The organism is Vicinamibacterales bacterium (genome assembly GCA_036504215.1).
In the GTDB taxonomy this organism is placed as follows: domain Bacteria; phylum Acidobacteriota; class Vicinamibacteria; order Vicinamibacterales; family Fen-181; genus FEN-299.
Map to the genome: position 1 here is coordinate 1 of DASXVO010000040.1, position 57671 is coordinate 57671.

Below are 57671 nucleotides of genomic sequence, written 5' to 3' on the forward strand. Positions count from 1 at the left end.
GGCCAGCCGGAGGCCGGTGCCGCGAGGTTCACGAGACGGGCTGCATTGGATGCAGCAGCATGAGGTACGGGATCCCAATTCCCAGGAGCGCCGCGAGGAAGATCGCCCCGAAGATCAGCCCCAGCGTCCAGAACTCCTTGCGTGACACGAACCCGCTCGCGTAGAAGACCGGCGCAGGACCGGTCGCGTACGGCGTGAGGATGCCCATGACGCCCAGCGAGTAGCACAGCAGCAACGCGAAGGCGTTCACCGGCATACCGGGCACCGCCACGCCCGCCGCGAGGAACATCGGGAGCATCGCGGTCACGTGCGCGGTGATGCTCGCGAACATGTAGTGCGTGACGAAGAACACGGCGACGAGTGCCGCCATCACCAGTGTGGGCGGCAGACCGCCGAGCAACGCGGCCGATCCGCGGGCCAGCCACCCGACGAATCCGACCTTGTTCAGTCCGTCCGCCAGCCCCACGAGCGTCGCCAGGAGCACCAGCACGTTCCACGCGTCCTTGTGACCGACGATCTCCTGCCAGGTAACGATCCGGAAGGCGAGCATGAGAGAGATGACGAGGAGTGCGGCCGTCGCAGCTTCCATCAGCTCGCCGCCGAGGACCCACAGCGAGATCGCGACCAGCGCGAGCCCGCCCATCGTCCATTCGCCCCGCGAGACCCTGCCCATTCGTGCGAGTTCCGCGCCCGCCCACTCCGGCACTTCGTGGCCGCCGGTCACGGTCGGCGGGTAGATCTTGTAGACCAGCCACGGCAGCACCGCAATGAACAGCAGTCCGATCGGCAGGAAGCCGATGACCCACGTACCCATCGAGATGTCGTGTCCGATGGTCTTCTCGACGAGGCTGACCGCCAGCAGGTTCGGCGCCAGGCCGGTGAGGAACATCGAGCTGGTGACGGCCGTCGCGGCGAACTCGGTCCAGATGATGTACGCACCGATCCGGCGCGCCGTGGGTCCAGGATGCGAATCGTACAGCGGGGGAATGTTGCGGATGACCGGAAACACCGTGCCGGCGCTGCGCGCGGTATTGGAGGGGGTGAAGGGCGCGAGCACGACGTCGGCAAGCATCACCGCGTACCCCAGGCCGAGCGTGCGGCCACCGAGGCGGCGCACGAGCAGCAGGGCGATCCGCTTGCCCAGACCGGTCTTCTGGTAGCCGAGCGCGAACGTGAATGCGGCGAACACGAGCCAGACGGTGCCGTTGGCGAAGCCCGAGAGCGCCAGCTTCAGCGAGGCCTCGGTATCGGGCGCCGCGAGGCGCGACGCCGCCATGAGCGCCATGCCCACGAAGCCGACGCCGGCCGCGGGAATCGGCTCGAGCACCAGCCCCGTCACGACACCGGCGAACAGCGAGAAGTAGAGCCAGGCGTTTCTGGTGAGGCCGGCGGGCACGGGCAGGAGCGCGAGCGCGATCGCCACGCCCATCGGCACGACGGCCCGCCAATTCACGCGCGCGTGCCACGGAGCGGGACGATTGGAAGGATCACCTTCGGTCAGTGTCGCCATAGGCCGGGAAAGCGTAACAGATTTCCCAGCCTATGGCTCGACAGTGGGACGCCGCGCCGTGCACTCGGCACCTATCTACCGAGGACCAGCCTGACCCCGAAGAACAACTCCCTCGTCGGTCCGGGCTGGTAGGAGTTGCCGTCCGGGTCGGGCTCGCTGAAGGCGATGTACTCGGTCGCCAGCAGATTGCGGACCGACAGCATCACCTCACCGCGCATACCGTCCCGCTTGCCGAAGCGGTACGCCACGCGCGGATTCACCAGAACGAAGCCGTCAGTCGACGCCACGTTGGTCTGATCGACGTACGACAGGCTCTGCGCGAAGAGGTTCAGCCCGAACACCCAGTTGTCGGCGTAGACGTACTCGGCGTCGAACGCGAACTGGTGCCGCGGAGCGTTCGGCATGACCTTGTCGGTGAACTCGCCGAACAGGCTCTTGATGCTCGTGTACTTGAAGTCGTTCCACGTGTAGGCGAGCCGCAGGTTGATGTCGGGACGCGGCACGTAGCCGAGCGCGGTCTCCAAACCGTAGCGCCGGCTCGACCCGGCGTTCTGGTAGAAGGTCTCGAGCGGCCGGTTCTTCACGCGATACCGACCGAAGTCGTTGTCCGTGTTCACGTGAAAGAACGCGACGTCGTACGCGAACCCGTTCGCGCCGCCGCGAACGCCGAACTCCTCGCCCCGCGACGTCGCCGGCACGAGGCTCAGGTTGAACCCGCCCTGATGGTCGGGGTTGTTCGCGAGCTCCTCGGTGGCGGGCGGCAGGAACCCCTGTCCCCACGACGCGTAGACGCCGATGTCCGCGCGCGGATTGTAGGCAACGCCCAGGCGGCCCGTCGTCTTCCCGAACGACGCCTCGCCCGAGAGATCCACACCTCCGGCCTCGAGCTTGTCGGTCAATTCGTTGCGGATCCGGTCCAGGCGCAGGCCGACGGTTGCGCTCCACTCGGGGTTGAACTCGACGCGGTCGAGCAGATAGAGGCCGATCCCGCGCTGGGTGATGTCCTGGTTCGACAGCAGTTCCGGCCCTTCCTTCGCGCCGCCGAGGTTCGGATGGCGATACTCGCCGATTCCCTGCCAGTCGATGTCGGCCCCGATCGAGAGGTGGTTCTTCACCGGCGCGATGTCCGAGTGCATCGTGTACTGCACGTTGCCGCCCGGCGAGTCGTAGCTGCGATGCTGGACGGACGAGGGCACCGATTCCCACCACCCGGTGCGGCGGTAGTAGACCGCATACGACACCTCATGGCCATCGGCAATCTTCGTCTGGCCCGACAGGCCGGTGGTGAAGCGGTTCGTCCGCTGCCCCTCGTTGTAGGTCAGCGCGTCCGGGTTGGCCATCCGCCGATCCTGCGCCAGCCAATCGAGGTTCAGTCCCTCGGCGTTGTCGTTGTAGAAGTGCGTCCCGGCAACGATGAAGGTCAGGCGGGTCGAATCGTTTGGCCTGTAGCCCAGCTTCCCATAGGCGTTGAACGCGTTGAACTGCGTGTGAACACGGTACCCGTCACCCGAATTGCCCGACACGGACATGCGGTAGTTCATCCGGCCGCTGGTGCCGCCCACTTCGGCGACCGGCTTGTAGAACGAATAGGCACCGGCATCCAGGCCCAGCCTCACGTTCGGTCCTCCCTGGCCGCCGTCGCGCGTCGTGATGTTGACGACGCCGCCCGACGAACCGCCGCCGTATAGCGCCGACGCCGATCCGCGCAGCACCTCGATTCGCTGCACCGTCGCCCAATCGACGTCGAACAGATCCGGCGCGAAGCCCGTCGGATCGTTGAGCGGCAGGCCGTCGAGCAGCACCTTGACGCCGCGAATCCCGCGCTCGGTGAGCAGCCCCTGGCCCCGGATCGACAGGTGCACGCGCTCGCCATCGGCCTGGTTGTCGACCTTCACCCCGGGCACGAACTGCAGCGCCTCTTCGGCGCCGATGCCACGCGGCATCGACTCGAGTGTCTCTCCGGTGATGACGGTCGTGGCGGCCGGATTCTCCTTCAGCGGAATTTCCATGCGTGGAGCCGTGACCACCACCTCGACATCCACGCGCGGCAGTTGGTCGGGCTGCTGCGGGCTGGCGATCGCGGCAGGCGTTGTGCCTGGCGCCGTCTGAGTGGCGGTTGCCGGCTTCGTTCGATTCTGCTCGGTTCCGGTGGGTGGCGCCTGAGCGAACGCGGTCGAAGCGGTCACGACGATCACCGCCGCGGCAAGCGAGGCCGAGCGCCCTGCGCTCGCGAATCGGTGAAGAAGACAGAGATCCGACATGGTGAAATCCTCCCGGGGAGCGGACCGTTGATTATGATTCCCGGGCGGTGTGCTACTACCAGCACTCGTAGACAACGGCTCTGGGCCTCGGGTTTCAGCCTCAGGGAAGCAGCCGGACCAGCCCTTCGGTCGCAAGGTGGGTCGTGAACCAGACGGCCTCGGCGGCGAGACCACTGAGGACGACGACGACGATCACGATCGGAATCGACCATGCGCGCGGAAGGCGGGAGTCGTCGCGCAGAATCGGGCCGCTGAGCAAGCGCTCGACACGCGCCGACAGCAGCGTTCCGTCGTAGAACCGGCTGCCGGCGGTTGCAACACCCGGCGGCGTGAGGCGCGCCACCTTCAGCAACGCGGAGGCCAGCGACAGGGCGCGTCGCGGGTCGCCGGCTGCGGCGCGGGCGTCTGCTGCAAACTCCATCGCCGCGCGCCACCGCTGCTCGATGTGGCGGCCGCCAGTCGTCCATCTCAACAGGTCCGGGCAGCAGGACACCAGCGCGCGTTTCACGTTGTCCCGGCTCTCCCGGTGCGCCAACTCGTGGGAGAGCCCGACGGCGAGTTCGTCGGGTGTCAGCGCGTCCACCAGACTCCTCGAGAGGAACAGGCGCGGACGTCGAATTCCCACGAGCGCGAGGACGGGAGCCGGATCGGTCAACCAGTGGAAGGAACCAGGGAACCTGTCAACGGGCGGCTGACGTGTCTCGTCGCAGCCGGCCGCACGCCATGAGTGTTCCATCTGCCGCGTCGCGCGCAGGTCGCGAAGTGCGCGTCCCGCGGTCGTCGCGAGGATCGCGGCACCGGCAGCCGCCAGGACCATCAGGCAGACGCCCGCGGTTTCTTCGACGCCTTCGGGTTCGAACCGCCACTGCGCCGGCAGGAACACGAGGAGGATGAACCACAGCGAGGCCATACCCGGCAACAGCCGGAGGACGAGCAGCGCGCGCGGTGTCGAGGCGAGATGCGAGGGGATCGCGCCGCGCTGGCCGCTCCAGCCCAGGAAGGCAATCAGCCCGGACAGGCCGATGTTCACCGCCCCGAACCAGGCGAGCACGAGCACCAGCGTGAATAGCGCTTCGTTCACGGCTCTTCCCGTTTCCGCATCCGGCGGCGTTTCACCTTGACCAGTCGCTCGAGTTCGTCGAGCAGCGCCCGATCCCGATCGCCGACCGCCTCGACGAGATTCGACAGGAACGGCAGCGGCGCGGACCACTCCCCGGAGAGCACGCCCGAGACGAGATCGCTGGCCACCATCTCATCGAGTTCCTCGCGTGTGGCCGATGCCGAGTAGACGAAGGCCCGCGACCGCTTGGTACGGGCCAGGAGCCCTTTTCGAAAGAGCCGATCGAGCGTCGTCATGACGGTCGTGTACGCGACCGCGGCATCCAGGTGCGCGGACACGTCCCGCACCGTGACCTCGCCGGCCCGCCACACAATCTCGATCACCTGCTGTTCCAGGTTTCCGAGCCCGGCCCGCACGAGATTCCTGGGCGGCTTGAAACCCCAGAAAAGGAAACCGTTCTTACGCATGTCCCTCTGAAACGGAAGACGGAGGTTCTCCGGCTACCCCTGCGCCGTCGGCCTCGTCACCCTGACGCCCGGCGCGATGAGACGGTCGAACTGCGCCAGCGGCCCCATCAACGGCCGCGCGTAGCTCTTGTACGATTCGTCGATGTCGTTCCTGCCTTTGAGGAATTCCTTCGGCAGCGGCTTCGTGTTGCCTGCCACTCCCTCGAGCGGCGTCAGGAAGTAGTCCACCGAGTAGTCGCCGGTCCGCCGGATGGCTACCGATCCGTTCCTCTTGCCGTGCACCGCGAAGTGGACGGCCGTCTCGCCGACGTCGCGTGCCTCGCTCGCGTCCACATCCGAGATCACGCCCAGGTACGACCGCTGCAGGTAGCCGAACGTGTCGCAGCGAACGCGGGTGATCTTCAGGTGTGCCTTCACCGCGTCCGACAGCGCGTCGCCGAGCGTGCTGCGCCCCGACAACTGCAGGTTGCCGAACGGGTCGCGCTCCTCCGCCGCGTTCAGCTTGAGCAGCATCGGCTCGCCGTCGTCCGCGACGATGCCCTCGCAGACCGCGGCGACGCAGCGGCCGTGCTGGGTGTAGACGCGGTCCACGTCCGCCAGGAAGCGCTCGATGCTGAACGGCGCCTCGGGCACGTAGATCAGATGCGGCCCATCGTCCGGCCACCGGCGCGCGAACACCGACGTCGCCGTCAGGAACCCGGCGCTTCGTCCCATCACGACGCCGACGAACACGCCAGGGATCGCATAGTTGTCGAGGTCGAGGCCGGCGAAGGCGCTCACCACGAACTTGGCCGCGCTGCCGAAACCCGGCGTATGGTCCGTTACGAGGATGTCGTTGTCGATCGTCTTCGGGATGTGGATGACGCGAAGGTCGTACCCCTTCTGCTCCGCGAAGTTCGCGACGATGCGGCAGGTTTCCGCCGAGTCGTTGCCGCCGATATAGAAGAAATAACGAACATCGTGGCGCTGGAAGACCTCGACCATCCGCTCGCAGTACGCGGCGTCCGGCTTGTCGCGCGTCGAGCCGAGCGCCGAGGACGGCGTGATGCCGACCATTTCGAGATTGTGGGTGGTGGCCTGCGAGAGGTCGAGGAAGTCCTCGTTGATGATCCCGCGCACCCCGTAGCGCGCGCCGTAGACCTGGGTGATGAACGGGTACTTGCGCGCCTCCAGCACGACGCCGGCGAGGCTCTGATTGATGACCGCCGTCGGGCCGCCGCCCTGTGCCACCGCCGCTTTGCCCTCGAGTCTCAGCATGAGTCCATCCTTCTCGTGACTGGGGATTCGGAGTATCACCGAATCGCGGGTGGACTGCAAGTCGGAGCCGTCTCGGCTACACCTGCGAAAACACCCTGACGCCAAGCTGCAACGTCAAGATGCCAAGCGGCGGAGCTGGCTGGAGCTTCCCCCGAGGCGTCGGACCGTCAAGGCGCAAGATGCTCCGCAAGCCACCACCTCAAGATCCATCTCAGTACCCGACCCAGAAGGTAGTACCCTGGTCCGCCTGGCCGCCAATCCGACTCCGGCCCGGCGGGGTCGGCTGGTCAGGTCAGGTCAGGCCATGCCGGCCGGCACGAGCACGATCGCCTGGTGCGCGGGACCTGGCTTCGCAGCGCCGGCGATGTTCATGAAGTGCAACGGCCGACGACCGTCGCGCGCCAGCGTCTCGGCGAGACCGTCGGCCGAGAGACGCGCCACGTCGCGTAGTCGCAGGCGCATCGACACCGGGCCGATCGATCGCAGCAGCTTGCGATCGAGGTCGCTCGCCCACCTGTCGTCCGCGTTGTCGGGCCCGAGCTTCTGCAGGTAGGTGGCGATGGCCGGCAGCACGTGGCCCGACGCGTCCATCACCGAGCGCATGACGATCGAGCGCCGGGACATCCAGCGCAACACGAACGCGGGGAGCCGGCTCGTGCGCGCGAAGCCTTCGAGCGTTCGACGTTCGATCTCCGCGAGCTCATCGGCAGACGGATCGAGATCGAAGGCGGGATGCGTCACGTCGATGACCGGCAACTCCATGCCATGGTCGGTGATGGCGTAGCTGATTCCGGGTGCCGTTCGCTGTACGGGAATCCGAGCCATACCCGGCTCCTCCCTGGCTCAGAGCCATTTCTGCATGTAGACCACGTCGAATTCGCGCCCGTGTTCCTCGCCGATGCGTCTGAAGCGCCCGACCTCCTCGAACCCGAGCTTGCGAGAGAACGCGAGGCTCTGAGTGTTCAACGAGGAGATGCTGGCCATCAGCGTACGGAGTGAAACAACAGGTCATGTGAGGTCCTCGCCGCCCGGGCGGAGTGCCGCCCTGCCGCATGTCCGCCCTGCCGGCCGCGCGATCATCCCCGGATGGCCCGGGCCAGGCGGCGACATCCTTCGTCGATTTCGTGCACTTTGGCCTTCGCGATCGACAGGCGGAAGCCCACGCCGTTCTGCGGCGTGCTGAAGAAGTGGCTGCCCGGCGTGACGGCGACGCCCTCGCGATGCGCCCGCTCAACGATCTTCGCTTCGTCCGACGCCCGCGCGCCGTTCACGCGAAGCCAGAGCGTGCACCCACCGACCGGCTCGGTCCACGCGACGCGGCCGGCCGGCATCCGCAGTTTCAGGCACTTGAGCAGCATCTGCATGCGGCGGCGGTAGACCGTGTGCAGCCGGCGAAGATACTTCTCGTAGTGGCCCGCTTCGCAGAAGCGATGCACGGCCGCCTGATCGAGCGTGCTGCCCGACAGGATCGAGCACCGGTTGAGCGCCACCAACCGTCGGATGCATTCGCGATCGGCGGCAATCCAGCCGACACGGAGGCCGGGGAAGATCACCTTCGAGAACGTGCCGACGTAGATCACGATGCCGTGCCGGTCCATCGACTTGATGGGAAGCACCGCCTTGCCGAAGTACTTCATCTCCTCCTCGAAACCGTCCTCGAGGATGGGCACGGCGTGCGCCTCGCAGAGCGACAGCAACCGCTCGCGGTGCGCCTGGCTCGTGGTGATGCCGGTTGGATTCTGGAAGTTCGGCATCGTGTAGAGCAGCGCCGGAGGTTCGCGGGAGAACGCTGCCTCGAGCGCCTGCAGATCGAGGCCGTCGGGAAGGAGCGGGATTTCGACGGCCCGCAGGTCCAGGACCTGCAGCAGCGGGAGGATGAGGGCGTAGGTCGGAACCTCGATCGCGATGCTGGCGCCCGGTCGCGCGACGAGCGTCAGCACGAGCTCGAGCGCCTGCTGCGCGCCGTGCGTGATGAGGATCTCGTCCGGAGAGACGGTGACGCCGTGCCCCCGCAGGCGGCGCGCCAACACCTCGCGCAGCGGCGCGTAGCCGGCTGGTTCGCCATAGTCGAGCAGGGACGCCCCGTGCTGCAGCAGCACGTGCCTGACCGCGCGGCGGAGATCGTCGACCGGACAGAGGCTGGTGTCGGCCGTGAGATTGGCGAAGTCGATACGGCCAGTGCCAGCGGCGGCGGGGCGTGGTGAGGCCGCCAGGCGCCGGCACGCGTCGCGCACGCCCGGCGCGCATGCCCGATCCCAGTCGACGAGGGGCGGGGCCGCCACCCTCGATCCCGACAAGGGCCGCGCGCGACCGCGAACCGTCGAATACGACCCCTGACGACTCTCGAGGTAGCCGAGCGCCCACAGTTCCTCGTAGGCTCGGCAGACCGTGGAGCGGTTCACACCGAGCGTGCCGGCCAGCGTCCGGCTGGGCGGCAGACGACTCCCGGCCACCAGCGTGCCGTCATCCACGAGCGTGACGACGCGGTTGGCAATCTGCTTCCAGACGGGGTCGTCCGCCTGGCGATCGACGGTCAGCAGCAGCGACATGGTGGCTCGGTCGAACGCCGCATTCGGCGGTCGTCCAATCCAGTCAACGATACGTTGTGGAATGGATGGCTGCAACAGCCAATTCGCGGCCGGCCTGGAACAGCCAATCATCACGCCCCCCGCTGCTCACGTTGCGGCGGATACGCTTGCACCAAAGGGTCGGCGTGCGATATATATTGTGACGATATATGTCCACATCACTCCTTTCGCGGGAACTGAAGCGTGGCAGCACCGAGATGCTCATCCTGGCGCTCGTCGAGGAACGCCCGCGCCACGGCTACGAGATCGCCCGGTTGATCGGCGAACGGTCGCAGGGCGACATCACCTACAACGTCGCCTCGCTGTACCCCACGCTCTACCGGCTCGAGGATCGCGGGCTCGTCGAGGGGCGCTGGGTGGAGAAAGCGGGCCAGCGGCGCCGCCGCTACTACCGGATCCTGCGGGCTGGCCGGAAGGTCCTCACGAGCCAGCGCGGCGTGTGGGAGAACTTCTTCGTCGCGCTGGACCGGGTGGCCAAGCTTCGTGAAGCATGAGGACAGGCGTCTCGTCCGTCCAGGAGGAGCGCAACGATGGACTGGAACTCACGAGTACGTGCGGCCTTCGGGTCGTCGGCGCCGTCCGACGACGTCGTCGAGGAACTGGCACAGCATGCCGCCGCGGCCTTCGAGGCGGCGCGGGCGGAGGGCCTTGACGCCGACACGGCGGCGCGCGGCGTCGAGAGCCAGATTGACGCCTGGGCCGGAGACGAACGCGTCCGCACGCGCCGGCCCCGTTCGGTCGCCGCCGTCGAGCCGCCGCCGGCATCCGCACCCTGGCTCGCGGGCGTTGGCCACGATGTGCGCTACGCCTGGCAACTCCTGCGGCGCCAGTGGGGCCACACGCTCGTCGTCGGCCTCACGGTGGCGCTCGGCGTCGGTGCGTCCACGGTGCTGTTCAGCGTGGCGTACGGCGTGCTCGTGAAACCCATCCCGTGGCGGGACGCCGGCCGGCTCGTTCGTGTCTACGAGACGCGCCAGGGCAGCGCGAAGCCGCCCACCTTCTTCACGAACGCGACATACCTGGCCTGGGCCGACCATCCGGCGACGATCGAGGGGATCGCCGCCTGGTCAACCGATCTCCTGACGCTGGTGGGTGCCGGGGAGCCGGAACGGATCCGCGTCGTGTCCGCGTCACCGGAGTTGTTCCCGCTGCTCGGTGCCACGCCGGCGCTCGGCCGCCTGTTCACGACGTCGGCCGACGGCGCGCTCGACGAGAAGCAGATCGTGCTCTCACATGGCTTGTGGCAGGCCCGCTTCAACGCGTCGCCGCAGGCGATCGGTCGCGTCGTGCGTCTGGACGGCGAGGACTATCACGTGGCGGCGGTGATGCCCGCCTCCTTCGCGTTCCCAGATCGCGAGATTCGGGCGTGGGTTCCGTTCCAGGTCCGGCCGGCCGTTGTCCCGGGCAAATCCGGCGGCGGGCTGTCGATGTTCAGCGCGCTGGCGAGGCTGCGCCCTGGCGCGACCGCCGCACAGGCCGCCGCTGAGGCGTCTGCGCGCGGCAACCACGCGCCGGATCCCGGCCTGGTGGTGATGGCGGTGTTTGGAAGTCGCGGCGCTGTCCAGGTCAGCGCCGTGCCGTTCCTCGAGTCGATGACGGGCGACGTCCGCCCGGCGCTCATCGTCTTTCTCGTCGCGGTCGGCCTGCTGCTCGTCACCGCGACGGCCAATGTCGCCAGCCTGCAACTGGCCCGCACGACGGCGCGCCGGCGGGAGATTGCGATTCGAAGCGCGCTCGGTGCCGGCACCGGACGACTGGCGCGGCAACTGCTCATCGAAAACGCGATCCTCGGGCAGGTTGGCGGGCTGGCTGGCCTGGTGCTGGCCGCGTGGCTCGTCCACATCCTCCCGTCGGTGCTCCCCCCCGACTTCCCAAGGCTGGCCGACATCGGAATCGACTGGCGCGTCGCCCTGGTCGCCGTCGCCCTTTCGCTCACGTCCAGTCTCGGCTTCGGTCTGGCTCCCGTGCTCCATGCGCGCCGTGTGGACCTCGCGGGCGCCCTGAGCGAGGACAGCCTCTCGGCGGTCGGCGCCGGCCACCGCACGACCACGGCTCGCGCCCGTCTGGCGATCATGGTCGGCCAGGTCGCCGTCGCCTGCGTGCTGCTCGTGGGCGCAGCGCTTCTGGTCCGCAGCATGGTCGCCCTGCTCGATGCCGACCGCGGGTACGATCCGACGAACGTGCTCACGGCGAGACTGTCGCTGCGCGACGGCGCCTACCCGGGCGAGCGTCGCGTCGAGGTGCTCGACCGCCTGGTGTCGCGACTGAGGGCCGTGCCGGGTGTGAAGGCGGCCGCCTACGCGTCGAACCTCCCGCTCGTCAGCGGCAACGTCCTTCTGGCGGCGTTCCCCGTGCCGGCGCGCAAGGGTGGCGGCATGGTGCCGGCGCACGCCACGGTTCGCCACGTCAGCCCGGGCTACTTCTCCGCACTCGGCCTGCGGGTGGTCGAGGGACGCGCGTTCATCGACGCCGACACGCACGATTCGAAGGAGGTCACCGTCGTGAATCGTGCATTCGCACGCCAGTACCTCGACACACCGGCAGTGGGCGTTCAACTGCCGGGGCAGAAGGCGCCGCGCGAGGTCATTGGCGTGATCGAGAACGCGCGCTTCGGCGCGGTATCCGACGTCGCCCAGCCGGAGGCCTACGACACCGTCCACCAGGTCAAGGGCGGCTTGCTCTTCGACACGCCGGCGATCGTCGTACGGACCGCCGGAGATCCCACCCGTCTCGTGCCGATCCTGCGGTCGTTCGTCCGCGAGCAGGACGCCACGCTCGCGCTCGACTCCGTCATGACGATGGAGGATCGGGTGTGGAACAGCCTGTCGAAGCCGCGGTTGTATGCGCTGCTGCTCGGCGTGTTCGCCGCTTTCGCGCTGACCATCGCGGCCGTCGGCCTGTTTGGCGTGCTGTCCTACGGCGTGTCGCTGCGTGCCCGCGAGATCGGCGTCCGGACCTCGCTCGGCGCCACGCCGTGGGTGATCGCGCGGCTCGTGGTCCGACAGGGGCTGGCCGTGACCGTCACTGGTGCGGTGATCGGCCTGGCGTTGTCGGCGGCGGGTGCCCGGTATCTGTCGAAGCTGCTCTACGGGGTGACGCCGTACGACGCGGCGACGTTCGTCCTGGCGCCGGTGCTGCTGACGATCGTCGCCCTCATCGCGTGCCTCGTGCCCGCCCGGCGCGCCGCCCGCGTGGATCCCGTGAAGGTGCTGCGGTAACGACGAGGGTCGATTATTCGATCGCCGCCTGGATGAAGCGCGTCAACTCCTGCTTGGCCTTCACGAGCGCCGAGTTCTTGAGATACATCATGTGCCCGCTCTCGAAGAAGGCGAACTGGAACCGCTGGTTCAGCGCGCCGCTCGGGTCGAGGTGCGAGATCGTGTAGCGCGCGCTGAAGTAGTCGGTGGCGCCGTCGAAGTAGCCTTCGAGGATCAGCACCTTGAGGAACGGGTTCTGCGTCATCGCCTTGCGCAGCAGCTCACCGACGCGCGTCTCCGGATCCTGGCGCCACGGCCTGACGTTGCCCCAGATGTAGTACTTGTCGTCGCTCTCCCACTTCAACTCGTCGCGGAAGTAAGTGTGCAGCGCCCCCGCGAACGGACCATCCCAGTTCCACATGGCCGGGTCGCCTTCCGGCGCCTCGCCAGACGCGTCCCGATCGACGCCGGTGTAGCGGCTGTCCAGGCGGCCCACGGTGAGGCCGCGGTCGCGCAGCAGCTCCTTCCAGAATCGCTGCCGCTCGATCCTGATGTTGCTGTGCAGGATGAACTCCGGCGAGAGGCCGGTCAGCCGCGCCAACTGCCTCGCGATCGGCGCCCGCTCCTCGGTCGTCAGCAGCCCGCCCTTGAAGAGCGCCACCTGGTACTCGTTCATGGCGAACCGCTCGGACTCCGCCAGCGCCTCGGCAAGCGGCCTGGCCTGCAGGTCCGCCGGGAGCTTCTTGTGATACCACGCCGTCGCCGTCATGTAGGGCAGGGCCGTCGCGTAGCCAAGATCCGCGCCCCGCTCGAACCCCAGGTTCGTCATCGACACCAGGATCACGCCGTTGAAGTACATCTGGTGCTGGCTCTGGAGGTAGCCCACCAGGCCGGACGCCCGCGTCGTGCCGTAGCTCTCGCCAATCAGGAACTTCGGGGACTTCCACCGGGACTGGCGCATCGTGAACACGCGGATGAAATCACCCATCGCCGCGATGTCGTCCGCCACGCCGTGGAACCTGTGCGGATCCTCGCCCGCCGCCATCCGGCTGTACCCGGTGCCGATCGGATCGATGTAGACGATGTCCGCGATGTCGAGGATCGACTGCTCGTTGTCGTTCAGCCGGGACGGCGGGCGGACCTGAAATCCGTCGTCGTCGTACACGACCCGCCGCGGGCCGGTGAACCCCATGTGCATCCAGACCGACGCCGTTCCGGGCCCGCCGTTGAACGAGTAGACGATCGGCCGCTTCGCGACGTCCGCGACGCCGTCCTTCGTGTAGTAGACATGGAAGAAGCTCGCCACGGGCCTCGACCGCTCGTCGCGCAGGACGAGCGTGCCCGCCGTGGCGGTGTAGGCCACGGGCTGGCCACCAATGCGTATCGTGTGGTGCGTGACGGAGGTGCGCTCCGCCAATTCCGGCACCGGCGCCTCATCACGCGGCGATCGTGCCGCGGCGGATGCCGCATTTGGCGCGGGGGCTGCCGGACCCTGCGCGCCGAGCGCGGCGGGCCGCTGCGGGGGCTGCGCGGACGAGGGCACGGCGATCGTCAGACACCAGACGACGGCGGACAGCAGGACTCCCGGAACGACGCGATGACCATGACGTACCACGACGCCTCCTTCATGACTGTTGGGGCCAGCCGGGCGATTATACGGCGAGCACGGACCCGCACCACATCCTTTGGGCTGCCGCGTGGCGACACCGTGTCACCGTCTTGCGGCGTCAGCCGGCGGAGGAGCAGCCACCGCGTGCGGCGACTCGAGTCCACCGTCCTTCGCGACGTACATCGTCTGCGAAGGAAAGGCGAGCGCCGTGCCGCTGGCGGCTATCACGTCCATCAGCCTGAGGAGCAGGTCCTCTTGCACGGCCAGGAACGTCTCGTACTCCGTCGTCATCACGTAGGCGAACGCCTCGACCTCGAAGCCGCTTGGCGCCAGGCGCAGCAGGCGTACGCGGGCGGTGGACTCCTCCACCTCCGCGTGCCGATCGAGCAGTTGGCGCATCCCGGCTACCACGAGCCGCAGTTGCGCGAGCGTCGTCTCGTAGCGCAGTGTGAAGGTCTGCTGGAAGAGCAGTTTGTCGCGCGCGGCGAAGTTCTCGAGGCTCATCGTCGCCAGGTCGGCGTTCGGAATGGAGATGATCGTCCGCGCGAGCGTGCGGATGCGCGTGGAGCGCAGACCGATGTCTTCGATCGTCCCCACCATCGTGCCGACACGGCAGAACTGGCCGATGCGGACCGGGCTGTCGCCAATCACCATCATGCCGCCGAAGAGGTTCTCGAGGGTCTTCTGCGATGCCAGGGCCACCGCGATGCCCCCGACGCCGAGGCCCGCCAGCACCGGCGTCATGTTGACGCCGACCAGCTTCAACAGCCCAAGCCCCCCGATGATGACAACTCCCACCTGCAGCAGCCGGCTGGCCAGCCTGAGCGGCGCGATCTTCTCGGTGGTGCCCTGGCGCTCGAGCGGCGCGATCCACCGCCCCATCAGATGCCCGACAATGCCCACGGCCAGCCACGTGAGCGCACCCGCGATGAGGAGCGCGCCGAAACGCTCGCCACCGTAGCGCTGTTGCAGTGTGAGCAGGTGCGGCGCCGCCGCACGGGCGATGATGCCGAACAGCAACCAGCGCCAGGGAGCGACCAGGGCGGGGTGGCGGGCACCAACGCCCCCGCCGAAGATCCGCGTCGCCGCCGGCTTCAACGCCCAGTTCCCGAGCCGCGCGAGCAGCGTGGCCATGATGAACGCCACGCCGCAAACGGCAACCACGAAGATCCACGACCACAGGCGATACCATCCGCCCTGTCCCTGGCGAAGCGAAGCCGGCAGGTATTCCTCGACGGCGGACGGCTTGTAGTCCTCCTGAAATCGGGGCACCGCGTGGAGCGTCTCGGGCGCGAACAGCCAGACCGGCGGCTCGTCCGCACGGCGAACCCGCACCAACAGCACGTTGAGTGTCCCGCTGTCGCCGTCGATCGTACCGATCAACTCGCGATCCTTGCCGAACCGTGAATCCCGTTCCCCTTCGGGGTTTCGGCTGATCCGGCCGAGGTCCACCGACAGGGCGCGATCGAGGAGGATCTTCAGCTCCTGCGCCAATTCCTCGGCCTGGTCCTCCGGGAGCTTCGTGTCGAGGTACTTTGCCGCCCGAGACAGGTCGCGCCTGCCCACGGCGTCGAGGAACCCCGTGACCGTCCCGGCGGGTGTCTGGCGTCCAAGCGGATCGGCGAACATCGTCGGCTGCGCGGCCGGTGCGGCTGCCTCGCTCCTGCCGCCAAGACTCGGTATGAGCCCTTGTGCGAGAACCGTGGTCGCGGCAGCGACCACGATGACGAGTGCGACCGGGAGTCGTGTTCGCGGCTTCACAGACTGCTCCTTGGAAGGGCGGGCCAGCGCGGAGACTCGTAGGGTACTACGTCCGGCAGGAGGCGTGGTACCATCGGACCAACGAAAGGACCAGAACCATGGCGCTGAAGTTCAGGGACATCCGGGATCTGTTCCAGGTGAGGCCGAACCGCCGGGTGCGTATCAGGGACTGCGCGACGCACTGGAAGGGCACTGGCGATTTGCGCGACCTGGCCAAGGACGACCTGAAGGCCGAGGCCCAGGCTTTCCTGTCGAAGAACCTCGAAGCGCTGGCCGACGCGCAGGAACGGCTCTATGCCACCGGCCGCCACTCGCTGCTGATCGTCCTGCAGGCGATGGACGCGGCCGGAAAGGACGGCATCATCAAGCACGTGATGTCGGGTGTGAACCCGCAAGGTTGCGAGGTCTTCAGCTTCAAGAGACCGTCCGACGAGGAACTGGCGCACAACTACCTGTGGCGCTACACCAAGGCGCTGCCGGAGCGCGGCCGCATCGGCATCTTTAACCGGTCGTATTACGAGGAGGTGCTCGTCGTCCGGGTGCACCAGGAGATCCTCGAGCGGCAGCGGCTGCCGCCCGGCAAGCGGAACGAGAAGTTCTGGCAGGCCCGCTACCAGGACATCAACAACCTCGAGGAACACCTGGCGCGGAACGGCACCGTGGTGCTGAAGTTCTTCCTCCACGTCTCCAAGGGCGAACAGAAGCGGCGGCTGCTCGACCGACTCGAGGATCCGAGCAAGCACTGGAAGTTCTCGGTCGCGGACCTGGCCGAACGCAAGTGTTGGAAGGACTATCAGCAGGCGTTCGAAGAGATGCTGAACCACACCAGCACGAAGCACGCGCCGTGGTGGGTGATCCCGGCCGACAACAAGTGGCTGGCGCGGGTGCTCGTCGCGTCGATCACGACGAGGACGATCGAGGAACTCGACCTGCAGATGCCCGAGATGAGCGAACAGCAGAAGCGCGCGCTCATGCAGGCCAAGCGTCAGTTGTTGGCGGAGTAGGGGCGGGTCTGAGACCCGCCTCGCGGGTCAGCTTTCCAGGGGACGCCGCCGGTTCCTGCCGTGGACGGCTTGGGCAATCGCCAGAACCCACGGGATGACGGGATGAGCCGGATCGTAGGTGCGGCGAACCTGATGAATCTGGCGGAACACCTGGTCGACCTGGGTGTCGAGCGGGATACCGGACTCCGGGAGGCTGGCCAGGTACCGTCGAACGTCGGGAGCGAGGATCGCGTACAGCCGCAAGAACGCGTTCCTATCGCCGGACTGGTACCCCTCCATGTCGTGGCTCAGCGTGTTGAGAGCGGCCTCGGTGGGCAGGCTGGTGTACGCCCCGAGACCGACCATCGACCGAAACCCGAATCGGAGGTGTTCGACCAGAGTCATGACGCGCCCCTCGCTTTCGCGTGATCTCACCGATCACAGCATACGGAGGGGCGAGAAGAACGTCCTTACCGCGCGGCTCGATCTTTCCTCGGCAATTGATCGGTTCGTCAATCACTCCGGGAGTGATCTACCGCCCGCTTTCCTTCCGGGCCTGCAGAAGCGCGGGAATTCCCGCATCCGCGTCTTCCAGAAAGATGAAGAACTGGTCGTAGGCCTGGCGGCTGCCGGCCGCGTCGCCGGCCTTGGCGCGGGCGCGGGCCAGCTGCAACCAGGCCATCGGGTAGATGACCTGGCTTGGTACGATCCCGCGGTGCGAGGTGAGGCGCTCGAACTCGCGAACGGCCTCCGCTGGACGGCCGGCGCCCAGGAGAATCAGGCCTCGCACGTAGGGCGGAAGGCCACGGAACTGCGGGGCGAGGTCGTAGGGCCGGAGCGGCGCCATGAGTTCCAGGGCATCGTCGGTCCGGCCCTGTTGGTGGGCGATGAGCGCGCGAGCGATCGGCCTCGAGTCGGGATCGACGCCGGCCTCGAGGTCCGGAAGCGCCTGGTACTCGCGGACGAGTCGTTCTGCGGCGTCTGTCTGCCCGGCCAGGCCCAGGGCGACCGCGGACCCAATCAGCGCGTGGCCGCTGCGGTTCGATTGAAGGATCGACGAGGTGATCGCGACGACTTCGGTCGTCCACCCGAGAAGTGCGCGACCGCGGGCTTCCTCGAAGGCAAGGGCGGCGGCGAGCGCCCGGTCGCCCCGGTCGCTGGCGCGCGTGCCACACTGGCGCCATAGGCGCGTCGAGGTTTCCACCTTCCCGCCGAACATCGCCATCCCACCCTGGTGACGCAGGAACGCCGATTCGGCAGCCGGTGTCGCGGCGGCCCATTCGAGCTGTCGCCTGAGCCCGTCGATGTCGCCCTGCACGAAGGCGATGTCCGACAGCACCAGGCGGGTCTGCACGTTCTCGCGTTGACGGGCAATCAACTGCTCGCCGGTCTGCTTTGCCTCGTCGAAGCGGTTGAGTCGCAGGAGAACCTCGGCCACCGTCGCGGTGGCCAGTGCATTGTCGGGATCCAGTCGGAGCGCTTCCCGCCCCTCGGCCAGTGCCTGGTCGAAGCGGCCAAGCTGCCCGTACAGGGACGCCAGTCCGACGCGCGGAACGGGACTGCGCGGAAACGCGTCGCGGGCCGCTTCGAGCGGACCAGTTGCCCTGATGGGGTCGCGGGCCACCCAGTGGTAGTAGTCCGCCGTGATGTAGAGGCGCTCGACGGCACTCGCTCGGTCCCGCAGCGAGTAGGCTTTCTGCAGGGCATCGAGCGCCTCACCGTAACGCCAGAGCGCGAGGAGCTGGGAGCCGAGCTTGACGTAGGCCAGCGCGAAGGTCGGGTCGAGTTCGACGGCGCGTTGATAGAGCCGAACCGCCTCCTCGTCCTGACCGCGCCCCTGCGCGCGCTCGGCGAGCGACAGTTCGTTCAGGGCTTCGATGGACGAGGTCGTCGCCTGCACGATGGGCACGTCGTTGCGCCGAATCGAGGCGACCGACTCGCCGAGGTGCCGGCGGATGCCGGAGACCGCCTGGCCGAGGCCGGCCACGACCGCCTCCTTCCCGTCCACCTCGAGTTGCTGCCGCGCCAGGACGTCCCCGGAGCGACAATTCAGGCCCTCGACGCCAATCAGATAGTGACGGCCGAGCGGCGTCAACGACACCACGAGCACCGCCTTGGCGCCGACGCGTTGACAGGCCTCCATGGCTATCGCACGGGTGATGGTGGCGTCCGGCGCCTGATTCATGAACCGCAGTTCGTCACGAATCCGCTGCTCGGAGACGACTCGCAGGTAGGGAGACTGCTCCAGTTGAACGGCCAGCGCCAGGCGCAACGCCTCGTCGAAGACCCGATCCCCCGTACCGTTCTCGACCGCGAGAACGACGGTGTCTTGTTCGCCAAGCGTGGTTCGCCAGGCGTACCACCAAACGGCGGTGGCCAGCGCCGCGACGAGAACGAGGGCAGCGCCAATCCATCCAAACCGTTGTCGTCGGACGAGTGCGGAGGCCCGCGACCGCTTCCCACCGACGAGTGGCACGGGCGTCCCGCCGGTCACAGGTGGCCCGCCGCCCGGTAGCGGTGGCGTCCCGCCCGCGAGCGGAGGTTCGGCGTTCGGTGGCGGGGGCGTCCCGCCCGCGAGGGGTGGCTCGCCGTTCGGTGGCATTGGCCACTCGTCCGCCATCGGCACGAACCGCACCGGCGCGATCAACCGGTACCCCCGCTTCGGAATCGTCTCGATGACCCGCGAGTCTTGCGGGGCATCGCCGAACACCTGGCGGAGTTCGGCCACACATCGCGTCAGCCCCGACTCCGCAATGAACTGCCCGGGCCAGACGGTCTCGAGGATCTCGTCCTTGCTGACCGTCTGCCCGGCACGTGACGCCAGGCAGACGAGCAGGTCGATCAACTGCGGACGCAGCCGCGTGACCGCGTCACCAACGCTCACACGCCCAAGGCTCGGCTGTACAAGCCAGTCCCCGATTGTGAAGTCATCGGCCGTTGGTGGCCGTTTGGCTGGCCGGTCGGTCAGAGTGGCCTCCACCGCGAACGAAACGACGTTCTACCCTCGTGCCTATCGCGCCGGCTGATCGGGAAACCGCGCCCGAAGCCACACCAGCACTTCGGCGGATGCCGTCACCCGGCTGCTCCACCCCGGCGTCATGAACAGGTTCTCGTAGCGCACGGTCACGAACCTCTCCATCGACTCTGTCGCCCGGTAGAGATACAGGGGGTAGTTGTACACGGGGGGCAGTTGCACGGTCTCTGCTCTCGGCACGGTCGCGAGGATTGCCCCGGCGAGCGCCACCTGGTGCAGGTACACCTCGGTGCTCAGATCGCGACGGCAGATCTCCTTCACCGTCGGGTCGATCGCCAATTGCTGGAAGCTCTCGAGCCAGCGTCGGAACACCTTCCGCTCGGGCCTGACGACGACGAGGCCGGCGCTGAAGTACGCGCGGATCTTCTCGGCGTCGAACGACGTGACCACCGGAAACACGGCTCGCTCCGAGATCCCGAGCCTCTTGTAGACGACGCTCCACAACTTGTCGGGAGGTTGCCCGTACGGCGAGCCAATCAACACCTGGTGCACCGGCACGTAGCCGACGCTCACCTCACGCGCCAGGATGCAGTCGGCCGGTTCCTTCAGAACGATCGTGTCCGGATCCATCCGGATCAGCAGGTCGCACGCCGAGTCGAGATCGATCTCGGCCTGCGCTGCGGCGAACACCTTGCCGGCGTACGGGAGCGACGAACCCTCGCTCCGAACGCGGACCTGCCGCAACTCCACCTCGTTCACCTCGAAGCGGTGCAGGAGCACGGGGTCGGGAGCCCGCAATTCAGTCGGCACGTAGACGCGGATGCGGGCCGAGCGCCACCTGCCGCCGAACGTCCGAACGCTCTCGGCCAGGGCGAGGGCCGCGCGGCGTTCGGAATCGTTCTTGGCAAACGTCACGAACACCACGCGCGACGGATCGATTGCGGCACCAACAACGGTGGGAATCGCAGTGCGGGAACCGGCGGCCGCCAGACTGGCGGCCAGCACGACACAGACCAGGACAACAGACGAAATGCGCACAGACGTCGCCTTCATACCACAGTAGTCTACGAGGCGCCTACGCCCCTCGTCCTTCGGTAGATCCGCAGTTTACGCTACGAAAAGCCTCTGGACCACGGATCTACACGAACTTACACGGAGATCGACGACGACGACGACGCGGAGGCACCGAGGCTCCAGCTCTCCCGCCCTTTGCGATCGGTTCGCGACCGCGGCAGGGACCCGTCCTACTGCTTCGAACCCGCGTCCAGTGTCCCCGCCACCCAGTCGAGGTTGACCCGGGCGACGCGGTAGTCGCGCTGAGCGCGGGCCAGATTGTAACGCGCGTTGGTCAGGTTCAACTCGGCGTCCTGGACCTCGAGCCGCGTCTTGACGCCCAATTCGAAGCCTTTCTCCGCCAGGAACAGCAACTTCTCCGCCTGCGTGACAGTACTGCCCATCGCGGTCACGATCTCGGACGCCTCGCGCACGGCGTCGAGCGCGGTGACCGTTTCGAGCGTCATCGAGTCCTTGAGCTTGAGTTCGTCGAAACTCAGTCTGACGAGGTCGCTTTGTGCCTGCGCGACGCGGCCCTTGGTCCTCCACCCGTCGAAGATCGGCACGGTGGCGAACACACCGGCGTTCCACGTGGTGCCCGACGAGGAGACAGACGGCAGGCCCAGACGCTTCTTGCCCCAGCCGGCTGCAGCGTCGATCCGCGGCTTGTTGCCCGCTTTCGCGATGGTGACGAGTTCCCCGTAGATTCCGCGCTGGCTGTCGATCACTCCCAGTTCCGGCCGGTTGGCCAGGGCGGACTTCAGGACCTCACCGTACGACGGCGCGGGTTGCAGAGCCGTGTCGAGCGTGCCCGTGGCATCCACCTCGGTTGTCGTCTCCGCCAGCAGGAACCCCAGCCGGCGCCGCGCCACGCGAATCAGGTTCTGCGCCCGAATGACGCCGGGTTTCGCGTTCTCGACGGCAACCTGCGCCGCGAGCACATCGTAGTCGGTGGCGGTTCCAACGGTCTGACGCCTGGTCGTCTCTTCCAGGTGACGTGTCCGCTGTGCCAGGTCCTGCTCGGCGATCGTCGCGAGTTCGCGCGCCGCGAGCACGTCCCAGAAGGCCGTGGTCACGTCCTTCACCACCGCCTGGCGGAACAGCCGCAGTTGATGGTCGGCGTACTGGAAGCCCAGCTTGGCGGCCCGGATCGCCGCACCCACCTGCCCCCACGTGAACAGCACCTGGGTGACCTTGAAGTCGGCGACGGCGATGTCCTGCCGTCCGCCGAAGATTTCGGTGAGGTCGGTCGTGGAGCCCGAGCTGCCGCCGGTCGGTCCCCCGCCCATCGAGAACCCCTTGAAGAGGTCGGCCTGGCTGTTGTCGAAGTTCCTGATGAAGCTCGCGGCGAACGTGCCCTGCGGCAGCGCGCTCGCACGCTCCTCCATGTACTTCCCCTGGACCCACTTCTGATACTCGATAGCCTTCTGGATGTCGCGGTTCTGGGCGGCCGCGATTGCCAGCGCCTGTTCGAGCGTGAGCACCTTCGTTCCCGTCATGCCGGAGACCGCCCTGGCCTGGACCTGGGCGGCGATCGACGCCTTCGCGGGGGATTCCTGCGCCGCGACCGGCGTGGCATCGGCCGACACCAGCAGCGCGAGAATCACGGCCGTCGCGACCGCGACCTTCTGGTGCTTCCGCAGGTGCCTCCCGAACCACTCCGCGATGTCATCGAGGATCGTGTAGACGACCGGGACCACGATGAGCGTCAGCAGCGTCGAGGTGATCAGCCCGCCGACGACGGCCCGGGCCATCGGCGCGCGGAACTCCGCGCCTTCACCCATGGCGAAGAACAACGGCAGCATGCCGAAGATCATCGCCGAGGTCGTCATCATGATCGGCCGGAGTCTCGTGCGACCCGCGGTGATGAGCGCGGTTCGACGATCCATCCCGCGCGACCGCAGCACCTTGGTGTAGTCCACCAGCAGGATGGCGTTCTTCGTGACGAGGCCCATGAGCATGATCAAGCCGATGAGCGACATGATGTTGATCGTGTCGCCGGTGATCAGCAGCGTGCCCGCCATGCCCACGATCGACAGTGGCAGCGACAGCATGATGGCGAGCGGATCGACGAACGACTCGAACTGTGCCGCCAGGATCAGGTAGACGAAGATCACGGCGAGCAGCAGCGCTTCGGCCATGTAGCCGAACGACTCGATCATCATCTCCGTGTCGCCGCCCTGGACCAGCGTGTAGCCGGGCGCCATGTTGAGCGTCTCGCCGGCCTTGATGGCCAGGTTGCCCGCGGTTCCGAGGGGCAGGCGGTCGAGGTTCGCGTCGACGGTCACCTGCCGCATGAGGTCGCGCCGGTTGATCTCGGCCGGCGACACGGTGCGGCTGAAAGTCACCAGATCGGCCAGCGGCACGAGCGCCGTGCCCTGCGCTCCGGGCACGGTCACCTTCAGATCGTTGATCTGGTTGACGTCGGCGCGCAGCGACTGCGGCAACCGGACGCGCACGTTGACCGCCTCTCCTTCCTCGTCTTCGTACGTCGAAACCGCCTGCCCGCCAACCAGCAGCGCAACCGTGTTGGCCACGGCCCCGCTCCCCAGCCCCGATGCGGCCGCGCGCTGGCGGTTCACCACGAGACGATACTCCGGCAGGTCCTGTTCCATCGTCGCCTCGATGTCCACGATTCCCGGGATCTTGTACATCTCCTGCTTGAGCTGCGCCGCGTACTTCTTGAGCGTGGCGATGTCGTCGCCCCGGACGGCGACGGCAAGGGGCTTCTGGAACGACGACGGATCCTCCAGGAAGTTGAGCACCACGCCGGGGATCTTCTCCAGCCGCACCCGCGCGTCGTGCATGAACACTTTCAGCGTCCGATCCCGCTCATTCTTCGGCACCAGCTTGACGAACACCATCGCGTCGCGCACGGTGTCGGCGTCGCCCGCACCGATCGACGCGTAGGTGTACTGCACTTCCTTGAACTCGGAGAGTCCCTTGAGCACGGCCTCGAGCCGGCCGCGCGTCTCGTCGATGGACGACCCGGGGGCGCTCTTGAACTTCACCGCGAACTCACCCTGGTCCATCGGCGTCATGAACTCCGTCTGGAGGATGGCGAACACGCCCAGGCCCGCGACAAACGTCGCCAGCGCCATCGCCACGACGGTCTTGCGGTGGTCGAGCGCCCACCCGATGACCCCTTTGTACCGTTCCGCCATCCGTTCGAACCAGTTGTTGAACCCGTCGAGCAGCCGCTGCAGCCAGTTGCGGTGCCCCGCCCGTTCGATGTCCGGATCGTGCCATCGTGACGACAGCATCGGGTCCAGCGTGAACGACACGAACAGCGAGACGAGCACCGCGAAGGCCACCGTCAGGCCGAACTGGTAGAAGAACCGGCCCATGATGCCCTTCATGAACGCCACGGGCAGGAACACCGCGATGATCGACATCGAGGTGGACAGTACGGCGAGGCCGATCTCGGCCGTGCCCTCGCGGGCGGCCTCGAAGTGATCCTGTCCCCGCTCCAGGTGCCGGACGATGTTCTCCCGGACGACGATCGCATCGTCGATCAGGAGCCCGATGGCGAGCGACAGGGCCATCAGCGTCAGCGTGTTGATCGTCATGTTGAGGAAGTACATGACGATGAACGACGAGATGACCGAAATCGGGAGGGTGAGTCCGGTGATGACCGTCGAGCGCCAGGAATTGAGGAAGAAGAAGACGATGACGATCGTGAGGAAGCCACCCAGTACCAGGGTGTTGTAGACGTCGGAGACCGACTCGCGGATGAATGAGGACGTGTCCCGTACGATCGTGATCTCCGTGCCCGGAGGCATCTCCTTCTGCAGCGTGTCCACCGCGGCACGGACCGCATCCACGACCGTGACGGTGTTCGCCTTGGTCTGCTTCGTGATGTCGATCGCAACCGCCGGCTTGCCGCTGATGAGCGCGAGCGACCGCTGCTCCTCGACGCCGTCATCGATGGTGGCGATGTCACCGAGCGTAATCGGCTGACCCGCGCGGCGGGCGATGACCATCTCGCGGTACTGCGCCGCGTCGCGTGGCTTCCCGCTGATACGGAGCGGGATCTCGGTGACGCCCTGCGTCAAGCGGCCGAGCGGCGTGTTGACGTTCTCGGACGCGAGGCCTCCCACCACTTCGTCCACGCCCATCCCGAGCGCCGCGAGCCGGGCGGGATCGAGGTTGACGCCGATCTCGCGTTTCGACGAACCGATCAGCTTGGCCTTGGCGACGCCAGGGATGCTCTCGAGGCGCCGCTTGATCCGCCGGTCGGCCAGCGTCGAGAGTTCGCGCGGCGCCAAGGTCTTGGACCGGACGGCGAGCGAGATGATCGGCATCGCGTTGAAGTCGAACTTCTGGATGACGGGCTCCTTCATCCCGTCGGGCAGCTCACGCCGCACGCCGTTGATCTTCGCCCGCGCTTCCTGCGAGACGTCGTTGACCTTGACCTCGAGGTTGAACTCGACGATGACGGACGAGAGCCCTTCGCGCGAGATCGAGTCGACGTGCTTGACCCCCGCGATCGGGTTCACCGCCTCCTCGATCTTCTTGCTCACCTCGCGCTCGACCGTTTCGGGCGAGGCGCCGGGGTATTCCGTGATGATCGACAGCACGGGAATCTCGACGTCCGGCATCATGTCGATGGGCAGCCGCCGGACCGAGAAGATCCCGAGCGTCACCAGCGTGAGGATCATCACGGTGGCGACGACCGGTCGTTTGATCGACAGGTTGGAGAGGAACATGACCTAGACCCCCTCGCCCTTGACCACCGCCACGCGATCGCCGGGCTTCAACGAGAATCCGCCGCGGGTGACGACCTGCTCACCCGACTGCAGCCCGGACACGATTTCGACGAACGGGCCACTGGTCATCCCGAGTTTCACCGCCCGCTTGTCCGCCTGGTCGCCGCGAACGACGAAGAGTTCGGCGGCCTGCTGCTCGACGTTCCAGTTCACGAGGGCCTCGCGCGGAACCTGGAGCACACCCGCACGGTTGCCGACGACGATGTGGCCCTTGACGAAGGCGCCGCCCTTCAGCGATCCGTCGCTGTTGGTCACTTCGGCGATCACCTTGGCCGAGCGCGTCGCTTCGTCGATCGCCGGGTTGATGAACATCACCCTGCCGGTGAAGGTCCGTCCGGGCAGCGAGTCGGTCGCGAACTCGAGCGGCTGTCCGACCTTCACCATCGCGAGCCGCGAGGAGGGCACGGACACGGTGAGGTCGAGCACGCGATTGTCGACGATGCGGAACATCGGACTGTTTCCACCCATGTTCTCGACGCGGTCGCCGACGCTCACGCCGCGCAGCGCCACCACGCCGTTCATCGGTGCCGCGAGGAGGGACTTGGCCAGACGCGTCTGGGCGGTGCGCACCTGCGCCCGTGCGGCCGACACACCGGCTTCGGCGGCTTCGACGGCCGACTTCGCCTCGTCGAAACTCTGCGGCGTGATGAGGCCGTACTGCTTGAGCTGCTGGGCCCGGTCGAACTCGCGACGGGCGCGCGCCTCGGCCACTCTGGCCTGCCCCTCCTGGGCCTTCAGCGCCTCGATGCCGGCTTCGGTTTCGGTCGTGTCGAGCCGGGCGAGCTTGTCGCCTTTCTTCACGGGAACCCACTCGGTGACGTAGACGGCGGTGACGATCCCAGTGACCTCCGACTTGACGTCGGCGGCGAACTTCGGTGCCAGTGTCCCGACGACCTCCACATCGTCGCGCAGGTCCGCCGGCGCGGCGGTGGCCACGGTCACGGCGACGGGCGGCCGGCCAGTCTGGAGTTGCGGCTGCGGTTGGCCGCCTGCCTTGGAACACGAAGCTCCCGCGACGACCGTCGCGCCGAGCAAGAGCAAATGAATAGTGCGAGTCTTCCGTGTCATCACCGTTCTCCTTGTTCCCGTCGCTCTACCAAGAGACCGTCACAGACGATATCGAGCACGCGGTGCAGGCGGCTTCCGTCGAGGGGTGGAAACTCCGGGTGCATCTGGTGGGCCGCGCACGCCCCGACGATTCCCATCAAGGCGAGGGCCGCATCGGCAGGATCGACGGAGCGGACCTCCCCGGCGCGCAGTCCGTCCTCGTAGATCCGGCATAGCGCGTCGAGCAGACCGCGGTCGAACACCGAGAAGTTGAAGTTGGGCACCCCTTCGGCCGGCCCGTGGAACAAGGAGTGCGCCACGCGAACGACCGGAATGTGCTCCACGAAGAGCGCGTTCAGTTCGTCGTAGAGCCCGGTCAATCGGTCGCGAGTCGTTCCCTGGCGCGCGGTCGCCCGCTCCATCGCCGCCATGAATTCGCGCGCTGCGTCTTCGAGGATCGCGGTGATCAGCCCTTCCTTGTTCCCGAAGTGGTAGTACAAGGCGGGTTTCGTCACATTTGCGAGCTCGACAATTTCGCGAACGGATGCCGCGGCGTAGCCCTTGCGGTCGAACACGCGGACGGCTGCCCGTAGAAGCCGGGTTCTGGTGTGTTCGTCCTGTTCAGAGGGTGCCACGACTGAAATGTCCGGCTGGCGTTCTTCTGGATCTGGTGTATTCATCGCTCTTGCATTGGACGTAGCTACCGGTAGGTAAGTTCCAAAACGGCTGACAATCAATGGTCGGGGGTCGAAGGCAGGCAGCAGACCGCTGGCGGATTGAGTCGTGCGCTTGTGTTCACTACCCGGGCAATGTAATACCGACCGGTAGGTAGCTTACCATAACCGGCCACGGACCCGGGAAGCCCATTGGGAACCTGGGGCCAGTTGACGGTTGTCTCACAGTCCAGACACGCGCAGCCGGCGCCGGATTCGCCCGTGCCAGAACCACATGACTGCCGCCGTCGCCCACCAGGCGATCCCGATGACCGGCGCATCCCGGACCAGCAGGAATGTGAGCGTCGTTCCGTGGACCACGAAGGCGAACGGCAGCACCGTGAAGATCATCGCCACGACCAGCGTCGCGGTCCGGTTCTTGAGCACCTGCCGTGTGTCCTCGAGCGCCTCCTTCTCCGCAGAAGGCGTTGCCGTGGCTGGCAGGCCCAGGCTTGCGCCACGTGCTGCTTCCACGTCCCGCGCCAGTGCCGGATCGGTCTTCAGGTACTCTTCGACCAGTGCCTGAGTATCCGTGCTCGCTTCGCCAGCCAGGTAGATGGTCAGCAGGTAGGCCTTCACCGTTCCCAGGTCCACGCGCGAGCGGGCGTGCCACAGGCGGATGAACGTCTCCGAAACGACGTCGTCCGCCAGTGCCCGGTCGCCCGAGAGGAACAGGACGAACCGGTGCACCTCATGGGCGTGTGCCTTGTAGAGTTCAGAGAAGTCGATCACATCCAACTGCTCCGCGGGGCCGTCATCCGTTCCTGCTCACTTCAATGGACGGAGACGCCCGGGAATTGTTACATGTGCCGACTCGCGGTGGGCGACGCCGAATCACGATGGCCGGAGGCGGAACACGCGCGGCACCGGCGGAATGTGCGGCAGTGGCTAGAGTCCGATCAGAATCGCAGCGCCTGCGATAATCCGATAGATCGCGAACGGCACGAACCCGCGCCGGCGGACGTAGGACATCAGCCATGCGACCGAGGCGTAGGCGACGACGAACGATACGGCCATCCCGATGGCGAGCACGATCCACCCGTGAGCGTCGATCTGGCCGACGCCGATCGGATTCTCCCCCTTCCCCATCACCGATTTCAGCAGGTCGTACCCGGTCGCCGCCACCATCGTTGGGATCGACACGAAGAAGGAGAATTCCAGCGCCGCCGCGCGCGACATCCCGACCAGTTGTCCGCCGGCAATGGTCGACATCGAGCGGGACGTGCCGGGAAACACGGCCGAGAGGATCTGGCAGGCTCCCACCCACACGGCCTGCCAGAGTGACATGTCTTCGAGCCTCCAGGTCTTGACGCGGCTTTCGCTCGCTGGCCCCGCCGTCTCCGCGGACGCGTTGAGCGCATCGACGACCCACATCACCACGCCGCCGGCGACGAGGGACCATCCCATGATCCACAGGCTCTCGAGGTGCTTCCCGATGATCCTGGTCAGCAGAAATGCCGGCACCGCCGTCACGACGAAGGCCACCGCGGCAAGGCTCAGTGGGTGCGTCAGCACCGTGCGGTCACCACGGTCCCCCCGCGGAAAGGTCGAGAGGAACGTCGCGATCCGCGCGCGGAAGTAGATCGGCAGGCACAGGATGGCGCCCAACTGGATGACGATCGTGTACATCTTCCAGTAGCCGTCGGCCAGGTTGACGTGCAGGAGCGCCTCGGACACCCGGAGATGCGCCGTGGAGCTGATTGGCAGGAACTCGGTGATCCCCTCGATGATTCCCAGCAGCAGCGACAACAGGTAGTCGTTCACTCGTCCCCCCGAAATGCTGAGTGGTGCCCGTCAGGCACGATACTGCATTCGGGGCTGGCGCGTCGAGTGAGCCTCGCCGCGTCGCTCCAGTCGCCCTTCGCAGGCGTGCGGCGACGACGGGTCACGGCCTCTTCGTTGACGCTGGGGCGATCGAAGACGCATGATCCGCTCCGTCTGCCAGCAAGGTCCGCAGAGAGAGTGAACCGGCCGCAGGAATGAGCCTGGCGTTCTGCGGACGGTCGACGACGAACGCGGTCTCTCGCCACGGCCAGCGGAACACTGAGGACTGACAACATGCGAACTGCCATCCGTGCCTGCGTCGTCGCCGCCGTCGTGTTCGTGGCTGCCGCCTCGGCCGGCGCCGCCGTGCCGCCCGACACGATGACCTTCACGGTGTCGGTGCCTGACATAGCCGCGCACCAGTTCCACGTCGTCGTGCGGTGCGATGGCCTGACGGGCGAGACCGCCGAGTTCCGAATGCCCGTGTGGACGCCGGGCTACTACGGGCTGTTCGACTTCGCGGGAAACGTCCGCAACTTCGCGGCTGCGGACGGAGATGGCAAGCCGCTGACATGGGAGAAGACCGGGCCGAACGCATGGACCGTGAGGAAGGGCCGGGCCTCGTCGCTGGAGCTTCGGTACGACGTCCTCGCCACGCGCCCGTTTGTCGCGAATGCCTACGTGGACGAGACCCGCGGCTACATCCTGCCGGGAGCAGTCTTCGTGTACGTGCCCGGACGGCTTCGACGGCCGGTGACGGTGAAGATCGAACTGCCGGCGGCGTGGAACGCCGTCGCGACCGGCCTCGACCGTGCATCGTCCGACGGCGCGCGCACGTTCGCGGCTCCGGACTTCGACGTGTTGTACGACAGCCCGATCCTGATGGGGAACCTCGAATCGCTGCCGCCATTCGAGATCCGCGGCGTGAGGCACGAGTTCGTCGGCTACAGGCTGGGTGACTTCGATCGCCAGGCATTCGTCGCCGACCTGAAGGCCGTGGTCGAGGCTGGCATCGATATCATCGGCGACATCCCTTACACGCACTATACGTTCATGGGCATCGGCCCGGGGCGGGGAGGCATCGAGCATCTCAACTCGGCGGCCGTCTCCTTCGCCGGACAACCGAGTGGCGACAGGGCCGCACGGATCCGAGAACTGTCGTTCCTCGCGCACGAGTACTTCCACCACTTCAACGTCAAGCGGATCCGCCCGATCGCGCTCGGGCCGTTCGACTACGACCGCGCGAACGTGACCGACATGCTGTGGGTCAGCGAGGGCTTCACGGTGTACTACGAGTACCTCATGCTCGCGCGCAGCGGCCGGATGACGCTCGACGAACTACTCGAGGTGTTGCGCAAGAACATCACAGCCTACGAGGACAATCCGGGCCGGCTGTTCCAGTCGGCAACCCAGTCCAGCCACGACACCTGGAGCCAGGGTCCGTTCGGGCGGAAAGAGGGGCGCGTGCGGAAGACGATCTCCTACTACGAGAAGGGACCGATCCTCGGCATGCTCCTCGACTTCCGGATTCGGCACGAAACGCAGAACCGGTCTTCACTCGACACGGTCATGCGCGAACTCTACCGGACGTACTACAAGGAGCTCGGGCGGGGCTGGACCGACGGGGAGTTCCGCGAGACGTGCGAACGCATCGCGGGCATCACGCTCGACGAGAACTTCGCGTACGCGTCCACGACTCGGGAGATCGACTACGCGAAGTACCTGGCGTATGCCGGGCTCGAACTGGAGCAGGACACCGAGAGACCGGCAGCCTACGCCGGCGCGATTGTGGAAGACCGGGATGGTCGGCTCGTCGCGGCCGCGGTCGAACCGCATTCGCCTGCTGCGGCAGGCGGGTTCAGGGCCGAGGACATCGTCGTGGTGATCGACGGGGCCGCTGTCACTGCCGACGGCTTCGACGCCGCAGTCGCCGCCAGGAAGCCTGGCGACCTGATGAAGGCGACCGTCGAGCGCCGCGGCGAACGCTTCGATCTGACGGTCACGCTGGGCCACCAGATCGACAGGAGCTTCAAGATGAAGCCGATGGCGAAACCGGCCCCGCTCCAGGCGGCGATCCTGGCGAGTTGGACCGCATCCCAAGCCACCGCAGGAACGACACGGTAGTTACCGACGCCGGTCATCGAGCAATGGACCTGCACTGCGCCGGACGGTGTGGCGCTCGTCTACTCGGCGGCCGGCGGCCAGGAATGGCTGTAATGCGCGACAATTCGCGTCTGTGGGCTGTCATCAATAGGATATAGACTGTCTATGTCATGGCTCTGCATTCTTCCCGACCAGACGCCCGCACCGACCTCCTGCACGGCACCCTCGACATGCTGATCCTCCACACCCTGCAGTGGGGACCGCAGCACGGCTACGCAATAGGACAGACGATCCGCGCGCAGTCGTCCGACGTCTTGCAGGTCGAGGCCGGCTCCCTCTATCCCGCCCTGCAGCGGCTCGCCAAGAAAGAATGGGTGGTCTCGAAATGGGGCCAGACCGAGGCCAACCAGCGCGCCAGGTTCTATCGACTCACGCCCGAAGGCAGGAAGCAGCTCCTCCGCGAGGAATCGCGGTGGACGGAACTCGTGGACGCGATCAGCCGCGTGATGAGGCCGGCGAAGGCGTCGGCGACCGAGGAATGAGGCCTGTCGATCCTGTCCTGCCATGAAGTCGACGTTCGAAGGCGCACCGTCCGGCACGGGCGCCGTCTACGCGTGGGTCGGCAACGACAAGGTCGGCGAGGGCCGCCAGACGATTCTCGAAAGCAAGCCCGGCGAGCTGGTGCGAATCAAGCTCGAATTCGTCAAGCCGTTCGCATCGGTCGCCGATACCGAGTTTGCGTTCTCGGGTGCCGGCAACGGCACCACGGTCATATGGATCATGAAAGGGGAGAATGATTTCCTGTCGAAGGGGTTCTGCCTTTTCATAGGGAGGATGGACAAGATGATCGGCCCCGACTTCGAGAAGGGCCTGGCGCAGCTGAAGGCGCGGGCAGAATCTGCGGTGCGGAAGTAGCAGGGCGGGTCGGCCACGGCGCTCCTGTTGCCGGGGCCTGGGCCGCCGCATCTTCCTCCGGCTTGGTTGCAGTGGCGGCAGGTGTGCAATCATAGGCCGCCATGCCGACCGAGACTCGTCTGCCATTCCGGGTCCCACCCTACGACCAGCGGTCGCTTGCTGCGGCCGCGCTGTGCGGCGCGTCGCTGTTCTTCGACACGACGGGATGGCTGATGGCCATCCTCGGGATCGTCCTTCTCCGCCGTGCGGTCTTCCCGGCGAGATTCAAATGGATGCTGGCGGTGATCGCGCTGGCGCCGAAGATCCTGTTCCTCGGCGTGACGTCGACGAGCGCGCCGCCGGGCCTGTCGTTCACGATCGAGCCAACGACGCTGGCAACCTCGTCATCTCTCTGGACGTGGAGCGTTCTCCTGGCCGGGTTCGGTGTGTTCCTGGTGTTCCCGTCGCGACCCGCGCCGCCAGCGCCGGGTGCGCCCCCGCCGACCGAGACGCGACAGCCCTTCCCTCTGAAGTTGCTGGGCCTGGCGGCGCTGGCCGCGGCAGCAGCCCTGCTGCTCGGGCTGGCCGACGGGTTTCACCGCATCGACGACGCGGGAGATGGCCGATGGGCGCTCCGCCACGCCGCCCGCGGGACGATGGCGACGTTCACGCGCGCTGAGGTGGCGTCGGTCGAGGCGACCGAGAATCGTCCGTCGCGAGGGGCGTCGAGTTACTCCGTGCGTGTCGGGCTGAGCGATGGACGGACCTTCTCGGTTACCACGAAGGCGGTGTCGGCGCTCCGGGAACTGCGGGAATTCGCCACGACGGCCGACCTCAGGCCGGGTACCGTGCGCATCGTCCGGCGCCGCGACGGCACCTGGACGAACGGTGCGCCGGGATTCACGCTGAAGGACTACGTCGGTAGCTACGAGCACTCGGACACGAACACGGGCGAGCGCACGACTATCGAGTTCTGGAGAGAGGGCGATCGTCTCGCGGGCAAGGAGAGCGTCGCCAACGGGGTGAACCGGTTCGTCCGGACGCTGCGCAACATCAGGGCCAGCGACACCGGCGAACTGACATTCGATCCGACGACCCGCGCCGAAATCGGCAAGCCGTCAGCCTCGACGACGTCGTTTTCGTGGAGTTGGTCGCCGACGGGCGAGAGCGGGCGGCTGACGAAAGACGGGCTCGAGGTGGGCGCGAAGAAATTCACCCGCCGATGAGTGTGGCGCGGCGGGCCGCGCGTTTGCTTCCCACGTTGGCGCGGTCTGGCCGCACCCCACCGTACGAGTGAGCTATCCTCTGCTTGGACCGCTTCCTGGAGGGTCAATGCGTGCATTCGGCCTCGTTGGCTTGATCATCGCCCTCGGCGTCGGGTTCTACCTCTACAACCGGTCCGCGAGCACCGGGCCCGGCGGGACGGCGCCGCAGGCGCGAATCGACGCCACCGCGATCCGACAGCGGCTGTTGACGATCGGACAAGCGGAGCGACAATACCTCGCGACGCACGGCAGTTACGCGACGCTTGAACAGCTCAGCCAGGACGAGCTCCTGCCGGGCGGCGCCGAGCAGCGCGGCTACACCTTCACCGCGGTCGCGACCGGCAACGAGCACTTCACGATCACCGCGACGCCAACCGACGCGAACAAGACCGGCTGGCCGACGCTCGAAATCACCGAGCGGATGGAGGTCATCGAGCGGTAGGAAGTCGTGCCGACGCTGGGCGTGCGTACCCAGCCGACGGCAGAACCTGCGGGCCCCTTCAACAACCCACGGGATCTGGTTTCGCGGGCGCCGTCCGCGTGGAACTGGAGCCGCTCGCCGTGGCCTGGCGTCGCCTGCGGTACGTGGTGAGGAAGGCGAGTCGTCTCACCACTGCAGCGACAGCAGTTCGCCGGGTATACTCTGCGGAGACCAGGGACATCGGCGGCTACAGGTCCGTCCGGACGAAGAGGAGGCCCGTCATGAAGCACACTGGAAAGATCGGGTTCAGGATCTTCACCGACCTGCCCCGCCACGAGGCGGCGCTCGTCGATCGGTTCAAGGGCCTCGCGTCGCCGAACCTGGCGGACGCGATGGGCCGCTTCCACTTCATGGATCCAGGCATCGTGATGCGTACCGCCCTCCCGCTGTGCGGAACCGCGGTGACCGTCATGGCGCGGCCTGCCGACAACCTCATGGTCCACAAGGCGATGGAGATCGCGGTCCCCGGCGACGTCCTCGTCGTGAACACGAGCGGCAACACCACGAGCGCGGTGTTCGGAGAGTTGATGGGAAACTCGGCCGTTGCCGCGCGCCTGGGTGGGCTCGTGGTGGACGGCGCCATCCGCGACGTCTCGGGGCTGGCTGCGCTGGGATTCCCGGCATTCAGCCGGACCGTGTCGGCCGGCGGCTGCGACAAGGACGGCCCGGGCGAGATCAACGTGCCGGTCGCCTGCGGCAACACGGTCGTCATGCCCGGCGACATCATCGTCGGCGACCAGGACGGTGTCGTCGTCGTTCCGTTCGCCGAAGCCGAGGCCGTCCTGAAACTGGTCCACGCGCTCATGGATCGGGAGGTCAAGCGCGTGGCAGAGATCCACGCGGGCACCATCTTCAAGGGAGAGATCAACGACACGCTCGAGGCGAAGGGCGTGCTCGGATGACGACGCTGCTGATGACGCCTGGCCCGACGCGCGTGCCGGACCGCGTGCTCGGGGCCGGCGCCACGCCGATGCTCCACCATCGGAGCGACGAATTCTCCGGGCTGCTGGTCTCGACGCTCGACCGGCTGCGGCCGCTGTTCGGGGCCGCGGGTGACGTGCTTCCCGTCCACGCGACGGGACGCGGTGCGCTCGAGGCTTCGGTCACGAACCTCTTCTCGCCGGGCGACGAAGTCGTCGCGTGCTGCAACGGGCGATTCGGCGAGATGTGGGCCGAGATCGCTGCGCGGTTCGGCCTCGTCGTTCACCGCGCGTGCACCGATTGGAACCGCTCGGTCGACCCGCGTGAAGTCGAAGCCACGCTCGACGCGCATCCCGCGGCGCGCGCCGTCATGCTGCCGCACAGTGACACGTCCACTGGCGTATTGAACGATGTGGCTGGCGTGGCGGCGACCGCCCGGCGGTCCGGTGCGCTCGTCATGGTGGATGCGGTCAGTTCGCTTGGAGGCGTGCCGTTCCGCTTCGACGACTGGGGCATCGACGTGGCCGTGACCGCGTCGCAGAAGTGCCTGATGTCCAGCCCGGGCCTGTCGTTCGTTGCGTTGAGTCATCGGGCCTGGGAGGCGCAGGCCGCGGCCCGCCTGCCGCATTCGTATTTCGACTTCCCCGCCATCAGGAAGGCGCTGGCCCGGGCGCGTCCGGAAACACCCGGGACCACGCCCGTTCACATCGTCGCGCAGGTCCACGAAGCGCTCACCTGCATCGAGGAGGAAGGCGCAGCGAATGTCTACGCCCGCCATCAGCAGATGGCGCTGATGACCCGCAAGGCCGTCTCGGCCCTTGGGTTGTCTCTCCAGTGTCCGGCGCTCGAGCAACTCTCTCCCACGTTGACGGCGATTCGCGCCCCGGAGCACGTTGGGCCGGCGGTCATTCGCGATCACATGAAGGCGCGGGGCATCCTCGTGGCACGGGCACTCGGACGCTTCGAGCCCACGTGCTTCCGCATCGGCCACATGGGTGACATCCGCCCGGCCGACGTCCAACGCACCCTCGATGCGCTCGCGGAGATCGTCGGCTCCGGGGCGAGGTAGCCGCCCATGCCGGGCAAGACCATCAGCGAGAAGATCCTCTCGAGGGCGTCGGGGAAGGACGCGCGTGCCGGCGAGTTGGTGATCTGCAGGGTCGATTACGCGATGGGCACTGACGGCTCGGTGCCGATGGCCATCGACTACTTCGAGCAGATGGGCGGCCAACGCGTGTTCGACGCTGCCCGGATCGTCTTCGTGATGGACCACTACGCGCCGCGCCCGGGATCGCCGGCGTTCGATCTGCAGGCCCGCATGAGGGCGTTCGCGGCGACGCACGGAATTCCGGTGCACGATGCGGGCGAGGGCGTGTGCCACCAGTTGATGGTCGAGACGGGGCGGACACGGCCAGGGCGGCTGCTGGTCGGTGCCGACAGTCACTCCGTCACGGGAGGCGCGCTCAACGCCTTTGCCACGGGCATCGGTTCGTCCGACCTGGCCGCGACCATGATTTGCGGCCGCATCTGGCTGAAGGTGCCGGAGACCATCAGGGTCGTCCTGACCGGTGAGGCGCGTCCCGGCGTCTTCCCGAAAGACATGGCGCTGGCGCTCGCCGGCGTGCTCGGCGCCGACGGTGCCGCGTACCAGGCCCTCGAATTCGACGGACCTGGGTCGACGGCCCTCGACGTGGAGGACCGTCTCGTCCTCAGCAACATGAGTGTCGAGATGGGAGCCAAGGCAGGCGTCTTCCGCGCTGATCGGAAGACCGTCGAGTACCTCGCGCACGCCGACGAGCGCCGCGCAGACGGCACCCCTTCGATGCCTGTATCTGCGCACGACGATCCGGTGGAGTCCGACCCCGACGCGGTGTTCAGTCGCCAGGTCACCCTCGACCTGGCGCAACTGACGCCGCGCGTCGCCCTTCCGCACGCTGTTGATCACGTCGCCAGCCTGGAAGCTGCGGCCGGCACACCCATCCAGATGGTGTTCATCGGCACGTGCACGGGCGGGCGGGCGAGGGACATCCACCAGGCGCTTGCCGTTCTCCGTGCTGCCGAACGGCGACGGGCAGCGCCCGAACGGTCCCCGCTCGCGCCCGGGGTTCTGCTCGTGATCACCCCTGCGTCCAGGAAAGTCGAGGCCGAACTCCGCCTCGACGGCAGCCTGGACGCCCTGGCCGCCATGGGCGCGACCATCACGCCGCCCGGCTGCGGACCGTGCTGCGGCACCGCCGGCCCCATCCCGGGAGACGGCGTCAACGTGATCTCCACGGCGAACAGGAACTTCAAGGCCAGGATGGGCACCGCTACCGCGTCGATCTACCTCGCGTCGCCGGCCTCGTGCGCTGCGGCCGCCGTCACCGGCTGCATCAGCGATCCTGGCGACATCGCGAAGGAGGTGCGATGAGGATCGAACTCGACGGCCGGGCGCGGTTGCTCGGCGACGATGTCAATACCGACTACATCATCGCCTCGAGCCGGAAGAAGGAGACGCTCGACCCGCACGCCTTGAAGCGGTACATGTTCGAGTCGATCGATCCTGCCTTTGCGGCGACGGTGCGGCCCGGCGACCTGTTGGTGGCCGGCAGGAACTTCGGGTGTGGATCGGCCATGGAGGTGGCGGTGACCGTGTTGCTCGCCGCCGGCATCCGTGCCGTGCTGGCGCGCAGCTTCGCGCGGACGTACTATCGCAACGCCATCAACAACGGGCTGACTCCGATCGAGTGCGACACGGGCGCGATCCGTGAGGGCGCTCGCGTCCACGCGGTGCTCGACGATGCGGGCGTGCGGGTGTTGGGCGAAGCGGGACGGCGAGAGATCGCAGGGCGCCCGCTGCCCTCCATCGTCCTCGACATCCTCCGGGAAGGCGGCCTCGTTCCGTATTTCCGGCTGCATCACGATTTCGGCCCCCGGGATTGACCGCGCCTCAATGAAGCAGCACACAAAAATCCTCATCGGGTTGCTGGCCGGGGCCGTTGTCGGCGTCATCTCGCGCGCGCCCGGTGCCGGATGGCTCGCCCAGGGCCTGATCGCCATCGAGCCGATTGGCACCGTGTTCGTGAACCTCATCCTGATGGTGGTCGTGCCGCTCGTGGTCGGCAGCCTCTTCGTCGCGATTGCGTCGCTCGGCGACGGGCACAAGCTGGCGAACCTCGGCGGCCGCACGCTGGCGTTCTTCCTGGTCACGACGATGACCGGGGCCGTGATCGGGCTGTCGATCGCGCTGATCGTCCGGCCGGGTGCAGGTCTCGACCCGGCGATTCGCGACGCGCTCGCGGCCCAGTTCGAAGGGAACGCCAGCAGGGCGGCGGCGGCGGCCAGTGCCGCGCCCGGCATCGTCCAGCTCCTGCTGTCGATGATCCCGCAGAACCCGTTCGGCGCCGCGGCGCGCATGGAACTGCTGCCGCTCGTCGTGTGCACCGTGATCTTCGGCGCGGCGGCGAGCCAGGTGGCCGAAGAGCGCCGCCAGGTCATCGTCCGGTTCTTCCAGGGCCTGAACGACATCTGCATGGTCATCATCGCCTGGGTCATGAAGCTGGCGCCCTGCGCGGTCTTCGCCCTGATCGGTGCGACCGTCGCGCGGTTCGGCACCGATTTGCTCGGCCACCTGGTCGTGTATTGCCTGACGGTCCTGGCCGGCCTGTCGCTCCACGTCGTCGTGCTGTCGCTCGCCGTCAGGTGGCTTGCGCGCATGAACGTCCTCGACTTCTACCGAGGGATTGCGAAGGCGCAACTGGTCGCCTTCTCGACCTCCTCGTCGAGCGCGACGCTTCCGGTCAGCATCGAAGTCGCGACGGAGAACCTGCGGGTGCCGGCCGAGGTTGCGGGCTTCGTGCTGCCGCTCGGCACCACGTTGAACCTGAACGGCGCGGCGGTCTACAAGGGAGTGACCGCCGTGTTCATTGCACACGTCTACGGCCTGACGCTGGGCCCCGCCGGTTACCTGACCATCATCGTGTCGGCCACGTTGGCGGCCGTCACCGGGGTGGGCGTACCAGGCAGCTCGCTGGTCACCACGCTCATCGTGCTGAACGCCATTGGCCTCGGCTCCCACGCGGTGTCCGGCATCGCGCTGGTGCTCGGCGTCGATCGGCTGCTGGACATGTTCCGCTCGACCGTCAACGTCACCAGCAGCCTGACGTGCGCCGCGTACGTGGCGCGGTACCAGCGGTCGTAATCCCGACGATTCGCCTCTCGCGCCTGGCTCCGAGCACCCGGCCTTCTCGTGGCGCCGGAGAGCGCTTGTCAGCGAGGCGCGAGCCCGAGCATACTTGCGCGAAGAGGTGTGCATGTCAGCGGCATCACTCCGGCGCAAGATCTGGTCAAGCCTGCTCCTCGCCCCCGCGGCCGTCGCGATCCTCCACACGGCCCGTGCGCAGGAGTCGATGAACGCGCCCGACGTCAAGGCGAGCTACACCAAGCAAGAGACGATGATCCCGATGCGAGACGGGACAAAGCTCTTCACGATCATCTACGCGCCGCGCGACACCTCCCAGCGCTATCCCTTCATGCTCACGCGCACCGCCTACAGCATCGCGCCGTACGGGCCGGACAACTATCGCAACGTGGTCGGCCCGAGCGACCTGTTCACGCGCGAGGGCTACATCTTCGTCTACCAGGATGCGCGCGGCCGGTTCAAGTCCGAAGGAACGTTCATCCACCACCTGCCCTTCGATCGCTCGGGGACGCCGAACGAGAGCACCGACACCTACGACACGATCGAGTGGCTGCTGAAGAACGTGCCGAACAACAACGGGCGCGCCGGCCAGTGGGGCATCTCGTGGGACGGGTGGGAGACGTCGATGGGGATGATCGACGCCCACCCGGCGCTCAAGGCCTCCTCGCCGCAGGCGCCGCCCCAGGACCAGTTCCTGGGCGACGACTACCATTCGGGCGGGGCGTACCAGCTCATGTACGGCTTTGCCTGGATGTCGTCGAATGCGCGCGCCCGCACGGCGCCCACCGAGCAGCGCACGGCGCGCTTCGACTACGGCACGCCGGATGGCTACCGCTTCTTCTTGAACATGGGTGCCGCGGCCGACGCGACCAGGTATTTCGGCGACACGGTGCCGACCTGGAACGACCACATGACGCACGGGACGTACGACGGCTACTGGAAGGCCCGCAACGTTCCCAAGGATCTCGGCAACGTCCGCCACCCGGTCCTGATCGTCGCGGGCTGGTTCGACGCCGAAGACTTCTACGGCCCCTTTCGGATGTACCGTGCGCTGAAGCAGAACAACCCCGATCGCACGACGCTCGTCGTGGGTCCCTGGGCGCATGGCGGGTGGGCCCACGGCGACGGCGACCGGCTCGGTGCGATCCCGTTCGGGTCGAGGACGAGCCAATACTACCGGGCGGAGGTGGAGTTGCCGTTCTTCAACTTCTACCTGAAGGACAAGGGGCGCATCGATCTTCCGCGCGCGCTCGCATTCGAGACGGGCCGCAACGCGTGGCGGCGGTCCGACACGTGGCCGCCCGCGGAGACCTCCGAGAAGCGGCTCTACTTGCAGGCTGGCGGCCGCCTTGCCCTCGAGCCGCCCGCCGCCAGCGAGACCACCGCATTCGACTCGTACTCGAGCGACCCCGCAAAGCCGGTCCCTTACACCGCCGAGCTGCGCACCACCGAGGGCCAGACCTTCACCGTCGAGGACCAGCGGTTCGCGTGGAGCCGTCCCGACGTCCTGTCGTACGAATCCGAGCCGCTGGTTGAGGACCTGACGGTGGCCGGACCAATCACCGCCACGCTCTACGTGTCGACAACCGGTACTGATTCGGACTGGGTGGTGAAGCTCGTCGACGTCTACCCGGACAATGCGCCCGATCCGCAGCCCAACCCGGCGAATGTGCGGATGGGCGGCTACCAGATGCTGCTGGCTGGCGACCTGCTGCGCTGCAAGTTCAGGGAGAGCCTGTCTGAACCCAAGCCGATGGTGCCCGGTGAGGTCACCCGGATCGAGGTCGGCCTCGGCGACCGGTGCCACACCTTCTTGAAGGGCCACCGCGTCCTGGTGCAGATTCAGAGTTCGTGGTTCCCGATGTTCGATCGCAACCCACAGAGTTTCGTCGACATCTACCACGCGAAGCCCTCCGACTACCGGACGGCGACCCAGCGCGTGTATCGCTCGGCAACGCGACCGTCGCACGTGGTACTGACCGTCACGCATGCCGCGCTCAGGTGAGGAAGTTACGAAGGCGGCGAGCGCTGACATCTCGCAAGTGAAGCCTGGCGAAGAGCCGAGCCGGTCGTCGCTGGAGCGACCGCTATAATGGTGACAGGACCATGAAGGACCTCGTCTTGCTGACCCGCCACGGCTGCCGCAAGACGGCTGCGATGCTCACGAACCTCGACGCCGCGCTCGAGGCGCAGGGCTGGCCGCCTGGATGTCAGCGCCTCGACATCGGCACGCTACCGGCCAGTGACCCGCGAACGGGCTATCCGACGCCGACGCTGCTCTACCAGGGCAACGACGTGTTCGGGATGCCGGTTCCACAGCCGCCATTCGACGTGCCCAGTTGACGTCTCTACCCGGGCGGAGTTCCGTCCTCAGCCGAGATCACGAAGCAACTGATCCACGCGACGAACGTCGGAGATGTGTGAAGCCTGCCCGCCGGATCGCAATGAAGACACTCCTCTCCTGGAGCAGCGGCAAGGACAGCGCCTGGGCACTGCACGTACTCAGGGGCGGTGCCGACGTCGAGGTCGTGGGCCTGTTGACGACGATCAACGCCGTCGCCGGTCGAGTGGCCATGCACGCGGTGCGCGAGGAGTTGCTCGATCAGCAGGCGGCCGCGCTCGGCCTTCCCGTGGTGAAGCTTCGGATCCCGAGTCCGTGCTCGAATGATCGGTACGACGCAGTCATGGCCGCCGCGATGGAGCGAGCACGGGCGGACGGCATCGAGGCGATCGCGTTCGGCGACCTGTTCCTCGAAGACGTGAGGCGCTACCGCGAGCAAAGACTGGAACCGACCGGTGTCACGGCGGTCTTCCCCTTGTGGGGACGGCCCACGGCCGCAGTGGCGCGGGAGATGGTCGAGGCGGGTATGAGGGCCGTCATCACCTGCGTCGATCCGCGGCAGCTCGATCCGGGTTTTGCGGGAAGGACCTTCGACGCGGCGTTCCTCTCGGGCCTGCCCGCCACTGTCGACCCGTGCGGGGAGAACGGCGAGTTCCACACCTTTGCCTTCGCCGGACCCATGTTCTCGTCGCCGCTGCCAGTGGAACCGGGGATCATCGTCGAGCGCGACGGCTTCGTCTTCGCCGATCTGCAGCTCGCGACGTCCCCGCCCGATCCCATGCCTCCCTGGATTCCGCTCGACGTGCGCGATTGACTCGATCGTCTCTTCAGACACCACATTGCCGCCTGCCGGCGGGGCGCCAGGGGACCTCCCTCCTCCGCGTGTCGCTGGCGTTGACTTCGAGGAACCCGTCCACTACGATCCGGCCATCGACGAGCCTTGGCACCTCGCCCCGCCCCTTCCAGGTGCTCGCTCGTGGAGAGTCGGCAACGGAAGGGCATGGCGTCTGCCCACCCCCTGGGCTGCTCGAGGGCCGCGGCCCGGGCGGCTGCACTCTCGGATCCAGATCGATGATCCAGAAGAAGGTCTGCCTGATCGGGGCGTTCGCCGTCGGCAAGACGTCGCTCGTGGCGCGCTACGTCCGAAGTGTGTTCTCCGACAAGTACCTGACAACGGTCGGCGTGAAGATCGAGCGGAAATCTGTTTCAGTCGCCGACCTCGAGGTCAGGTTGATTCTCTGGGACCTCCACGGCGAGGACGAATTCCAGAAGGTCCGCACGTCCTACATGCGCGGTTCCTCCGGCATCATCCTCGTCGCGGACGGCACGCGGCGCGAGACCCTCGACAAGGCGATCCTGCTTCACGGGGAGGTGAGAGCCGCGGTGGGCGAGGTCCCGTGCGTACTCGCCCTCAACAAGTGCGACCTCGTCCATGAGTGGGAACTCGACGAGGCCGCCGCTGCCAGGGTTCAGGCCCAAGGCTGGACCGTCGTCAACACGAGCGCGAAGACGGGCACCGGCGTTGAGGAGATGTTCGCGGTCATGGTTCGCAGGATGCTAGGGGCATGATTGAGCTGCCTCGTCCCGTCATCGACTACCTCGTCGATGCTGTCGCTCTCGATCGCTCGCCGGCGTACCTCGAGGTGTCGCGGGAGGGCACGCTGGTCGATTGGGGCGGTGCCGTCGACACGTACGGCCTCCGGCATCTCGTGCGGGGCGCGCGGGTCGAGGAGCAGGTCGTCTCCCTCGAGGGGCTGCTGCCGGCCGACGACGACGGCACCTGCCTGCCCTGCGTCGCGCTCGACTCCAGCTCACCTGCGGACATCTGCGTCTTTCGCCGAGACGGGCGCGACTGGGTCGTCCTCCTGGATGCATCCCCATTCGAGGTTCGGAGTCGGATCCCACAACAAGTCGCCAACGAGTTGACGCTCGACGCCCCGGTCACCGGTGGCGCCGCCAGCGGCGCGTCGCTGTTGAGTTCGCTGTTCGGGGCGCTGGATCTCGTCGTGCTCGAGCGTCAAGACGACGGGGCCTTCACGCTCGTGAGCGGCGTCACCTCGTGGTGGCTCGCGCTGTTTCCCGAGGCCCGGCCCGGGGCCACGGGTCTCAGGCCGCAGGAGTTGCTCCACTTCCTGGCGAATTTCCTCGTCGATGCCGACGCGTTCTGGCGCCTGCGCGTGGAGGGTGCGCCGCTCAGGTCCGGGCCATGGCAGGAAACGTCGACCCTGTCCGAGACCGACTGGCTCGAGGCGACCGCGCTGTCGTTGCAGGGGAAGTCGCTGTTGATCCTCGCGGGGCCGCTCGCGATTCCCGCCGACAGGCAGACGTTCCTGCAGTCTGGCCGGATGAAAAGCCTCGAAGTCGCTGCGCACCTTCGCACCGAGGCGGGGCTTCAGCTCGTGAAGAAGGGACTGGAGGCCGACGCGCTCCGGCGCACGGCCGATCTGGCCGAAGCAAATCGCAGGCTCGAGCGCGAACTCGCGGAGCGCCGGGCGACGGAGGCACGGGTCCGGATGCTCGCGCACAGCCTCGAGAGCATCGCCGAGATGGTCTCCGTGACCGACTCCGAGGATCGGTTCACGTTCGTGAACAAGTCGTTCCTCGACTGCTATGGCTACACGGAAGACGAGGTGATCGGGCAGCACGTCAGTGTCGTCTGGTCGAGCAAGAATCCGCCGGCGTTGACGCAGGAGATTCTGCGGGAGACCAGGAGAGGAGGCTGGAGCGGTGAGCTGGACAACACCAGGAAGGACCGCTCCGAGTTCCCGATCTATCTCAGTACGTCGCAGGTGAAGGACGACTCCGGTCAGGTGTCCGGCCTCGTTGGTGTCTGTCGGGATATCACCGAGCAGCGGCAAACCCAGGAGGCGATGCGGCAGGTCGAGGATCAGTTCCGCCAGGCCCAGAAGATGGAGGCCGTCGGCCGGCTCGCCGGCGGAGTGGCGCACGACTTCAACAACCTGCTCACCGTCATGAACGGCTACACCGAAATCGCCTTGGCCAGCATGAGCCCGTCCGATCCGGTCGCCGCCGACATCCTGCAGGTGAAGCGCGCCGGCGAACGAGCCGCTGCTCTGACCGGGCAGCTCCTGACGTTCAGCCGCAAGCAGATCATCGCGCCGAGAACCATCGACCTCAACGACGTCACCGCGAGCACCGCCACGCTGCTGCAACGCGTGCTCGGAGAGGACGTGCACCTGAGAATCGAACTCAACGCAGCCCCGGCGCTGATTCGCGCAGACCGTGCACAGACCGAACAGATCATCATGAACCTGGCCGTCAACGCCAGGGATGCGATGCCTCACGGAGGCGTCCTGACCGTCGAGGTGTCGAGCGTCGAGTTCGAGGCGGGAGTCCCCAATCGCTTCGACGTTCAGCCAGGGAAGTACGCGACGCTCGGCGTCGCCGATACTGGAACCGGGATGGCCGAGGAAACGCGGTCTCGGGTCTTCGAGCCGTTCTTCACGACCAAGAGCGAGGGCCTCGGAACAGGCCTCGGTCTCTCCATGGTCTACGGGATCGTCAGGCAGAGCGGCGGTGGCATCGTGGTCGACAGCAGTCCCGGGCAGGGGTCTCGATTCACCGTCTGCCTTCCCTGGAGCGTCGACGATCGGCCGGTCGTCGACGCCACCCCCGTCGCGGGAATGGAGTCTCGCCGGCACGAGGTCGTGCTGCTCGTCGAGGACGAAGACGCGGTCCGCAATCTCGTGCGGACACTGCTCGAGGCCGACGGACACGTGGTCCTCGAGGCGCGAAGTGGCGAGGACGCGATCAAGTTGTCGCGGAAGCACTCCGGCCCCATCCACCTGCTCCTCACCGATACCGTGATGCCCGGGATGAACGGCTGCGACCTGGCCGGGCGTCTGGCTCCGCGGCGGCCCGAGATGAAGGTCCTGTACATGTCTGGGTATCCCGACGACGTCATGCTGCGCTACCAGGTACAGGACCGTGGCGCGGCATTCCTGCAGAAGCCGTTCGAGCGCCATGTTCTCGCGCGAAAGGTGCGCGAGGTACTCGACGCGACCTGAGGTTGCGCGGCACCACTTCGTGTGCGGATGAGAAGGCTAAGGACTCTGACCACAATTAGTGTTTCATCTGCGGTTCATCTGTGATCTAATGACCGCATGCGACGCGACCTCGATGTCGAAGCGGCCATCGTGGCCAAGTACGTCGTGTTGGAGCCGGTGCTCGATGAACGCGCACGGCGGCTGTGGGCGGCCGCCGAATCGCGCGCGATTGGATTCGGCGGCGATGCCTTGGTGGCGGCCGCGACCGGGATGGCGCGACAGACCATCCGCCGAGGTCGTGAGGAACTGGCGGCAGGTCCCGTCGCGACCGGACGGATTCGGCGGCCTGGCGCGGGGCGTCCGATCCTGGAAGCGAAGCAACCGGGCTTGGCGGCCGCGCTGGAGCGCTTGGTCGAGCCGGTGACTCGGGGCGATCCGACCTCGCCGTTGCGGTGGACCTGTAAGAGCCGCGGCAACCTGACGGACGCCCTGGTGAAGCAGGGCTGGGCCGTCAGTTCGACGACGGTGGGCCGCCTGCTGCACGCCTTGGGCTATCGCCTCCAGTCCGTGCGCAAGAGTCGGGAGGGCACGGTGCACCCGGATCGGAATGCGCAGTTCGACTGGATCAACGGGATCGCCGCCGCGTTCTTGGAGCGCGGGCAACCTGTCATTTCCGTGGACACCAAGAAGAAGGAACTGGTCGGGGACTTCAAGAACGCTGGCCGGGAATGGCAGCCGTCGGGGACGCCGGAGGCGGCGCTCGTGCATGACTTCCCCACGGACGCCGTCGGCAAGGCGATTCCCTACGGCGTGTATGACATGGCTCGCAACGAGGCGTGGGTCAGCGTGGGCCGCGACCATGACACGCCCGCCTTCGCGGTGGCCTCGATCCGCCAGTGGTGGAAGATGATGGGTCGCCGCGCCTACCCGACGGCCGAGGCCCTCTTCATCACCGCCGACGCCGGCGGAAGCAACGGCTACCGTGCTCGGGCGTGGAAGACGGAACTGCAGACCCTGGCCGATGCGCTGCGCCTCTGCATCCACGTGTCGCACTTTCCACCGGGGACGAGCAAGTGGAACAAGATCGAGCACCGGCTCTTCTGCCACATCACGCAGAACTGGCGCGGCAAGCCCCTTCGCACCTTCGAGACCGTCGTCGAACTGATTGGCCACACGCGTACCGCCGCCGGTCTCCGCGTCAAAGCCCGGTTGGACACGGCGACGTATGCGACCGGGCGTGTCGTGACACGAGCGGAGATGAACGAACTGGCGTTGCACCCCTATGACTTTCACGGGGAGTGGAACTACGAACTGCGACCCCGGCGAAGTTGATTAGATTATTTCGATCAAACGCCTAAGTTACAGATTCTACAGCCCACTAAAGGGTTCGCCGGCACAACCGCGCGGCTACTCTGGGGGATGAGGCGCCCGACTAGGCAGCAACTGCGTAGCAACCCCAAGACCGCGTGAATTGAGCCACCAGTGTCTCCGCCGACGGTCGACGCCGCGGCACTAGCTGAGTCGTGAGCGAAAGAATCCGCCGCGGTCGCGGGCGGTGGGCGTCGGTTTCGCCGGCCAGTCGGTGGATGTTCGTCAGTCGCGAGAGTGGCGACCGAGCCTAGCTGTGTCCGCGCAGTGGAACGCCAGCGTCAAACCGTGGCATTCTTGCGCTGTGGCCGAGCTTCGTGGCGTCTGCGCGTACTGTGGCATGGAGAACAGCATCACGCGCGACCACATTCCCCCGAAAGTGCTGCTGGCGGAGCCCTTTCCCCCAAACCTGCTTACTGTACCGGCGTGCTTGGACTGCAACCGTGGGTTTCAGCGGGATGACGACTACACGCGGATCGTTCTGGCGCTCGACCTCAGGGCGCAGACCAACCGGAGCGCGGCAGAGAAGCTGCCTGCGATCTTCCGGTCCCTCACACGGCCAGAGGCCATGAGATTCACGGATTCGCTCCGATCCAGCGTCAGTCCGAGCTCGGTGGTCGATGCGAACGGACGCCCGCTCGGGTCCGTGTTCAAGCCCGATGTCTCGCGAATAGAGGCGACAGGGAAACACATCGCTCGGGGTCTGCACTTCTCATTCTGCGGGCAGGCGCTGCCTCTCGATTACCGACTATACGTCCACTCGAAGCCAGGCTACGACTCGTTCGACTTCTTCGTCCCGCACTTCGAGCGCTTCTACGCGAAGTGCTCTGCACACCGCGAGGGGCGGGTGGGTGACGTCTTCAGCTACGTGGCAGCGTCGGCAGGCGACGCCTATGCTTGGCTTCTGCTGCTGTACGAGTACTTCTGGTGGGCTGTCATCGCGGTCCCGCCCACTTTCGGACTTTCGCAATCGGGCTAGTTCAGAGACCGTCCATGTACGAATTGCATAGTCTCGGCTGGAGCAACTTCCAGAAACTCTGCCTGACGATTGTCAGAGAGATCCTGGGCCAGACTGTTGAGTCGTTCCTCGACTCCAACGATGGTGGTCGCGACGGTGCCTTCGCAGGTAACTGGAAGGCGACCGGGAACGAGGCGCTCAGCGGGCGTTTCGTCATTCAATGCAAGTTCACAGCGAGGTCTAACCGTGCCCTTCGGCTCGCCGACCTGAAGGACGAGGTCGCCAAGGTCGGACGCCTAGTCGCGCAAGGAGTATGCGACGTATACGTGGTACTGACCAACGCCGGCGTGTCCGGCAAACGCGCTGCTCAGGTTGAGGACCTTCTGCGGAAGACCGGCGTCCAACAGGTCCTGGTCCTTGGCCTCGACTGGATTTGCGGCCAAATCCGGCAGAACAAGAACTTGCGAATGCAGGTTCCTCGGCTGTATGGACTTGGCGACCTCACTCAGATTCTCGACGAGCGCGCCTACAGCCAGGCGACGGCCGTTCTGGCGTCCCTTCGCGAAGACCTGGCGAAGATAGTCATCACCGAGGCGTACCGTAAGGCGTCAGAGGCTCTCAGCGAGCATGGCTTTGTGCTTCTGATCGGCGAACCCGCGGCCGGCAAAACGACTGTCGCTTCGCTCCTGTCGATGTCCGCAATCGACCAGTGGGGTGTGTCCCTTGTGAAGCCCGACAGGCCCGCCAAGCTGGTTGAGCGGTGGAACCCCGACGAGCCTTCCCAGTTCTTCTGGCTCGACGATGCCTTTGGCCCCACGCAATACGAGGCGTCGCTCGTTCAGGAGTGGAACCGCAATATTGCCGAGATCCGCACGATGCTGAAGCGCGGAGCGAAGATCGTCATGACGTCGCGTGACTATATCTATAGCCGCGCCCGCAACGACCTCAAGGAAGGCGCGTTCCCGCTGCTCGAGGAGGGCAAAGTCGTCATAGACGTTCACAATCTGACGGCCGACGAGCGGCGGCAGATTCTGTACAACCATCTAAAGCTCGGACGGCAACCAAAGAAGTTCAAGACCGACGCGAAGCCGTTCCTGGAGGCGGTTGCTGCACACCCCCGATTCATCCCGGAGACGGCCAGACGCATGGCAGATCCCGTCTTCACAAAAGGGCTATACCTCAGCGCATACCACCTTCACGAGTTCGTCGAGAAGCGAGAGCAACTCCTCCGCGAAATCCTGCAGAACCTCGACAACGACAGCAAAGCGGCGCTCGGCCTCATTTACATGCGCAACGACCGTCTGCACAGCCCCATCGAATTGCAGGCGTCTGAGGAGAAGGCGCTCGACCGGCTCGGGAGCACCGTCGGCGCCTGTCGGACAGCGCTGGAGGCGTTGAATGGCAGCCTCGTCCAGCGCTTCTACGCCGATGGCGAGTACTTCTGGCGGTTCAAGCATCCGACAATCGGCGACGCCTATGCATCGATTCTTGTTGAGAGTCCAGAACTGCTCGACATCTATGTCCAGGGGAGCACTCCTGAGAAGCTTGTAGAGCAAGTAGCCTGTGGCGACGTTGGGATCGAGAAAGCGGTGGTCCTGCCGAACACGCTCTTTCCACTGATGCTAAGGCGCCTCGACGAGTTCTCGTCGCGAGACTACAAGGACCCTTGGCTAGCACGATGGGCGGACAGACACGGTATCCAGAGTTTCCTGACCCGCCGCTGTTCGAAGGAATTCGTGGCGCTCTACCTTGAGTGTCACCCGGATCTGCTGGAAAGGATCGCCAAGCCCGGCCTCTTGCTCAGCGCGGTTCCCGAAGTCACCCTCGCGGCACGCCTTCACGAACTGGGTTTGCTCCCAGAGGAACACCGAAAGCAGTTCATCGCGACCGTTAGCGAGTACGCACTCGACGGCAGCGATCTCTATGCGCTTGACGATTACACAATCCGGGGTGTCTTTGAGCCGGAGGAATTCGGCGAACTGCTCGAGCGCGTCCGTACGGAGTTGGTGCCCAGGCTGAAGTCAGTTCGGCATGAGTGGCAGAGTAACCTCCCTTCGGACGGGTCTCCGGACGGACACATGGAGCCGCTCCTCGACTCGTTCAAGGCCTTGAAGCGCCATTTTTCAGACGATCAAGATATCGTGCGTATCGTCGACGATGAAATCGAGTTGGCCAACGAGTGGATGGCCGAGCACATGCCGGATGCGTCCAAGGACAAGCCCTCGAGAAGACTGCCTCCCCTCTCGGGCTCTGCGCAGCCGCCGAGCGAGCGGAGCATTTTCGACGACGTCGATGCCTGAGCTTAGCCAGGTTGATTTCGGCGTACACCGAGAGTCCGCGTGGTTTCGCTCGCCTAAACCTAACCTAAGGCGCCTGATCGATATTGAATAGTCAACTTCGCCGCGGGCGCAATTCGTAGTTCCACTCACCGTGGAAGTCATGGGGATGCAGCGACAACTCGCTCATCTCGGCGCGAGTGACCACGACGCCCGTGGGATAGGTCCTCGGGTCCAGCTTGGCCTTGACGCGGAGGCCGCTGGCGGTGCGCGTGTGGCCGATCAATGCGACGAGGGTCTCGAACGTCCGAAGCGGTTTCCCGCGCCAGTTCTGCGTGATGTGGCAGAAGAGCCGATGCTCGATCTTGTTCCACTTGCTCGTGCCGGGCGGAAAGTGGGACACGTGAACCCGCAACTGGAGCGCATCGGCCAGCGCCTGTACTTCGGTCTTCCACGCGCGGGCGCGGTAGCCGTTGCTGCCTCCCGAGTCGGCGGTGATGTAGAGGGCCTCCGCCTTCGGGTACGCCCGTCGCCCCATCATCGTCCACCACTGCCGAATCGACGCGGCGGCGAACGCCGGCGTGTCATGGTCGCGTCCCACGCTCACCCACGCCTCGTTGCGCGCCATGTCGTACACGCCGTAGGGAATCGCCTTGCCGACGGCGTCCGTGGGGAAGTCATGCACGAGCGCCGTCTCCGGCTGTCCCGCGGGATGCCATTCCTGGCCGGCATTCTTGAAGTTCCCGACCAGTTCCTTCTTCTTGGTATCCACCGAAATGACCGGTTGCCCGTCCTGCAGAAACAGCGCCGCGGTCGCGTTGATCAGCTCGAACTGCGCGTTCCGATCGGGATGCGACGTGCCTTCGCGGCTCTTGCGCACCGATTGCAGACTGTAGCCCAACTCGTGCAGCAACCGGCCCACCGTGGTCGAACCCACGCCCCAGCCCTGCTTCACCAAGGCCGCCGTCAACTGCGCGCGGCTCTTGCAGGTCCAGCGCAACGGCGACGTCGGGTCGCCGCGCGTCAGCGGGTCGACCAGTTGCTCGAGGGCGGCGGTCAAGCCGCGTTGCCGGGCCTCCAGCACGGGACGCCCCGCGCCAGGTCGTCGGATGCGTCCCGTGATCGCGACGCCTGCCGCCAATTCCTGGCGGCGCCGTCGGATCGTGTCGCGCGCCAAGCCGGTGACGGCCGACACCAACGCATCGCCTCCGAAGCCGATGGCTCGCGATTCCGTGGCGGCCCAGAGCCGCCGCGCTCGCTCATCGAGGACCGGTTCCAAGACCGCGTATTTCGCTACGACCGTCGCTTCGATGTCGAGGTTACGTCGCACGCACCTATTAGATCATGACTCAGCAGTATCTGTAGAAGTAATTTACGTCAGACTCCTAAGTCCTTCCGATCGGCGATTCCTCGGAGGATGGGTCGGCGTCGACCGATGTGGGCGCCGGCGAAGGAGCGGCCCTGTCGAGGTGGAGGTCCTCCCACGACGCGGGATCGTCGAGCGATTCAAGGTGCGTGGAGACCGTCACGTCCGGAACGACGGCCCGAATCCGGCTTTCGATTTCCTCGAGCAGCTTGTGTCCCCGGTGGACCGTCCACGCGCCGGGCACCAGCACGTGGAACTCTACGAACCGCCTGACCCCGGACTGCCGTGTCCGGAGCGCATGGTACCCGATACCGTCCTTCAAGCGGCTGTCCAGCGCCGCACGCACGGCCGCCATTTCAGCGGCCGGCAGCGAGGTGTCCATCAGCCCGAGGACCGATTTCCGCACGATGCGCGACCCGGTCCACACGATGTTCGCCGCCACGAACAAAGCGACGATCGGGTCCAGGCGGAGCCAGCCCGTCGCCACGACGGCACCCACGCCGACGATGACGCCGGCGGAGGTCCAGACATCGGTGAGGAGGTGCTGTGCATTCGCCTCGAGCGTGATGGAGCGGTTCTGCTTCCCGGCGCGAAGCAGCACGAGTGCGACCGCGAGATTGACGAGGGATGCCCCGACGGACACCGCGAGCCCGACGCCGACCTGCTCGAGCGGCCGAGGCGCCAGCACACGTTGCCCCGCCGCCACGCCGATACCTAGCGTCGCGACCAGAATCAGCGTCCCCTCGACCCCGCTCGAGAAATATTCTGCCTTGCTGTGGCCGTACGAGTGATCCTCGTCGGCGGGCCGGGCCGCGATGGTCAGCATGCTGAGCGCCATGATGGCGCCGACCAGGTTGACGAGCGACTCCATGGCATCGGACAGGAGTCCAACCGATCCGGTCAGAAGGTAGGCAATCGTCTTGAGCAGAATGGTGGCGACGGCGGCGCCGATCGAGAGCCAGGCGAAGCGCTTGAGATTTGGCGTCCCCACGGCTCTCAGGATACCTGACCGCGGCCGCCAGGCCCAGCGTCACCACGCGGGCGCCCTGATATAGAATGCCTCGTCCTGACCGTCGATCGAGACGACCGTCCCCCTGGCAGGCCGCCTTCAGCATCCTGCCAGACCCAGGTCAACGCAGATCAGCGAACCGCACCCGTTCTTCGAGGAGTTGAACATGAGCGTGAGGTCTGCCGCCGCCGTCCTGTTCGGCGTCATTCTCTTCACCGTCCCGGGGTTGTCGCAAGGCCGGCAGGCGTCGTTCGACGGGAAGCTGGCCTTCGAGCACGTCAAGGCCCTGTCGGCCGACACGATGCTCGGTCGAAAGAGCGGCGAGCCCGCCGATCGGGTGGCCGCCGACTACATCGTCGGAAAGCTCCGTGAATGGGGGATCGAGCCGGCCGGGACGAACGGCGGCTACGTTCAGGACATGACGTTCGAGTACTACGAGGTCCAACGCGGGGCCTCCCTCGCCTTCTCAGCGCACAACCGGACGCGTGACTTCGTGTACGGCGAGGACTGGCGGCAGTACCGCTATTCCGGCTCCGGGCCGCTCGCCTCCGGGGTCGTGTTCGCCGGCTACGGGATCTCGGCGCCGCAGAAGGGCTACGACGATTACGCGGGCGTGGACGTGCGGAACAAACTCGTGCTGTTCGCCGTCGAGACGCCGCGCCGATACGAGGCGAGCCTGAAGGAAGAAGCGCAGCTTCAGAACAGAGTGAGGGCGGCGCAGGAGCACGGGGCGCGCGGCGTGCTCACCTTCCGCATCGACGCGCAACCGGCCGGCGGGTTCTTCCGGGGCGGCCTGCGCAAGGACATCTACAAGTCCGACTTCGTCATCCTCTCGATCGAGAGCAAGGTGGTCGACTTCCTCTTCAAGTGGCAGAAGGCCGACCCCCGCTACTTCTTCCAGCAAATCGAGGCGACGGGCCGCCCGCAGTCCTACGACCTCGGCACCCAGTCGTTCCTCAACCTGCAGGTCGTGTTCGACGAGAAGCGGCCAACGGCGAACGTGCTGGCAAAGATCACGGGCAGCGATCCGAAGCTCGCGAACGAGTACGTCGTCGTGGGCGGCCACATGGATCACCTCGGCGTCGACATGGCCGGAGACGTGTTGAACGGCGCCGATGACGATGCGTCGGGGACGGCCGTGGTGATGGAGTCGGCGCGGGCGTTGAAGGCCAGTCCGCTCAAGCCGAAGCGCACCATCATCTTCGCCTTGTGGGCAGCCGAGGAGTCGGGGCTGCTCGGCTCGAAGTGGTACACGGAGCATCCGCCCTATCCCCTCGAGAAGACGGTGGCCAACATCAACCTGGACATGGAGGGCCACGGGACCGGCAAGGTGGGCGCGAGCGGCGCCTACTACGCGCCGGAGACGTGGGAGATCCTGAAGGCGGGCCTGCCCAAGGCCGTGCTCGACAACACCGTTCCCGGCCGCGGCGGGCCCGGCGGATCGGATCACACACACTTCCTGTACAACGGCATCCCGGCGTTCATGGTCAGCACCGCCGGCCCGCACTTCAAGACGAATCGCGTGGGCGACGTGATCGACCTGATCAAACCGGAGATTCTCCAGAACTCGGGTGACTTCGTGGTCTCGGCCCTCGAGGTGCTCAGCACCGATTCCCGGATCACGGTGCTCCCGTCGAGGAAGGAGACGTTCTACTGGCGCTACGGAACAATCGTCAACCACGCGGCGCAGACGTTCGAGCAGGCGGTCGTCGAGCACAGGGACGTGCAGGATCCGGACGTCGACCTGCAGCTCGTGACCGTGCCGGGCAAGGCCGGCGCGAGCGGCGACCTCTTACGGCTCGAGGTCATGAGAGCGCTCCTGTCCGCGAAGGACCGAACCGAGCAGACCCGCGGGCTCTCCATCTACGGGAGCCCGGCGCCGGCAGGCGCGCCCATGATGGGACCGCGAGAGCCTTCGAAGACGGCGTTGCTCCTCGGCCTGAACGGCCTGTCGGCACTGCGCGGCGAAGCCCGGTGGGCGGACGCGTTCGCCCGCCAGGGGCTGGCTTTTGTCGTGATCGACCAGCCCGGCGCGGTGTTCGCCGGCGCCGGCCTGACGCCGGAGGGGAAGAAGGTCGTTGAGGCCATCGGCGACGCGAACCTGCTCCTCATCGCGAAGGGCCTGAGCGGACCGCAGACCAAGGCGCTCCTGGCCGCGGCCCGGAAGCCCGTGGTGGTCGAGGCCTCCGCGCTGCCGGACGCCGACGTCCTCGATCTGGTGAAGAAGACGGAATCGACGGTCGGCCTGGTGCTGCGGAGCGGCGAGCCGCCTTCGTCGTACGTCGCCAGGCTCGACGCGGCGCGCAAGGCAGTCGGCGCGGATGCGGTGGCGATCGTGAACGAGTCGCCCCTCTGGCAGGCCCCCGGCCGCAGCCAGATGCTCGGCGTCATCGGCGAGATGCTGAAGGCCGGCTACTCTCTGGAGGACATGGCGAACGCCACGTCCGGGGCGTTCACGCGGGCCCTCGCAAGATCGCGCGGCACGGATTCACCTGGCGCACGCCGATGAATCATCTGCGCGAGGCAGCGATGGCTGTCTTCACCGTGCTGGCGCTGGCCCTGGCTGGAAGCCTCTGCGCGCAGGAGGCGTCATCTCTCTCGCCGCCGCCGCCGCCCGCCACGGGCGCCGGCCAGGACATTCCGGCGGCGCAGACCGACGGCAACGGCCTGCGGCTCTCGTTCGGGGCGAGCGGTACCTTCGCGAGCGCCTTCGTGTGGCGAGGATTCCTGCTGGGATCGGATCCGGCGTTCCAGCCGAGCGTGTGGGCCAAGGTCGGCCCTCTGACCATCACCTCGTGGTCGAACAGCCACGTGCGCTCGGCGTCGGGCGTCATCTATACCGAGCACGACCTCATCATCGACTACTCACGCGAGGTGCGTGGGGTGACGCTGTCGGTCGGCTGGATCAACTACATGTTTCCACGCCAGGCGAGCGGCAGGTATTCGAACGAGTTCTACGTCGCCGCAGCGGCCGGCGGCTACTTCGCCCCGAAGGCGCAGGTGTATCACGACGTCAATGAAGGGAGCGGCACCTACGCGACGATTGGCATCAGCCACGAGTACGGCCTGGGATCGACGAAGGTGTCGCTGACCCCCGGCGTCAGCGTCGGCTACAACCACCACCAGTGGACCGAACGCACCGGGTTCAGCGACATCACAACGGGCCTGGCACTGGTGGTGCCAACTCCGATACCGCACTGTGCCCTGCAAGCGTTCCTCAACTATTCGCACGGCCTCGATACGGCGGTGTTCCAGCGACAGGTCTACGGTGGTGTCACGCTGAGCGTGCAGTGAAAGCAGGCGCGCGGCCTGGCGAGCGCTCAGAAGATGACCTGGAGGCGCGCCGCGAGCACCGTCGCTGGCTCGCCCGGCCGGCGCGAGATGGGCGTCAGCAGATGGACCGCTGCCTTGGCCGAGCGGGCGAAGTAGTAGTTCACGCCCACTTCCCACTCCCGGTGCGTGGTGCCCGGTGGGCCGAGCCGAGGGTCGGAGGGATCGCGCAGCGCGAAGACGCGCCCGACCAGTTCGACCATGTAGAAACTCGGCCGCGGTGAGGCGGGCCGGAAGCGGCGGGTCGCCAGGAGGTAGTAGCCTCCGCATTCACCTGCCCCGCACTCGTCGCGTGTCTCGCGCAGCCACTCGGCTGCGATGTGATAGCTGCCTTCCTCGACAGTGACGTCCGCGCCGACGCGCGTACGCCGGCCGGCTGGCTGCGTGCCCGATTGCGCATTCGCGCCCACCTTCACGCCGGGTACCCCGGGAACCTGCCAGGTCACCCGCCCGACGTAGTCCTTCGCCGCGTTGTTGTCGCGCGCGTTCTGCCCCGCCCCGTTGATGATGGCGGCCGCGTACGAGATCCCCTTCCACACCGGCGCCGGTGCGAAGACCATGATGCCGATGTCACGCGAGGGGACGAATCGGTCGATCACGCGTTCGTAGGCCTCGTTGCGTGCCTCCGAGGTGAGCCGCTCGAGGCCGAACGGTGCGACGAACTGGCCGACGCGGACGTTCGCCAGGCGGGAGTGGTGAAACGTGATGTAAGCATCCGTCAGGACCGTGGGGTGCGCCAGGTCGGCCTGCACCGTCCACGCGATCTCCGGCGTGACATCGCCGCCCACCGACAGGCGCGCGCGGCGCAAGCGGAAGGAGTCGAGTTCGACATTGAGCGTCGTGTGGTCGTGGTCTCCGACGCCGAGCACGCCGTCACCCTGGAGAAACCCGCCGAACCTGAGCGGGCCTATCTTGATGGGCATGGCATCGTCGCCTGGCGCCTGCGGCACGACTGCGGTCGCGGTTGGCGGCGAGGCGGCGGCCTGCCGTGCAGGCGAGGCCTGCGAGGCCTGCGACGCGGGCAACGTGTTGGAGCCATCAGCCGGCGGAGCACCGACCGTGACGACGAGCAGCAGCCAGGGTACGACAGGAATCATGACGCGCGACGACGGCCGACAAGACGTTGACGGGACCAGTCACCGGGTGGCGGGCTGGCGCGAACGGGCACGGTAGAATACCAGACTCGGCCTGGCCTGCGGCTGTGATTGCGGGATTGATGCTGCCGGCCACCGCCCTCACCTCGGGTCCTCTGCCCCGCTGCTGCCCGAGCGCCTCTTCGATCCACGCGAGTAGATCTCCTCACCTCTGGCCAGCTGTGCCACTTGCTGCCTGGGCCGACAGATGACGCGGTTTCTCTTGACAACCATGAACGGTCTGGAGATAGTAACGCGGTTCACCTGATCACAACTCACTGAACGATCGTTGGCGTTCGTCGCGGCGGCGGCGTTCTTCCCGCGTTCGGCCACGCCCCCAACCGGCCAACCAGGGCCCCCGTGTATCTGCTGTGATGAGGAGGCGGGTGATGAAGAGGTGGGTAGTCTGCGGAGCATTGGGTCTCGCGCTGACGGTCGTCGCCGCGGGGGCGTCCGGGCAGACAGGTCAGAACTTCGGCGAGATCGTCGGGAAGGCGGTCGATCAGCAGGGAGCGGTCCTCCCAGGTGTCACGGTTGCGCTCAGCGGCCCCGCGGTCATGGGTACGCAAGCGGCGGTGACCAATGAGCACGGCATGTACCGCTACCCGGCGGTGCCTCCGGGCTCGTACAAGCTCACGTTCACGCTCGCGGGATTCGCCACCGTCGTCAGAGACGGCGTGAACGTCCCGGTGCGGGTCACCGTCACCATCGATGCGGAGATGAAGGTGGCCTCGATGGCCGAGACGGTCACGGTGACCGGGGAGACACCGGTCGTGGACGTCGAGAACGCCAAGGTCGGCCAGCGTCTCGACAAGGAGATCCTCAACGAGATCCCGACGCAGCGGACCATCTTCGGGTCGACGACCGTCCTGCCCGGCATGGTGATGGGGCGCCAGGACGTGGGTGGTCTCTACAGCGGCACCTCCACGGGAATGGTCGCCCACGGTTCCACCCAGTACAACCTGAATTTCTTCGGCGTGAGCACCGACACGCCGCAGGACTACGGATCGATGTACTACGTGGACT

The 57671-nt window shown here is 66.6% G+C and carries 45 protein-coding genes (1 of these 45 running past the window's edge); 24 read left to right on the forward strand and 21 right to left on the reverse strand.

Annotated elements, in window-relative coordinates:
- Window positions 1-28: 28 nt before the first annotated feature.
- The 8 genes from VGK32_12045 to VGK32_12080 all read right to left on the reverse strand — a co-directional run bounded on the left by VGK32_12045 (window position 29) and on the right by VGK32_12080 (window position 9104).
- The gene (locus tag VGK32_12045; GenBank protein HEY3382495.1) at window positions 29-1453 is read right to left on the reverse strand and encodes a DASS family sodium-coupled anion symporter; all 1425 of its coding nucleotides are present in this window, start codon (window positions 1451-1453) and stop codon (window positions 29-31) included.
- Between the two features lie 128 nt (window positions 1454-1581).
- Window positions 1582-3771 (reverse strand): TonB-dependent receptor, encoded by a 2190-nt coding sequence (locus VGK32_12050; protein HEY3382496.1) that lies wholly within the window; start codon window positions 3769-3771, stop codon window positions 1582-1584.
- A gap of 100 nt (window positions 3772-3871) precedes the next feature.
- Window positions 3872-4852 carry a M48 family metalloprotease gene (locus VGK32_12055; protein HEY3382497.1) on the reverse strand — a complete coding sequence of 327 codons (981 nt, stop codon included), beginning with the start codon at window positions 4850-4852 and terminating at the stop codon, window positions 3872-3874.
- Complete coding sequence (locus tag VGK32_12060; GenBank protein ID HEY3382498.1) at window positions 4849-5298, reverse strand: BlaI/MecI/CopY family transcriptional regulator; 450 nt, start codon at window positions 5296-5298, stop codon at window positions 4849-4851. The genes VGK32_12055 and VGK32_12060 overlap by 4 nt, the downstream gene beginning before the upstream one ends.
- A gap of 33 nt (window positions 5299-5331) precedes the next feature.
- A complete protein-coding gene (locus VGK32_12065; GenBank protein HEY3382499.1) occupies window positions 5332-6555 on the reverse strand; it encodes a 6-phosphofructokinase in 1224 nt (407 codons plus the stop codon).
- Window positions 6556-6852: 297 nt separating this feature from the next.
- A complete protein-coding gene (locus VGK32_12070) occupies window positions 6853-7380 on the reverse strand; it encodes a hypothetical protein (protein ID HEY3382500.1) in 528 nt (175 codons plus the stop codon).
- 18 nt (window positions 7381-7398) lie between these two features.
- A complete protein-coding gene (locus VGK32_12075) occupies window positions 7399-7542 on the reverse strand; it encodes a hypothetical protein (GenBank protein ID HEY3382501.1) in 144 nt (47 codons plus the stop codon).
- Window positions 7543-7631: 89 nt separating this feature from the next.
- On the reverse strand, window positions 7632-9104 hold the full coding sequence (locus tag VGK32_12080) for a PLP-dependent aminotransferase family protein (protein HEY3382502.1): 1473 nt from the start codon (window positions 9102-9104) through the stop codon (window positions 7632-7634).
- A 188-nt stretch (window positions 9105-9292) separates the two neighbouring features.
- Here VGK32_12080 and VGK32_12085 point away from each other — a divergent pair, with 188 nt between their 5' ends.
- Window positions 9293-9637, forward strand: coding sequence for a helix-turn-helix transcriptional regulator (locus tag VGK32_12085; protein ID HEY3382503.1), 345 nt, complete (start codon window positions 9293-9295; stop codon window positions 9635-9637).
- 36 nt (window positions 9638-9673) lie between these two features.
- The gene (locus tag VGK32_12090; protein HEY3382504.1) at window positions 9674-12361 is read left to right on the forward strand and encodes an ABC transporter permease; all 2688 of its coding nucleotides are present in this window, start codon (window positions 9674-9676) and stop codon (window positions 12359-12361) included.
- A gap of 13 nt (window positions 12362-12374) precedes the next feature.
- On the opposite strand, the gene VGK32_12095 is transcribed toward VGK32_12090, so the two are convergent.
- Window positions 12375-13955, reverse strand: coding sequence for a hypothetical protein (locus tag VGK32_12095; protein ID HEY3382505.1), 1581 nt, complete (start codon window positions 13953-13955; stop codon window positions 12375-12377).
- Between the two features lie 96 nt (window positions 13956-14051).
- Window positions 14052-15710, reverse strand: a complete 1659-nt coding sequence (locus VGK32_12100; GenBank protein ID HEY3382506.1) for a mechanosensitive ion channel family protein — start codon at window positions 15708-15710, stop codon at window positions 14052-14054.
- 98 nt (window positions 15711-15808) lie between these two features.
- On the opposite strand from VGK32_12100, the gene VGK32_12105 reads away from it, so the two are divergent.
- Entirely contained in the window at window positions 15809-16714 is a 906-nt protein-coding gene (locus VGK32_12105; protein ID HEY3382507.1) for a polyphosphate kinase 2 family protein, read from the forward strand.
- A gap of 27 nt (window positions 16715-16741) precedes the next feature.
- Here the strand turns inward: VGK32_12105 and VGK32_12110 are convergent, their stop codons facing one another.
- The 8 genes from VGK32_12110 to VGK32_12145 all read right to left on the reverse strand — a co-directional run bounded on the left by VGK32_12110 (window position 16742) and on the right by VGK32_12145 (window position 29013).
- Window positions 16742-17098: a hypothetical protein gene (locus tag VGK32_12110; GenBank protein ID HEY3382508.1), complete on the reverse strand. Its 357-nt coding sequence runs from the start codon at window positions 17096-17098 to the stop codon at window positions 16742-16744.
- 127 nt (window positions 17099-17225) lie between these two features.
- Window positions 17226-19577: a winged helix-turn-helix domain-containing protein gene (locus VGK32_12115; GenBank protein HEY3382509.1), complete on the reverse strand. Its 2352-nt coding sequence runs from the start codon at window positions 19575-19577 to the stop codon at window positions 17226-17228.
- Between the two features lie 126 nt (window positions 19578-19703).
- Window positions 19704-20720, reverse strand: coding sequence for a hypothetical protein (locus VGK32_12120; GenBank protein ID HEY3382510.1), 1017 nt, complete (start codon window positions 20718-20720; stop codon window positions 19704-19706).
- A gap of 191 nt (window positions 20721-20911) precedes the next feature.
- On the reverse strand, window positions 20912-25429 hold the full coding sequence (locus VGK32_12125; protein ID HEY3382511.1) for an efflux RND transporter permease subunit: 4518 nt from the start codon (window positions 25427-25429) through the stop codon (window positions 20912-20914).
- 3 nt (window positions 25430-25432) lie between these two features.
- A complete protein-coding gene (locus tag VGK32_12130) occupies window positions 25433-26557 on the reverse strand; it encodes an efflux RND transporter periplasmic adaptor subunit (protein ID HEY3382512.1) in 1125 nt (374 codons plus the stop codon).
- Window positions 26557-27171, reverse strand: coding sequence for a TetR/AcrR family transcriptional regulator (locus tag VGK32_12135; protein ID HEY3382513.1), 615 nt, complete (start codon window positions 27169-27171; stop codon window positions 26557-26559). Before VGK32_12135 ends, VGK32_12130 begins: the two co-directional genes overlap by 1 nt.
- 261 nt (window positions 27172-27432) lie before the next feature.
- Window positions 27433-27981 carry a sigma factor gene (locus VGK32_12140; protein HEY3382514.1) on the reverse strand — a complete coding sequence of 183 codons (549 nt, stop codon included), beginning with the start codon at window positions 27979-27981 and terminating at the stop codon, window positions 27433-27435.
- Window positions 27982-28137: 156 nt separating this feature from the next.
- On the reverse strand, window positions 28138-29013 hold the full coding sequence (locus VGK32_12145) for an undecaprenyl-diphosphate phosphatase (GenBank protein ID HEY3382515.1): 876 nt from the start codon (window positions 29011-29013) through the stop codon (window positions 28138-28140).
- 294 nt (window positions 29014-29307) lie between these two features.
- On the opposite strand from VGK32_12145, the gene VGK32_12150 reads away from it, so the two are divergent.
- The 18 genes from VGK32_12150 (at window position 29308) to VGK32_12235 (ending at window position 49831) form a co-directional block, all read left to right on the forward strand.
- Window positions 29308-31137, forward strand: a complete 1830-nt coding sequence (locus VGK32_12150) for a PDZ domain-containing protein (GenBank protein ID HEY3382516.1) — start codon at window positions 29308-29310, stop codon at window positions 31135-31137.
- A gap of 149 nt (window positions 31138-31286) precedes the next feature.
- Entirely contained in the window at window positions 31287-31658 is a 372-nt protein-coding gene (locus tag VGK32_12155; GenBank protein ID HEY3382517.1) for a PadR family transcriptional regulator, read from the forward strand.
- Window positions 31659-31680: 22 nt separating this feature from the next.
- On the forward strand, window positions 31681-32031 hold the full coding sequence (locus VGK32_12160; GenBank protein ID HEY3382518.1) for an SRPBCC family protein: 351 nt from the start codon (window positions 31681-31683) through the stop codon (window positions 32029-32031).
- Between the two features lie 101 nt (window positions 32032-32132).
- A complete protein-coding gene (locus VGK32_12165) occupies window positions 32133-33236 on the forward strand; it encodes a hypothetical protein (GenBank protein ID HEY3382519.1) in 1104 nt (367 codons plus the stop codon).
- A gap of 106 nt (window positions 33237-33342) precedes the next feature.
- Window positions 33343-33717 carry a type IV pilin protein gene (locus VGK32_12170; GenBank protein HEY3382520.1) on the forward strand — a complete coding sequence of 125 codons (375 nt, stop codon included), beginning with the start codon at window positions 33343-33345 and terminating at the stop codon, window positions 33715-33717.
- Window positions 33718-33977: 260 nt separating this feature from the next.
- Window positions 33978-34658, forward strand: coding sequence for a hypothetical protein (locus VGK32_12175; protein HEY3382521.1), 681 nt, complete (start codon window positions 33978-33980; stop codon window positions 34656-34658).
- On the forward strand, window positions 34655-35746 hold the full coding sequence (locus VGK32_12180; GenBank protein HEY3382522.1) for an alanine--glyoxylate aminotransferase family protein: 1092 nt from the start codon (window positions 34655-34657) through the stop codon (window positions 35744-35746). Before VGK32_12175 ends, VGK32_12180 begins: the two co-directional genes overlap by 4 nt.
- 6 nt (window positions 35747-35752) lie before the next feature.
- Complete coding sequence (locus tag VGK32_12185; protein ID HEY3382523.1) at window positions 35753-37087, forward strand: aconitase/3-isopropylmalate dehydratase large subunit family protein; 1335 nt, start codon at window positions 35753-35755, stop codon at window positions 37085-37087.
- On the forward strand, window positions 37084-37599 hold the full coding sequence (locus VGK32_12190; GenBank protein ID HEY3382524.1) for a 3-isopropylmalate dehydratase: 516 nt from the start codon (window positions 37084-37086) through the stop codon (window positions 37597-37599). Before VGK32_12185 ends, VGK32_12190 begins: the two co-directional genes overlap by 4 nt.
- A gap of 10 nt (window positions 37600-37609) precedes the next feature.
- Complete coding sequence (locus tag VGK32_12195) at window positions 37610-38857, forward strand: dicarboxylate/amino acid:cation symporter (GenBank protein HEY3382525.1); 1248 nt, start codon at window positions 37610-37612, stop codon at window positions 38855-38857.
- A 112-nt stretch (window positions 38858-38969) separates the two neighbouring features.
- Window positions 38970-40862, forward strand: a complete 1893-nt coding sequence (locus VGK32_12200; GenBank protein ID HEY3382526.1) for a CocE/NonD family hydrolase — start codon at window positions 38970-38972, stop codon at window positions 40860-40862.
- Window positions 40863-40963: 101 nt separating this feature from the next.
- Window positions 40964-41200: a hypothetical protein gene (locus VGK32_12205; protein ID HEY3382527.1), complete on the forward strand. Its 237-nt coding sequence runs from the start codon at window positions 40964-40966 to the stop codon at window positions 41198-41200.
- 101 nt (window positions 41201-41301) lie between these two features.
- A complete protein-coding gene (locus tag VGK32_12210; GenBank protein ID HEY3382528.1) occupies window positions 41302-42012 on the forward strand; it encodes a hypothetical protein in 711 nt (236 codons plus the stop codon).
- Between the two features lie 257 nt (window positions 42013-42269).
- The gene (locus tag VGK32_12215; GenBank protein ID HEY3382529.1) at window positions 42270-42767 is read left to right on the forward strand and encodes a Rab family GTPase; all 498 of its coding nucleotides are present in this window, start codon (window positions 42270-42272) and stop codon (window positions 42765-42767) included.
- Window positions 42764-45226 (forward strand): PAS domain S-box protein, encoded by a 2463-nt coding sequence (locus VGK32_12220; protein HEY3382530.1) that lies wholly within the window; start codon window positions 42764-42766, stop codon window positions 45224-45226. Before VGK32_12215 ends, VGK32_12220 begins: the two co-directional genes overlap by 4 nt.
- A gap of 96 nt (window positions 45227-45322) precedes the next feature.
- Window positions 45323-46537, forward strand: coding sequence for an ISAzo13 family transposase (locus VGK32_12225; protein ID HEY3382531.1), 1215 nt, complete (start codon window positions 45323-45325; stop codon window positions 46535-46537).
- A gap of 376 nt (window positions 46538-46913) precedes the next feature.
- Window positions 46914-47552, forward strand: coding sequence for a hypothetical protein (locus VGK32_12230; protein HEY3382532.1), 639 nt, complete (start codon window positions 46914-46916; stop codon window positions 47550-47552).
- Window positions 47553-47566: 14 nt separating this feature from the next.
- Entirely contained in the window at window positions 47567-49831 is a 2265-nt protein-coding gene (locus tag VGK32_12235; protein ID HEY3382533.1) for a hypothetical protein, read from the forward strand.
- 91 nt (window positions 49832-49922) lie between these two features.
- Here VGK32_12235 and VGK32_12240 read toward each other — a convergent pair whose 3' ends face one another.
- Both VGK32_12240 and VGK32_12245 read right to left on the reverse strand, forming a co-directional pair.
- On the reverse strand, window positions 49923-51119 hold the full coding sequence (locus tag VGK32_12240) for an ISAzo13 family transposase (GenBank protein HEY3382534.1): 1197 nt from the start codon (window positions 51117-51119) through the stop codon (window positions 49923-49925).
- A gap of 73 nt (window positions 51120-51192) precedes the next feature.
- Window positions 51193-52164, reverse strand: a complete 972-nt coding sequence (locus VGK32_12245; GenBank protein ID HEY3382535.1) for a cation diffusion facilitator family transporter — start codon at window positions 52162-52164, stop codon at window positions 51193-51195.
- Window positions 52165-52348: 184 nt separating this feature from the next.
- On the opposite strand from VGK32_12245, the gene VGK32_12250 reads away from it, so the two are divergent.
- Together VGK32_12250 and VGK32_12255 are read left to right on the forward strand one after the other, a co-directional pair.
- Window positions 52349-54691 carry a M20/M25/M40 family metallo-hydrolase gene (locus VGK32_12250; protein ID HEY3382536.1) on the forward strand — a complete coding sequence of 781 codons (2343 nt, stop codon included), beginning with the start codon at window positions 52349-52351 and terminating at the stop codon, window positions 54689-54691.
- Window positions 54692-54711: 20 nt separating this feature from the next.
- On the forward strand, window positions 54712-55476 hold the full coding sequence (locus tag VGK32_12255; protein ID HEY3382537.1) for a hypothetical protein: 765 nt from the start codon (window positions 54712-54714) through the stop codon (window positions 55474-55476).
- Window positions 55477-55502: 26 nt separating this feature from the next.
- Here VGK32_12255 and VGK32_12260 read toward each other — a convergent pair whose 3' ends face one another.
- Complete coding sequence (locus tag VGK32_12260; protein HEY3382538.1) at window positions 55503-56609, reverse strand: porin; 1107 nt, start codon at window positions 56607-56609, stop codon at window positions 55503-55505.
- A gap of 425 nt (window positions 56610-57034) precedes the next feature.
- Between VGK32_12260 and VGK32_12265 the strand changes: the two genes are divergently transcribed.
- A protein-coding gene (locus VGK32_12265) for a TonB-dependent receptor (GenBank protein HEY3382539.1) crosses the window boundary here: on the forward strand, window positions 57035-57671 show its 5' end (the start). Its footprint extends 2225 nt past the window's final position; 637 of the gene's 2862 nt are visible here — the first part of the coding sequence; its start codon is at window positions 57035-57037; the stop codon falls past the right edge of the window.

Coding starts and splice junctions, on each gene's coding strand:
- VGK32_12050 (HEY3382496.1), bottom strand. CDS start 3,771: ATGTCGGATCTCTGTCTTCTTCACCGATTCGCGAGCGCAGGGCGCTCG.
- VGK32_12060 (HEY3382498.1), bottom strand. CDS start 5,298: ATGCGTAAGAACGGTTTCCTTTTCTGGGGTTTCAAGCCGCCCAGGAAT.
- VGK32_12065 (HEY3382499.1), bottom strand. CDS start 6,555: ATGCTGAGACTCGAGGGCAAAGCGGCGGTGGCACAGGGCGGCGGCCCG.
- VGK32_12070 (HEY3382500.1), bottom strand. CDS start 7,380: ATGGCTCGGATTCCCGTACAGCGAACGGCACCCGGAATCAGCTACGCC.
- VGK32_12080 (HEY3382502.1), bottom strand. CDS start 9,104: ATGTCGCTGCTGCTGACCGTCGATCGCCAGGCGGACGACCCCGTCTGG.
- VGK32_12085 (HEY3382503.1), top strand. CDS start 9,293: ATGTCCACATCACTCCTTTCGCGGGAACTGAAGCGTGGCAGCACCGAG.
- VGK32_12090 (HEY3382504.1), top strand. CDS start 9,674: ATGGACTGGAACTCACGAGTACGTGCGGCCTTCGGGTCGTCGGCGCCG.
- VGK32_12105 (HEY3382507.1), top strand. CDS start 15,809: ATGGCGCTGAAGTTCAGGGACATCCGGGATCTGTTCCAGGTGAGGCCG.
- VGK32_12110 (HEY3382508.1), bottom strand. CDS start 17,098: ATGACTCTGGTCGAACACCTCCGATTCGGGTTTCGGTCGATGGTCGGT.
- VGK32_12120 (HEY3382510.1), bottom strand. CDS start 20,720: ATGAAGGCGACGTCTGTGCGCATTTCGTCTGTTGTCCTGGTCTGTGTC.
- VGK32_12125 (HEY3382511.1), bottom strand. CDS start 25,429: ATGTTCCTCTCCAACCTGTCGATCAAACGACCGGTCGTCGCCACCGTG.
- VGK32_12130 (HEY3382512.1), bottom strand. CDS start 26,557: ATGACACGGAAGACTCGCACTATTCATTTGCTCTTGCTCGGCGCGACG.
- VGK32_12150 (HEY3382516.1), top strand. CDS start 29,308: ATGCGAACTGCCATCCGTGCCTGCGTCGTCGCCGCCGTCGTGTTCGTG.
- VGK32_12155 (HEY3382517.1), top strand. CDS start 31,287: ATGGCTCTGCATTCTTCCCGACCAGACGCCCGCACCGACCTCCTGCAC.
- VGK32_12160 (HEY3382518.1), top strand. CDS start 31,681: ATGAAGTCGACGTTCGAAGGCGCACCGTCCGGCACGGGCGCCGTCTAC.
- VGK32_12165 (HEY3382519.1), top strand. CDS start 32,133: ATGCCGACCGAGACTCGTCTGCCATTCCGGGTCCCACCCTACGACCAG.
- VGK32_12170 (HEY3382520.1), top strand. CDS start 33,343: ATGCGTGCATTCGGCCTCGTTGGCTTGATCATCGCCCTCGGCGTCGGG.
- VGK32_12175 (HEY3382521.1), top strand. CDS start 33,978: ATGAAGCACACTGGAAAGATCGGGTTCAGGATCTTCACCGACCTGCCC.
- VGK32_12180 (HEY3382522.1), top strand. CDS start 34,655: ATGACGACGCTGCTGATGACGCCTGGCCCGACGCGCGTGCCGGACCGC.
- VGK32_12185 (HEY3382523.1), top strand. CDS start 35,753: ATGCCGGGCAAGACCATCAGCGAGAAGATCCTCTCGAGGGCGTCGGGG.
- VGK32_12190 (HEY3382524.1), top strand. CDS start 37,084: ATGAGGATCGAACTCGACGGCCGGGCGCGGTTGCTCGGCGACGATGTC.
- VGK32_12195 (HEY3382525.1), top strand. CDS start 37,610: ATGAAGCAGCACACAAAAATCCTCATCGGGTTGCTGGCCGGGGCCGTT.
- VGK32_12200 (HEY3382526.1), top strand. CDS start 38,970: ATGTCAGCGGCATCACTCCGGCGCAAGATCTGGTCAAGCCTGCTCCTC.
- VGK32_12205 (HEY3382527.1), top strand. CDS start 40,964: ATGAAGGACCTCGTCTTGCTGACCCGCCACGGCTGCCGCAAGACGGCT.
- VGK32_12210 (HEY3382528.1), top strand. CDS start 41,302: ATGAAGACACTCCTCTCCTGGAGCAGCGGCAAGGACAGCGCCTGGGCA.
- VGK32_12215 (HEY3382529.1), top strand. CDS start 42,270: ATGATCCAGAAGAAGGTCTGCCTGATCGGGGCGTTCGCCGTCGGCAAG.
- VGK32_12220 (HEY3382530.1), top strand. CDS start 42,764: ATGATTGAGCTGCCTCGTCCCGTCATCGACTACCTCGTCGATGCTGTC.
- VGK32_12225 (HEY3382531.1), top strand. CDS start 45,323: ATGCGACGCGACCTCGATGTCGAAGCGGCCATCGTGGCCAAGTACGTC.
- VGK32_12230 (HEY3382532.1), top strand. CDS start 46,914: ATGGAGAACAGCATCACGCGCGACCACATTCCCCCGAAAGTGCTGCTG.
- VGK32_12235 (HEY3382533.1), top strand. CDS start 47,567: ATGTACGAATTGCATAGTCTCGGCTGGAGCAACTTCCAGAAACTCTGC.
- VGK32_12250 (HEY3382536.1), top strand. CDS start 52,349: ATGAGCGTGAGGTCTGCCGCCGCCGTCCTGTTCGGCGTCATTCTCTTC.
- VGK32_12255 (HEY3382537.1), top strand. CDS start 54,712: ATGGCTGTCTTCACCGTGCTGGCGCTGGCCCTGGCTGGAAGCCTCTGC.
- VGK32_12260 (HEY3382538.1), bottom strand. CDS start 56,609: ATGATTCCTGTCGTACCCTGGCTGCTGCTCGTCGTCACGGTCGGTGCT.